Source organism: Arthrobacter sp. TJ-238 (genome assembly GCF_058269215.1).
This window is the reverse complement of the sequence record NZ_JBZCNH010000011.1, coordinates 1-55167: the sequence shown is the minus strand read 5'-3', so window position 1 is coordinate 55167 and position 55167 is coordinate 1. Positions and strand designations below refer to the sequence as shown.

Annotated in this window: 59 protein-coding genes (1 of these 59 only partly in view); 27 read left to right on the top strand and 32 right to left on the bottom strand. The window is 67.7% G+C overall.

What is annotated here, in order from left to right; genetic code table 11:
• Both AC4D2O_RS18200 and AC4D2O_RS18195 read left to right on the top strand, forming a co-directional pair.
• Positions 1 to 99, top strand: the 3' portion of a protein-coding gene (locus tag AC4D2O_RS18200) for a hypothetical protein (protein WP_490908793.1). The gene continues 369 nt to the left of window position 1, outside the view; only the last 99 of its 468 coding nucleotides appear in the window; its start codon lies off the left edge, out of view; its stop codon occupies positions 97 to 99.
• 1 nt (position 100) lies between these two features.
• Entirely contained in the window at positions 101 to 352 is a 252-nt protein-coding gene (locus AC4D2O_RS18195) for a helix-turn-helix transcriptional regulator (RefSeq protein ID WP_490908792.1), read from the top strand.
• Between the two features lie 63 nt (positions 353 to 415).
• Here AC4D2O_RS18195 and AC4D2O_RS18190 read toward each other — a convergent pair whose 3' ends face one another.
• From AC4D2O_RS18190 to AC4D2O_RS18175, 4 genes are all read right to left on the bottom strand, one after another.
• Positions 416 to 1093, bottom strand: coding sequence for a response regulator (locus AC4D2O_RS18190; protein WP_490908791.1), 678 nt, complete (start codon positions 1091 to 1093; stop codon positions 416 to 418).
• Positions 1090 to 2232, bottom strand: coding sequence for a sensor histidine kinase (locus AC4D2O_RS18185; protein ID WP_490908790.1), 1143 nt, complete (start codon positions 2230 to 2232; stop codon positions 1090 to 1092). Before AC4D2O_RS18185 ends, AC4D2O_RS18190 begins: the two co-directional genes overlap by 4 nt.
• A gap of 137 nt (positions 2233 to 2369) precedes the next feature.
• Positions 2370 to 3212: an ABC transporter permease gene (locus AC4D2O_RS18180; protein ID WP_490908789.1), complete on the bottom strand. Its 843-nt coding sequence runs from the start codon at positions 3210 to 3212 to the stop codon at positions 2370 to 2372.
• On the bottom strand, positions 3209 to 4138 hold the full coding sequence (locus AC4D2O_RS18175) for an ABC transporter ATP-binding protein (protein ID WP_490908787.1): 930 nt from the start codon (positions 4136 to 4138) through the stop codon (positions 3209 to 3211). The genes AC4D2O_RS18180 and AC4D2O_RS18175 overlap by 4 nt, the downstream gene beginning before the upstream one ends.
• Positions 4139 to 4256: 118 nt before the next feature.
• On the opposite strand from AC4D2O_RS18175, the gene AC4D2O_RS18170 reads away from it, so the two are divergent.
• The gene (locus AC4D2O_RS18170) at positions 4257 to 4463 is read left to right on the top strand and encodes a LysE family transporter (RefSeq protein ID WP_490908786.1); all 207 of its coding nucleotides are present in this window, start codon (positions 4257 to 4259) and stop codon (positions 4461 to 4463) included.
• On the opposite strand, the gene AC4D2O_RS18165 is transcribed toward AC4D2O_RS18170, so the two are convergent.
• The gene (locus AC4D2O_RS18165) at positions 4453 to 5031 is read right to left on the bottom strand and encodes a TetR/AcrR family transcriptional regulator (RefSeq protein WP_490908785.1); all 579 of its coding nucleotides are present in this window, start codon (positions 5029 to 5031) and stop codon (positions 4453 to 4455) included. The two genes, AC4D2O_RS18170 and AC4D2O_RS18165, sit on opposite strands and share 11 nt — an antisense overlap.
• A 55-nt stretch (positions 5032 to 5086) precedes the next feature.
• On the opposite strand from AC4D2O_RS18165, the gene AC4D2O_RS18160 reads away from it, so the two are divergent.
• A complete protein-coding gene (locus AC4D2O_RS18160; protein ID WP_490908784.1) occupies positions 5087 to 6241 on the top strand; it encodes an MFS transporter in 1155 nt (384 codons plus the stop codon).
• Between the two features lie 76 nt (positions 6242 to 6317).
• Here the strand turns inward: AC4D2O_RS18160 and AC4D2O_RS18155 are convergent, their stop codons facing one another.
• The 7 genes from AC4D2O_RS18155 to AC4D2O_RS18125 all read right to left on the bottom strand — a co-directional run bounded on the left by AC4D2O_RS18155 (position 6318) and on the right by AC4D2O_RS18125 (position 12660).
• On the bottom strand, positions 6318 to 6950 hold the full coding sequence (locus tag AC4D2O_RS18155; RefSeq protein ID WP_490908783.1) for a GNAT family N-acetyltransferase: 633 nt from the start codon (positions 6948 to 6950) through the stop codon (positions 6318 to 6320).
• A 135-nt stretch (positions 6951 to 7085) separates the two neighbouring features.
• Positions 7086 to 7967 carry a GAF domain-containing protein gene (locus AC4D2O_RS18150; protein ID WP_490908782.1) on the bottom strand — a complete coding sequence of 294 codons (882 nt, stop codon included), beginning with the start codon at positions 7965 to 7967 and terminating at the stop codon, positions 7086 to 7088.
• A 189-nt stretch (positions 7968 to 8156) separates the two neighbouring features.
• The gene (locus tag AC4D2O_RS18145) at positions 8157 to 8681 is read right to left on the bottom strand and encodes a 2'-5' RNA ligase family protein (RefSeq protein ID WP_490908781.1); all 525 of its coding nucleotides are present in this window, start codon (positions 8679 to 8681) and stop codon (positions 8157 to 8159) included.
• 48 nt (positions 8682 to 8729) lie between these two features.
• On the bottom strand, positions 8730 to 9647 hold the full coding sequence (locus AC4D2O_RS18140) for an FHA domain-containing protein (protein WP_490908780.1): 918 nt from the start codon (positions 9645 to 9647) through the stop codon (positions 8730 to 8732).
• Between the two features lie 15 nt (positions 9648 to 9662).
• Positions 9663 to 9908, bottom strand: a complete 246-nt coding sequence (locus AC4D2O_RS18135) for a hypothetical protein (protein ID WP_490908779.1) — start codon at positions 9906 to 9908, stop codon at positions 9663 to 9665.
• A 146-nt stretch (positions 9909 to 10054) separates the two neighbouring features.
• Positions 10055 to 11038, bottom strand: coding sequence for an aldo/keto reductase (locus AC4D2O_RS18130; RefSeq protein WP_490908778.1), 984 nt, complete (start codon positions 11036 to 11038; stop codon positions 10055 to 10057).
• Between the two features lie 8 nt (positions 11039 to 11046).
• Positions 11047 to 12660, bottom strand: a complete 1614-nt coding sequence (locus AC4D2O_RS18125) for a cryptochrome/photolyase family protein (RefSeq protein ID WP_490908777.1) — start codon at positions 12658 to 12660, stop codon at positions 11047 to 11049.
• Between the two features lie 144 nt (positions 12661 to 12804).
• Here AC4D2O_RS18125 and AC4D2O_RS18120 point away from each other — a divergent pair, with 144 nt between their 5' ends.
• The 3 genes from AC4D2O_RS18120 to AC4D2O_RS18110 all read left to right on the top strand — a co-directional run bounded on the left by AC4D2O_RS18120 (position 12805) and on the right by AC4D2O_RS18110 (position 16251).
• A complete protein-coding gene (locus tag AC4D2O_RS18120; protein ID WP_490908775.1) occupies positions 12805 to 14298 on the top strand; it encodes an FAD-dependent oxidoreductase in 1494 nt (497 codons plus the stop codon).
• Positions 14299 to 14384: 86 nt separating this feature from the next.
• On the top strand, positions 14385 to 15365 hold the full coding sequence (locus tag AC4D2O_RS18115) for a serine hydrolase domain-containing protein (RefSeq protein WP_490908774.1): 981 nt from the start codon (positions 14385 to 14387) through the stop codon (positions 15363 to 15365).
• Positions 15366 to 15486: 121 nt separating this feature from the next.
• Complete coding sequence (locus tag AC4D2O_RS18110; protein WP_490908772.1) at positions 15487 to 16251, top strand: VldE C-terminal domain-containing protein; 765 nt, start codon at positions 15487 to 15489, stop codon at positions 16249 to 16251.
• A 9-nt stretch (positions 16252 to 16260) separates the two neighbouring features.
• On the opposite strand, the gene AC4D2O_RS18105 is transcribed toward AC4D2O_RS18110, so the two are convergent.
• The 3 genes from AC4D2O_RS18105 to AC4D2O_RS18095 all read right to left on the bottom strand — a co-directional run bounded on the left by AC4D2O_RS18105 (position 16261) and on the right by AC4D2O_RS18095 (position 17608).
• A complete protein-coding gene (locus tag AC4D2O_RS18105) occupies positions 16261 to 16569 on the bottom strand; it encodes a hypothetical protein (RefSeq protein ID WP_490908771.1) in 309 nt (102 codons plus the stop codon).
• Positions 16566 to 16985 carry a large conductance mechanosensitive channel protein MscL gene (gene mscL / locus AC4D2O_RS18100; RefSeq protein WP_490908769.1) on the bottom strand — a complete coding sequence of 140 codons (420 nt, stop codon included), beginning with the start codon at positions 16983 to 16985 and terminating at the stop codon, positions 16566 to 16568. The genes AC4D2O_RS18105 and mscL overlap by 4 nt, the downstream gene beginning before the upstream one ends.
• Positions 16986 to 17050: 65 nt before the next feature.
• Positions 17051 to 17608 (bottom strand): TetR/AcrR family transcriptional regulator, encoded by a 558-nt coding sequence (locus tag AC4D2O_RS18095; RefSeq protein ID WP_490908768.1) that lies wholly within the window; start codon positions 17606 to 17608, stop codon positions 17051 to 17053.
• 61 nt (positions 17609 to 17669) lie between these two features.
• Between AC4D2O_RS18095 and AC4D2O_RS18090 the strand changes: the two genes are divergently transcribed.
• The 3 genes from AC4D2O_RS18090 to AC4D2O_RS18080 all read left to right on the top strand — a co-directional run bounded on the left by AC4D2O_RS18090 (position 17670) and on the right by AC4D2O_RS18080 (position 21624).
• Positions 17670 to 19241 carry an MFS transporter gene (locus AC4D2O_RS18090; RefSeq protein WP_490908767.1) on the top strand — a complete coding sequence of 524 codons (1572 nt, stop codon included), beginning with the start codon at positions 17670 to 17672 and terminating at the stop codon, positions 19239 to 19241.
• 127 nt (positions 19242 to 19368) lie between these two features.
• On the top strand, positions 19369 to 19932 hold the full coding sequence (locus AC4D2O_RS18085) for a GNAT family N-acetyltransferase (protein ID WP_490908766.1): 564 nt from the start codon (positions 19369 to 19371) through the stop codon (positions 19930 to 19932).
• A gap of 78 nt (positions 19933 to 20010) precedes the next feature.
• Positions 20011 to 21624, top strand: a complete 1614-nt coding sequence (locus AC4D2O_RS18080) for a peptide chain release factor 3 (RefSeq protein ID WP_490908765.1) — start codon at positions 20011 to 20013, stop codon at positions 21622 to 21624.
• A 21-nt stretch (positions 21625 to 21645) separates the two neighbouring features.
• Here AC4D2O_RS18080 and AC4D2O_RS18075 read toward each other — a convergent pair whose 3' ends face one another.
• From AC4D2O_RS18075 to AC4D2O_RS18060, 4 genes are all read right to left on the bottom strand, one after another.
• A complete protein-coding gene (locus AC4D2O_RS18075; protein WP_490908764.1) occupies positions 21646 to 22515 on the bottom strand; it encodes a TPM domain-containing protein in 870 nt (289 codons plus the stop codon).
• Between the two features lie 100 nt (positions 22516 to 22615).
• Positions 22616 to 23356, bottom strand: coding sequence for an ANTAR domain-containing protein (locus AC4D2O_RS18070; protein ID WP_490908763.1), 741 nt, complete (start codon positions 23354 to 23356; stop codon positions 22616 to 22618).
• A 211-nt stretch (positions 23357 to 23567) separates the two neighbouring features.
• Positions 23568 to 24221, bottom strand: coding sequence for a thioredoxin-like domain-containing protein (locus AC4D2O_RS18065; protein WP_490908762.1), 654 nt, complete (start codon positions 24219 to 24221; stop codon positions 23568 to 23570).
• Between the two features lie 126 nt (positions 24222 to 24347).
• On the bottom strand, positions 24348 to 25001 hold the full coding sequence (locus AC4D2O_RS18060; protein WP_490908761.1) for a DUF305 domain-containing protein: 654 nt from the start codon (positions 24999 to 25001) through the stop codon (positions 24348 to 24350).
• 153 nt (positions 25002 to 25154) lie between these two features.
• Here AC4D2O_RS18060 and AC4D2O_RS18055 point away from each other — a divergent pair, with 153 nt between their 5' ends.
• The 3 genes from AC4D2O_RS18055 to AC4D2O_RS18045 are packed head-to-tail and all read left to right on the top strand — an operon-like array spanning position 25155 to position 27978.
• Positions 25155 to 25478: a metal-sensitive transcriptional regulator gene (locus AC4D2O_RS18055; protein ID WP_490908759.1), complete on the top strand. Its 324-nt coding sequence runs from the start codon at positions 25155 to 25157 to the stop codon at positions 25476 to 25478.
• A gap of 42 nt (positions 25479 to 25520) precedes the next feature.
• Positions 25521 to 25739 carry a heavy-metal-associated domain-containing protein gene (locus AC4D2O_RS18050; protein ID WP_490908758.1) on the top strand — a complete coding sequence of 73 codons (219 nt, stop codon included), beginning with the start codon at positions 25521 to 25523 and terminating at the stop codon, positions 25737 to 25739.
• Between the two features lies 1 nt (position 25740).
• A complete protein-coding gene (locus AC4D2O_RS18045) occupies positions 25741 to 27978 on the top strand; it encodes a heavy metal translocating P-type ATPase (protein WP_490908757.1) in 2238 nt (745 codons plus the stop codon).
• Between the two features lie 77 nt (positions 27979 to 28055).
• Here AC4D2O_RS18045 and AC4D2O_RS18040 read toward each other — a convergent pair whose 3' ends face one another.
• From AC4D2O_RS18040 to AC4D2O_RS18010, 7 genes are read right to left on the bottom strand one after another with little or no spacing between them, the layout of a single operon-like run.
• Positions 28056 to 29186 (bottom strand): Gfo/Idh/MocA family protein, encoded by a 1131-nt coding sequence (locus tag AC4D2O_RS18040; RefSeq protein ID WP_490908756.1) that lies wholly within the window; start codon positions 29184 to 29186, stop codon positions 28056 to 28058.
• Entirely contained in the window at positions 29171 to 29866 is a 696-nt protein-coding gene (locus AC4D2O_RS18035; protein ID WP_490908755.1) for a ThuA domain-containing protein, read from the bottom strand. The genes AC4D2O_RS18040 and AC4D2O_RS18035 overlap by 16 nt, the downstream gene beginning before the upstream one ends.
• Positions 29863 to 30945, bottom strand: a complete 1083-nt coding sequence (locus tag AC4D2O_RS18030) for a sugar phosphate isomerase/epimerase family protein (protein WP_490908754.1) — start codon at positions 30943 to 30945, stop codon at positions 29863 to 29865. The genes AC4D2O_RS18035 and AC4D2O_RS18030 overlap by 4 nt, the downstream gene beginning before the upstream one ends.
• A complete protein-coding gene (locus tag AC4D2O_RS18025; protein ID WP_490908753.1) occupies positions 30938 to 32119 on the bottom strand; it encodes a Gfo/Idh/MocA family protein in 1182 nt (393 codons plus the stop codon). Before AC4D2O_RS18025 ends, AC4D2O_RS18030 begins: the two co-directional genes overlap by 8 nt.
• A gap of 22 nt (positions 32120 to 32141) precedes the next feature.
• Positions 32142 to 33032 carry a carbohydrate ABC transporter permease gene (locus AC4D2O_RS18020; protein WP_490908752.1) on the bottom strand — a complete coding sequence of 297 codons (891 nt, stop codon included), beginning with the start codon at positions 33030 to 33032 and terminating at the stop codon, positions 32142 to 32144.
• A 4-nt stretch (positions 33033 to 33036) separates the two neighbouring features.
• The gene (locus AC4D2O_RS18015; RefSeq protein WP_490908810.1) at positions 33037 to 33924 is read right to left on the bottom strand and encodes a carbohydrate ABC transporter permease; all 888 of its coding nucleotides are present in this window, start codon (positions 33922 to 33924) and stop codon (positions 33037 to 33039) included.
• 26 nt (positions 33925 to 33950) lie between these two features.
• A complete protein-coding gene (locus AC4D2O_RS18010) occupies positions 33951 to 35270 on the bottom strand; it encodes an extracellular solute-binding protein (RefSeq protein ID WP_490908751.1) in 1320 nt (439 codons plus the stop codon).
• Positions 35271 to 35548: 278 nt separating this feature from the next.
• On the opposite strand from AC4D2O_RS18010, the gene AC4D2O_RS18005 reads away from it, so the two are divergent.
• The 11 genes from AC4D2O_RS18005 (at position 35549) to AC4D2O_RS17955 (ending at position 47210) form a co-directional block, all read left to right on the top strand.
• The gene (locus AC4D2O_RS18005; RefSeq protein WP_490908750.1) at positions 35549 to 36580 is read left to right on the top strand and encodes a LacI family DNA-binding transcriptional regulator; all 1032 of its coding nucleotides are present in this window, start codon (positions 35549 to 35551) and stop codon (positions 36578 to 36580) included.
• Between the two features lie 101 nt (positions 36581 to 36681).
• Complete coding sequence (locus AC4D2O_RS18000) at positions 36682 to 38424, top strand: dihydroxyacetone kinase family protein (RefSeq protein ID WP_490908749.1); 1743 nt, start codon at positions 36682 to 36684, stop codon at positions 38422 to 38424.
• Between the two features lie 10 nt (positions 38425 to 38434).
• A complete protein-coding gene (locus AC4D2O_RS17995) occupies positions 38435 to 38890 on the top strand; it encodes a ribose-5-phosphate isomerase (protein WP_490908748.1) in 456 nt (151 codons plus the stop codon).
• A 7-nt stretch (positions 38891 to 38897) separates the two neighbouring features.
• Positions 38898 to 39686, top strand: coding sequence for a triose-phosphate isomerase family protein (locus AC4D2O_RS17990; RefSeq protein WP_490908747.1), 789 nt, complete (start codon positions 38898 to 38900; stop codon positions 39684 to 39686).
• Positions 39667 to 40383 carry a GntR family transcriptional regulator gene (locus AC4D2O_RS17985; RefSeq protein WP_490908746.1) on the top strand — a complete coding sequence of 239 codons (717 nt, stop codon included), beginning with the start codon at positions 39667 to 39669 and terminating at the stop codon, positions 40381 to 40383. Before AC4D2O_RS17990 ends, AC4D2O_RS17985 begins: the two co-directional genes overlap by 20 nt.
• A 102-nt stretch (positions 40384 to 40485) precedes the next feature.
• Positions 40486 to 41430 (top strand): sugar phosphate isomerase/epimerase family protein, encoded by a 945-nt coding sequence (locus tag AC4D2O_RS17980; protein ID WP_490908745.1) that lies wholly within the window; start codon positions 40486 to 40488, stop codon positions 41428 to 41430.
• Entirely contained in the window at positions 41427 to 42380 is a 954-nt protein-coding gene (locus AC4D2O_RS17975) for a 3-hydroxyacyl-CoA dehydrogenase family protein (protein WP_490908744.1), read from the top strand. Before AC4D2O_RS17980 ends, AC4D2O_RS17975 begins: the two co-directional genes overlap by 4 nt.
• An 18-nt stretch (positions 42381 to 42398) precedes the next feature.
• The gene (locus AC4D2O_RS17970) at positions 42399 to 43169 is read left to right on the top strand and encodes an SDR family NAD(P)-dependent oxidoreductase (protein ID WP_490908742.1); all 771 of its coding nucleotides are present in this window, start codon (positions 42399 to 42401) and stop codon (positions 43167 to 43169) included.
• Between the two features lie 137 nt (positions 43170 to 43306).
• Positions 43307 to 44689 carry an MFS transporter gene (locus AC4D2O_RS17965; protein WP_490908740.1) on the top strand — a complete coding sequence of 461 codons (1383 nt, stop codon included), beginning with the start codon at positions 43307 to 43309 and terminating at the stop codon, positions 44687 to 44689.
• 103 nt (positions 44690 to 44792) lie between these two features.
• A complete protein-coding gene (locus tag AC4D2O_RS17960; RefSeq protein WP_490908738.1) occupies positions 44793 to 46271 on the top strand; it encodes a four-carbon acid sugar kinase family protein in 1479 nt (492 codons plus the stop codon).
• A 42-nt stretch (positions 46272 to 46313) separates the two neighbouring features.
• Positions 46314 to 47210, top strand: a complete 897-nt coding sequence (locus tag AC4D2O_RS17955; RefSeq protein WP_490908737.1) for an NAD(P)-dependent oxidoreductase — start codon at positions 46314 to 46316, stop codon at positions 47208 to 47210.
• A 278-nt stretch (positions 47211 to 47488) separates the two neighbouring features.
• On the opposite strand, the gene AC4D2O_RS17950 is transcribed toward AC4D2O_RS17955, so the two are convergent.
• The 3 genes from AC4D2O_RS17950 to AC4D2O_RS17940 all read right to left on the bottom strand — a co-directional run bounded on the left by AC4D2O_RS17950 (position 47489) and on the right by AC4D2O_RS17940 (position 49901).
• Positions 47489 to 48049, bottom strand: a complete 561-nt coding sequence (locus tag AC4D2O_RS17950; RefSeq protein WP_490908735.1) for a uridine kinase family protein — start codon at positions 48047 to 48049, stop codon at positions 47489 to 47491.
• 568 nt (positions 48050 to 48617) lie between these two features.
• The gene (locus AC4D2O_RS17945; protein WP_490908733.1) at positions 48618 to 49502 is read right to left on the bottom strand and encodes a cation efflux transmembrane domain-containing protein; all 885 of its coding nucleotides are present in this window, start codon (positions 49500 to 49502) and stop codon (positions 48618 to 48620) included.
• Between the two features lie 201 nt (positions 49503 to 49703).
• Positions 49704 to 49901 carry a hypothetical protein gene (locus AC4D2O_RS17940; RefSeq protein WP_490908732.1) on the bottom strand — a complete coding sequence of 66 codons (198 nt, stop codon included), beginning with the start codon at positions 49899 to 49901 and terminating at the stop codon, positions 49704 to 49706.
• A gap of 89 nt (positions 49902 to 49990) precedes the next feature.
• Here AC4D2O_RS17940 and AC4D2O_RS17935 point away from each other — a divergent pair, with 89 nt between their 5' ends.
• Both AC4D2O_RS17935 and AC4D2O_RS17930 read left to right on the top strand, forming a co-directional pair.
• The gene (locus tag AC4D2O_RS17935; protein ID WP_490908809.1) at positions 49991 to 50524 is read left to right on the top strand and encodes a DUF421 domain-containing protein; all 534 of its coding nucleotides are present in this window, start codon (positions 49991 to 49993) and stop codon (positions 50522 to 50524) included.
• Positions 50525 to 50572: 48 nt separating this feature from the next.
• On the top strand, positions 50573 to 51286 hold the full coding sequence (locus AC4D2O_RS17930) for a hypothetical protein (protein ID WP_490908731.1): 714 nt from the start codon (positions 50573 to 50575) through the stop codon (positions 51284 to 51286).
• A gap of 90 nt (positions 51287 to 51376) precedes the next feature.
• Here the strand turns inward: AC4D2O_RS17930 and AC4D2O_RS17925 are convergent, their stop codons facing one another.
• Both AC4D2O_RS17925 and AC4D2O_RS17920 read right to left on the bottom strand, forming a co-directional pair.
• Positions 51377 to 52702, bottom strand: coding sequence for a DUF2254 domain-containing protein (locus AC4D2O_RS17925; protein ID WP_490908729.1), 1326 nt, complete (start codon positions 52700 to 52702; stop codon positions 51377 to 51379).
• 119 nt (positions 52703 to 52821) lie between these two features.
• Positions 52822 to 53235 (bottom strand): hypothetical protein, encoded by a 414-nt coding sequence (locus tag AC4D2O_RS17920; protein WP_490908728.1) that lies wholly within the window; start codon positions 53233 to 53235, stop codon positions 52822 to 52824.
• A 343-nt stretch (positions 53236 to 53578) separates the two neighbouring features.
• Here AC4D2O_RS17920 and AC4D2O_RS17915 point away from each other — a divergent pair, with 343 nt between their 5' ends.
• Entirely contained in the window at positions 53579 to 54136 is a 558-nt protein-coding gene (locus AC4D2O_RS17915; RefSeq protein ID WP_490908727.1) for a GAF domain-containing protein, read from the top strand.
• A gap of 474 nt (positions 54137 to 54610) precedes the next feature.
• Here the strand turns inward: AC4D2O_RS17915 and AC4D2O_RS17910 are convergent.
• A partial coding sequence (locus AC4D2O_RS17910) for a glutaminase (RefSeq protein WP_490908726.1) occupies positions 54611 to 55167 on the bottom strand: 557 nt, incomplete at its 5' end.

Sequence of the window (55167 nt, the reverse complement as noted above, 5' to 3'; positions counted from 1 at the left end):
AAATTCGTCCTGGACCCCAGTCTCCTGCTGGCCGCCGTCGTCGCTCTGGCCTTCGTCTCGGTCGCGGTACGTTACCTGCTCCAGCGATACCGAGGCTGACGTGCGGAACCTGGTGAACGAATCCCGCACGCGGCTTCAGTGGTCCCAGCAGAAGCTTGCCGACGAGCTCGGCGTCTCCCGTCAGACGATCATCTCCATCGAGCGCGGGCGCTTCGATCCGTCATTGCCGCTGGCCTTCCGGCTGGCGGCGATCTTCGGGACGTCCATCGAAGAGCTCTTCTTTCCCGACGACGCATCCTCCGTGGGAGCGGCCGCAGACGCATCCGCCACCTCCGTGGAGTCCCAGGCATGAGCACCATCGCCGTGGCTGGTGCGAATTGACGGTCCGGTCGGTGACGGGAGGCAGGGGGTCGTGTTACGCGGGTTGCTGGCCGACCACACCGGTTTCGTAGGCGCGGATGACCGCTTCGACCCGGTTGCGGAGGCCGAGTTTGGAGAGCACCCGCCCGACGTTTGCCTTGACGGTCGACTCGCTGAGGTACAGGGTCGCTGCGATTTCGCTGTTGGTCTCGCCTTGACCGATGAGGACGAAGATCTCGCGTTCCCGTGCAGTGAGCTCGGACAGTGCGTCGTCGTCTGCCTTGGTGGTCCGACGCGCAAGGAGGTGCGGCGCGGCGATCTGGATGAGTTTCGCGGTGATGCGTGGGGACACGGCAGCGTCTCCGGAATGAATGGCGCGTATCGCGGCTACGAGATCGTCAGGGCGGGTGTCCTTCAGCAGGAAGCCGGCCGCGCCGGCCTCGAGCGCACCGAAAGCGTATTCGTCGATGTCGTAGGTGGTGACGACAAGGACGCGGGTGTCCGGATGGAGACGGGTGATGCGTTCGGTTGCTTCGATGCCGCCGATTCCCGGCATGCGGATATCCATGAGTACGACGTCGGGCTGGAGCCGGCCGACAGCGCTGACCGCTTGTGCGCCGTCGGACGCTTCACCCACGACGACCATTCCGGGATTGACGTCCAGCATCAATCTGAAGCCGTAGCGGACGAGTTCCTGGTCGTCGACGAGCAGCACCCGTATGTCGTCGCTCATGGTTGCGGTTCCTCGCGTCGTAGTCGTACGAAGACGCGCCACCCGCCATCTTCGTGAGGTCCGGCCTCCACCGTCCCAGCGTAGAGTGTCGCTCTTTCCCGGATGCCGAGAAGGCCGCGGCCTGTAGGTGAGGGCGTCGGTGCGGGCGCGGGCGGTCCGGCGTCCCGGACGAGGATGGTCACTGCGTCCGTAGCCCACATGACCGTCACCGTGACGTCTTCAACCCCGCGGGCGTGGCGGAGGACGTTCGTCAGTGATTCCTGCACGATCCGATAAACGGTGAGGCCAAGACCGGGATCGGTGGAGGGCACCCCTGTCACGCTGAGTCGTACGGGCAGTCCGGCCGATGCGAACTCGGCTGCGAGCGCGGTGAGGTTGGACGCAGTCGGTTGCGGTGTGTGATCCTGCTCCGAAGTCTGCTCGTCGCCTCGAACACCCCCGAGGAGGCGGCGCACTTCCACCAGGGTTCGGCGGCCGGTCTCGGCAACCCGGCCGATTGCTGCTTTCGCTTCAGCGGGGCGTTCGTCTGCGACAGCGTGTGCACCGTCGGAGACGGCGATGATGACTGAGAGGCTGTGCGCGATGACGTCGTGCATCTCGCGCGCAATGCGTTCGCGCTCGAGGGCTCTGGCGATCTCTCCTTGTTGATCCCGCTCGCGCGCCAGTCTGTCCGCTCGGTCGAGGAGCTCGCCGACATGGCGTCGCCGGTGTCCCACGTTCATTCCGAGCAGTGCCGCGATCAGCAGCGCCGCGGCGATGATCAGATAGGCGTTCGCCCAGTCCAGCAGCGGATCCCTGGTCAGGACTCGCGGGGCCAACCCCAGAACGGGCGGCCCGATGATCCCCCGAACGGACAAGGCCACCGCCCCTATCGCACCGCAAACCATGGCAACACCGAGATAGGTCCAGCCGACCCTTCCTGTTCGGTGCACCCCGGCGGCGTATACCGCCATCACGGCGAGTAGGAACTCAGCACCCGAACCGCCGGCCAGGGAGAGCACCGACAGCACCATCGCGGCGGTGAAGGTCAGGCCCGGATTGCCACGACGGGTCAGGAGGACCATGAGACCGCCGACGCCCAGTACGACCATCGACCACAGAGGCGTGATGTGTGGTGGCTCGGAGGACAGGAGCGCCATGCCGATGGCCAGGCCGGCGTAGAACGTCAGGATGAGGATGTCCGTGATCTGCGCACGACCAGGACGAGTCCGAAGGGTGGTGCTCCGATCGCGCGACGCCACAGTCAGGGCGCCGCGCGATCCGTCCTGCGCGAAGATCAGGCGTCCTTACGACGTAGCTGGATGAAGCCCATGAGAAGGAAAAGACCCGCCCAGGTGGCTGCGACGAGCCAGCCTGCACCCGCGCTGACGTATCCGTCTGCCAGATCCATGAAAATCCCTCCGTCATCCGGGGCGTTGGACATTGCATCGCCGGCCTTCGACATCGACAGGAGGTGGAAGTTCCTGACCAGCGACGAAGCAGGAAGGACGGACAACACGATCGGTAGCAGCAAGATTATCGAGATGACGGTTGCTACCCCAGCAGCGACAGAACGCAACAGGGCGCCGATGCCCAGACCGAGAACGGCCGAGAGGCCGATATAGACCGACCCGCCGATGAGCGCGGACATCACCCCGGCGGACGTCAGACCCACCTCGATCCCGAGGGCGGTGAACATCGGATAGGTCACGGCCCATGAGCCGCACATCGCAACCAGAGCTGCGGCGGTCACGATGAGGAACAGTACGACCGCTTTGGCGGCGAGGACGGTGCCTCTGCCCGGGACTGCGAGGAGCGTCGATTGAATCGTCCCGCTCGAGTACTCACCGCTGATGATCAGGACCCCGAGAACCCCTGCCAGGAGCTGCCCGAACAACACGGTTCCGATGGTGACCTGATCCAGCATGAAGCCCACCGAGGGCTCGCTCGGCACCCCGGCGCTTTCCGCGGTGACACCCAGGACCGCACTGATCGCGACCCCGGGGACGACGATGGCCACCAGGAGGCTGACCGTCGATCGAAGACTCGTGAGCTTGATGGACTCGGACAGGAGGACGTCGACGAACCTCGGAGTGTTCTTCGCGGGAGCGGTCGCGCGTCGGGCTTCGAGCACGTTCATTCGTGTGTTCCTGTCCCTGGGGTGGTCGATGATCGGTATTCGACGTCTTCCGCGGTGAGGGCGATGTAGGCGTCTTCCAGCGAACCCGATATCGGGGTGACTTCGTAGAGGACGACCCCGCCCGCTGATGCAGCAATAGCCGCCTGCTCAGCGGTCAGCCCAGTGATCTCGATGGCACCATCGGTCAGAACCGAGAAGGTGATGTCAGGCCCGGTGATCGTCGTCATCAGACGATCCGGGTCAGGAGTGCGCACTCGAGTCACGGAACGAGTCGCCCCGGAAATGACGCTGCCGATGGAGTCATCCGCCAGGATCCTGCCTCGCCCGATCACGATGAGCCGGTCGGCGGTCTGAGCCATCTCGCTCATGAGGTGCGATGACAGCAACACCGTTCGGCCCTCGGCCGCCAGATCCCGCATCAATGTCCTCACCCACCGGACGCCCTCCGGGTCCAAGCCGTTCACGGGCTCGTCGAGGATGATTGTTGCCGGATCGCCGAGCAGGGCAGTAGCTATACCCAGTCGTTGACTCATCCCGAGGGAGAATCCGCCGACACGCTTGCCTGCGACCGAATCGAGTCCTGCCAGGCCGATGACCTCGCGCACGCGAGGAGCTCCGATCCTGTGCGTGGCCGCGATCGCGAGGAGGTGTCTGTACGCCGAGCGGCCGCCGTTGACGGCCTTCGCATCCAGCAGCACACCGACCTCCCGTAACGGTGCCCGATGCTCGTGGTACAGGCGCCCGTTCACCGTCACCCGGCCCGCGCTCGGTCGATCCAGGCCGACGATCATCCTCATCGTCGTGGATTTCCCCGCCCCGTTCGGCCCCAGAAAGCCCGTGACCTGCCCGGGTTCGACCGTGAAGTCGACCGCATCGACCGCAACCTTGGTCCCGTAACGCTTCACGAGCGCTTCTGCCGCAATCATGTTCTCCTCTTTCGCATGCGAACCACGCTAGGCGTGCTCGCCGGCGAACACATCGGACCTGGGTCCCGCCCTGATCTGCAGTGCAGTACCTGGGTACTGCAGATCAGGGCGGGACCCCTTGATCTCACTCGCTGCCGCGTTCTTCCTCGTCGCGCCATGGCTGTTCATCGCCCTGAAAGTGGCCGGCGCCCTCTACCTGCTCTGGCTGGCCTACAAGACACTGCGACCGGGCGGCATATCCCTGTTCGAGCCGAGCGGGCTTCTCCGCTATTCCTCGAGCAAGCTCTTTCGCATGGGACTGGTCACGAACCTGATCAGCTGGTGAAGGTACTGGCTGTAAGGTCGGCGATTCTCCGGCCGTGAGAGATCGGATCGGTGGGACTGCCGCGCAGGAAGCTTGTCAGAGTCCCGTTGTAGATGAGCAGAATAGACGCTGCCAGGTCCTCCGCGCGGACCCCGGCCAGTGGTTCTGAAAGCCTTTGGAGGCGCCGGGTGAGCAGTGCCGTGTCGGCGCCGATCAGGTCACCTGCCGGATGGGCGGTACTGGAGATCTCCACAGCGGTCGACAGGAACGCGCACCAGCGGACGTTGTGCTGGCGTGCGCGGTACAGCTCCAGGGCGTCGAAAACCGCCAGCAGACGATCCTGATCGGAATTCGCCGCTCTGATCGCCTCATCCCAATAGGCCTCCCAGATCTCGAGCCGCCGCTGAAGACTGGCCTGAAGCAGGCCGTCCTTACTGCCGAACTGCGCGTAGAGGGTGGCAACGGAAACGCCCGCCCGTTGAAGTACCTCATCCACCCCGGTCCTGGCGATGCCGTTCAGAAAAAAGAGTTCGTCCGCGGCATCCAGTAGCCGCTGCCTCGCCGGTGAATGCCTGACTTGTACTTCCATGGCGTCCACTATAACGTCGGTTCTACTATAACGGTCGTTCTACCTGGGAGGCGGAGTGCGCACCGATCTGCCGTTCGTCATCAGTGCTACCGCCCTCATCGCGGCCACCTACGGGCTGAGTCGATTCGGCTATGGATTATTCGCTCCAGCCTTCGGCCGGTCCTTCGACCTGACTCCCGCGGTCACCGGCACCATCTCCAGCGGCAGCTTCGTCGCTTACTGCATTGCGGCAGCCGCGGCGTACCGCATGACCGGCGCACCCCGCCGGACAGTGCTCCTTGCTGGAGCGGTCGCGTCCGCGGGCAGCATCGGAGTGGCGCTCTCAGGGTCCGTGGCGGTTCTGGCGGTCAGCATGCTCATCGCCGGCGCCGGCGCGGGGTTCGCCTCACCCGGCCTGGTCACGCTTGTCGAGGAGAAGATCAGCTCATCCGATGCCGCCCGGACACAAGCGGTGGTCAATTCAGGCACAGGATTCGGTGTCGTCATCGCCGGGCCCCTCGCCCTCATCCTCACCGATCAATGGCGGACAGCCTGGTGGATCATCACCATCATCAATATCAGCGCCACCATCGCCGTACTGGCTACGGGCCGACGATCCGCAGCAGTCCCACGCACCCAAGAACGCCCCACCTCCCGCATCGCAGACCTCAGACCCCTGCTTCTGGCCGCGGCTGCCGCGCTCCTCGCAGGTGTCTCCAGCGCCGCCGTCTGGACCTTCGGCCGGTCCCTGGTGGTCACGCAAGGACAAATGACCGAACCCGAAGCGACCGTCTTCTGGGTGTGTCTGGGAGCGGCCGGCATCGCAGGCGCCTTCTCCGGCGATCTCGTCACCAGATGGGGTCTGCGAACGGGATGGATCACCACCACGACACTGATGGGTTCGGCCACGCTGGTCATCGGCGCCTGGCCCGCTGACGTCACAGCCGTGTACGTCGCCGGTGGGGCGTTCGGCGCCAGTTACGTCGCGCTCAGCGGAATCCTGATCGCCTGGGCCACCCGTGTGCTTCCTGGACGCAGCGCAGCCGGAACCGCGGCCCTCTTCATCACGCTGGCCCTCGGCCAGGCCCTCGGGGCACTACTCATCGGTGCACTGCTGGGGATGGTCGGCCCCACAACGGCTTTTGCCATCTCTGCCGTGATCGCCGGTGCAAGCATCGCCCCGGCGATCCGTGGCACGACCCCTACCCGACCGAATTCCCGCGCCCGGTGAGGAATCGTCCGACGGGTTGTCGAGCGTGACGCCCGGTGGCGGGACGGTCGAAGTGCAACTGCTGCCCGTCGACCTCCTAGTGCCGGCCGGCGAGGAGCCTGTACTGGGGGTTGTCGGCGAAGAAAGCCGAAGCCATGGGGCATCGGGGGGTGAGGCTCAGACGGCGTTTGTGGGCGTTGAGCACGGCGTGACGCATGAGGGTCGCGCCGATCCCCTGGTCCTGGAATCCGGGCTGTTCCACGCCGTCGAGGAGCACGATCCGGGCTCCGTTCATCGTGTACTTCAGCCATGCGGCGAGGGCGCCGTCGATGATCAGCTCGAACCGGCAGTACAGGGCGTTGTCGCGGAACGTCTCCTTGAGCTCGAGCGCGAGATCGGGACCGCGGGTTGCGGCCTGCCGTGCGCGGCACTCGAGTTCATCGACGATCGCTTCGTAATGATCCATGGCACCGGCGGGCGGATGTCCGGTATCCATGAGTTTGAAGGCCTGGTTGGCCAGGACGCGCAGTTGTCGGGTCGATCGTGCTGCAAGGCCTCCATGGGACCGGTCATCATCGAGCAGCGTGATGTCGCGCTCATGACGGGCAGTCTGCGGCTCGGGTTCCTCGTGACCGGCCGGAGGGTCGGCCAGCGAGAGCGTAGAGCCCGACTCGACCGTCGTCGTCGTGCGAGTGGGACTGGTGTGGACTGGGTGCGAAAGTTCTGTCATAGCCGTTCCTGTATGGGTCAGAACCATGGCCTTCGTCTAGACCCCGGTGTCTGCAAGAGGATATCGAGAAGACACCCGAAAGCAAACCAAGCCGGCTGACGACCCTGCCTGGCGACCGGAATCGGCAGCCCCGGCCTAGACCCAGAGTTCGAGCTGGACCTGCCCGGCCAGACGCCTGAGGACCTGCACATCCTCCTCGGTGAAGGTGCGCGGTCGCTCGTCGATGAGGCAGAGGGTACCGATACGCCAGCCCTCGACTGTGCTGATGGGGTGGCCTGCGTAGAAGCGAATCCGGGGCCCTCCGGCGACGAGGGGATGATCCCGCCACTGCGGGGCGATGGTGGCATCAGGAATGACGAGAGTGCGGTCCTTCTCGATGGTCCTCGCGCACAATGCCAGGCCCCGTGGAAGGTCCTGGCCGATAGGTCCGACGACGGACTTGATGACCTGTGCGTCCTCGGTGATCAGGGCGATGGAGGCCGAGCTGACGCCGAAGTACTCGCGGGCCTGCCGGGTGATCCTGTCGAAGCGTTCCTCCGGCCCGGTCTCGAGCAGCCTCGACTCGTACAACGCGTGGACGCGCCGGAATTCGGTCTCGTCCGGGTCAGGATCATGTCCAGCTTCGGCATGAGTGGGGTCACCGGAATCAGCGGCAGGAACACCAGCGCCGGCGCCATGGTCCCCGACCGGCGGGGCGGTGAAGTCGTAGCCGTCGGGGGAGAGTGCCAGATCGCGGAGGTATTCGCTGTAGCCGGAGAGGGAAGCGACGTCCTGGTCGCTGTAGTGCGCGCCGTCGACCGTGGAGCCAGTGCTGTCGAGCAGTTCATTGATGGCCTGGGCGAGCAGGTCCCGCTCGGGTGCGGAAAGCATCACCAGGCCGGACAGGTATCCCTGGATCTCCAACTCGTCGGCTTCGCCTGCGAGTTCGGAATACGTCGTCAAAACATCTTCGAGGTACAGGGCGGCGGCGCGGACGGCCTGGATCGCGCTCCACTGCTGCACATACTCATCCAGCATGCCTGATTCCTCCACCAACTCATTCGGGTTTCCCTGCAGGGCGTTCCGACGGAATGCGCGCTACGGATCAAGATTAGCGCTATGCGTGTCCTGCGTGGTCGGACCGACCATGAGCAGGAAATTGATGCGAGCCCTTGAACCTGCAGAATGCCTTCGTCCCGAGCGGATCGGGGCCCCCGAGTCCGGCGGTCACGAGCCGCCGAGCAGCACGAGGCGTTTCTCCTTCGCGTCCCAGCGCCGGACGATCCCCGCATCGAGTCGCTCCCTCGGGCGGTTCCGCAGGATGCCGAAGGCGGACGCCAGCTGGTCCGCGGTGAGGCCATGGCCGAGGGTGATGTGCGGCGTCCACGCGCCGGGCACGGTGGTGGGGACGGCGTCCGCGACGCCGTCCAGAACCCGCCAGATACGAGAGTGCAGGTCCGTCAGGGCGGCATCGGCCACCACCTGGCGGGCGAGCACGAACTTGCGCCGCGTCGGGAAGACGAGGAAGCCCGCCGTCACCAGCGTCGGCCCGTCCCCCGCCACGACGGACGCGAGATCGACGTCGTAACGGTCGTCCATGCGTGCGGCAGCCGCCAGGGTGATGTGCGGCGCGTTGCTGAAGGACTGGTGCTGGGACTGGTTGGGCAGACCGGCGGCCTCCAGCGCAGCCCAGTCCTCGAGCAGGAACGCCTCCGACGCCGGTCCCAGCAGGAGTTCGACGTCATCGGCCATGCCGTGCGTGCCCTCCTGCCGGTCCCGGCGGCTCCCCTGCCCGCCGGCTCAGCGTGGCTGTCGCCGGAAGTCGCCGACGCCCTCCGAGCCGTCCACCTCGGTGGCCCCGGTACGGGGATTGCGCTGCGGACGCTGGTAGGACAGCTCCCCACCGTTGCGACCGCCGAACGGCCTGCCGTGGTCCGCGTACTCCTCCCGGAAGAATGCCAGTGCCCAGGCGCCGAGCTGGATCCGCGCGCCGGTCCGCAGGATCGAGGGTTCCCTGCCGTTGACGCTGCCCGTGATGGCGCCGCGCGGCACCAGCACGTACTCGTCATCCTCGGTGTGCAGGACCTCCGCGTGGACGTCATCGAGGCCGTCGAGCCTCAGCATCGCGTCGCCCGAACTGCCGATCGTGGTGTGGTCGGCCACGAGTTCGAACTCCCGCGGCACCTGGCCGTTCCAGACCTGCGAGTTCTGCACGAAGATGAGCCGCGGGCGGCCGCCTCCCCGCACGTAGTGCGTCGTCGTGATGGTCCGCCTGATCCGGCGGTTGACCGTCGGCACCAGGGGGAACGGCGTGGACGGCGGGAGGAGCGACGGTGCGGAGCCCTTCTCGAGCGCGCGCCGCCCGATGCCGAGCAGCGGCGCGAGCGTCCCCGGCGACCCGAGCCGGATGTGAGGGGAGCGTGTGATCAGGCGCTGCGCCATGGAGGTCTTCACCGCGCCGAGGCTGACCAGCGGGCCCTTGGGACCGGCAACGGACACCGCGAGTCCGCGGCGCGCCAGGGCTCCGGCGAACGCCCGTACCTGCCCGATGCCGGGCAGGTTGTTCCCGCGGAACGCTGCCGGGTCGTCGACGAAGATCTCGACGGTGGTGCCGGCCGCCTTCACGGTGCCGGTCAGTCTCGCCTCCGGCTTGCCGTCGGTGGCCGGCTCCGCCAGCGAGAAGTCGATGTCGATGTCGAACCTGAGTGACGATGCCATGTCGGTCGGGGCGGTTCAGCCCTGGGCGGTGCCGGCGGCGTTGTCACTCGTGGTGATGCGGAGCGTCCCGTCGAACTTCCAGGTGGCACGCGGGGCGTCCGGGCCGATGTCCCTCGGGACCTCGATGGTCATGTCCTGGAGCGTGTAGTTGATGGCGGCGCCCCGGCCGGTGAGGTAGGACCACATCTCCTCGGCGAGGTCCGTCCAGTCACGGATGGTGTGGGTATCGCCGGCGCTCGCGCTCGAGGTGTTCTCAGTCATGTCGATTCCTTCATCGGTTCTTCAACAATGACAGACGTCCTCTGACTCCGTCTGACGTGGGTACCCCACACCCTAGTCGAGGCGCCGAGCCACCGGTACCCGCCGCGATACGTGCGCACCGCCGGCGGGTCCCGGTGTCCTGCAGGTCACCACTTCGGGTGGACCGTGCCCCTGAAGTGGCGGTCGTAGATGCCGGCGACGTCCGCGCTGATCCTGCCGCCCAGTTCCGTGTGATCGGCTGCGGCGGCATTGGCGCGTGCCTGCTCTGGGTTGCGTGCTCCGGGGATGACCGTGCTGACGCCGTCCTGCGCGATGATCCAGGCGAGTGCCGCCTGCGCGGTGGTGACGCCGTCCGGCACCAGGTCGGCGAACTCCTGCGCAGCCTGCAGCCCGGTCTCGTAGTCGACGCCGGAGAAGGTCTCACCGACGTCGAAGGCTGCGCCGTTGCGGTTGTAGTTGCGGTGGTCGTTCTCCGCGAACGCGGTGTCCTTCGTGTACTTGCCGGAGAGCAGGCCGGAGGCGAGGGGGACGCGCGCGATGATGCCGACGCCGGCCGCCTTCGCGGCGGGCAGGACCTCGTCGAGCGGCTTGAGGCGGAATCCGTTCAGGATGATCTGCACACTCGCGGTGCTGCCGCGGGAGATGGCCGCGAGCGCCTCGTCGGTGCGCTCCACGCTGACGCCGTAGTTCCTGATCACGCCGTCGGCCACGAGGGTGTCGAGGGCGTCGTACACCTCGTCGGAGCTGTAGACGGAGGTCGGCGGGCAGTGCAGCTGCACGAGGTCGAGGGCGTCCACGCCGAGGTTGGCCCGTGACCGGTCGATCCACTGGCGGAAATTGGCGAGCGAGTAGTTCTCGGGGGTCTGGTCCACGCGGCGGCCCATCTTGGTGCCCACCAGGATGTCCTGGTCCGGGTTGTCCGCGAGGAACCGCCCGATCGTCGTCTCGCTCCTCCCGTCGCCGTAGACGTCCGCCGTGTCGAAGAAGGTCACGCCCGCTTCGACGGCGGCGTCGAGGACGGCGACGGCGTCCTTGTCCTCCACTTCGCCCCAGTCCGCGCCGAGCTGCCAGGTGCCGAGGCCGACGACGGAGACGGGACGGCCGGTTCTTCCGAGAATTCGTTGTTCCATGATTCCGACTATAGGCCGGGCAGCGTGGCCTGGGTCGCCGGAGCCCCCGCCGTCGCGCGATCCTCCGGCGTCGTGCGATCCTCCAGCGGCGCGCGCGCCTGCGTCCGCGTGCGCTCCTCCGTGCGGGCCGGGCGGTACTCGCCCACCGACGTCGACCCCTTGCCGGCGATCCAGCGGGCGGCCTCGTGCTGCAGGTCCCTCTGCCGCTCGGCGTCCATACGGTCCAGGAGCGCCACCACCATGTTCGACCGCGGGTTGCGGGCGAACAGGTCCCGGTAGTCACTGACGAACTCCCAGTACAGCGCGTCCCAGCTGAACCGCCAGGGGCCGTCCCTGAAGTCGCTCATCTTCTTGATGTAGTTGCTGCCGCTGACGTAGGGCTTGGTGGTGATCATGCTGCCGGCGGCATATTGGCTCATGGCGTAGACGTTGGGCACCATGACCCAGTCGTACGCGTCGATGAACATCTCCATGAACCACTCGTAGACGGCGTCGGGCCTGGCCCGCATCAGCAGGGCCGCGTTCCCGAGGATCATGAGGCGTTCGATGTGGTGCGCGTACGCCGTGTCGAGGATCCGCGTGATCACGGAGTCCACCGGTGCAAGGCCGGTCTCGCCGGTCCACCACCGCTCGTCGAGGTCCGCGGTGAGCTCCAGTGTGTTGCCGGTCCGCATCTCGCGCCCGCGGAGCACGTAGGACGCGCGGATGTACTCACGCCAGCCGATCACCTGGCGGATGAAGCCCTCCACGCTGGCGATCGGCGTGTCGTGGCGTTCCGCGAAGTCGAGCGCGAGATCCACCACCTCGGCGGGACTGAGGAGCCCGGTGTTCATGCTGGAACTCAGGGCCGAGTGGAACAGATAGGTCTGGCCCACGGCGATGGAGTCCTCGTAGGGGCCGAACAGCTCGAAGCGCTCAGTGAGGAACGCCTCCAGGGCGTCGGACGCCTGGCGGTGCGTGACGGGCCAGTTGAAGGACTCGGCGTTGCCGGGGTTGTCGGGGAAGGCGGTCGCCACCCAGGCGATGGCCTCCTGAACCTCCACGGGGCGCTCGAACGCGGGCAGGTCCGGCAGGGTGAGCGTCCTCGGGAGTTTCTTGCGGTTCTCCGTGTCGAAGCTCCATTTCCCGCCCGTCGGGGAGCCGTCGGCTTCGACCAGGAGGCCGAGCCGCTTGCGCTGCCACTCGTAGAAGGTCTGCATGCGCCAGTTGTGCGAGGAGAAGTAGGTGCCCAGGACGTCGCGTGCCGTGAGGAACTGCGGTGTCTCGAGGACGTGCGCCTCGACGCCGGCGTCGGCGAGCGTGCGGGTGAGCCTGCGCTCGAGCCAGTCGTCCACGACGTCGTAGTAGGTCACCAGGGTGGCCCCGCGGTCGGCGAGCACTGCGGCCAGGCGCTCCTGGCTGGCGTGCTCGGCCGACGTCTCCACGTAGTCCACGTCGTAGCCCGCATCCTCCAGGCGTCCCGCGAAGAGGGTCATCGCGGCACGGTGCAGCACCAGCTTCTGCTGGTGGAACCGCAGGCTGCGGAACAGGAGGTCGTCCTCGAGGAACACGAAGCGGGTGTCGCGGGAGGCCTCGAGGTGCTCCTCGAACAGCTGGTGCGGCAGGACGAGTCGAACGTGCACCGGGGCGCCTTCCTGGAGGAAACAGTCGTCGGCCGCCACCCTAGCGCCCGCCTCAGACACTGCCTCGGACGACCCTCGGACGCTTGACTGTAAGCAGGCTTAGTGGTTCCGTGGGAGCACCGTTCGGCTCCTGAGAGGACCACCGTGAGATCACTCTGGCTCGACACCGCCCCGCCCATCCCGTCCGACTCCCTGCAGGACGGCGCCGCGTACGACTCCGTGGTGGTGGGGGCAGGGCTCACGGGCCTGACGACGGCGTTGCTCCTGGCCCGGGCCGGCCACCGCGTGGCGATCCTCGAAGCCCGGACCGCAGGGGCGGTGACCACGGGCAACACCACCGCGAAGGTCTCGCTCCTCCAGGGCACCAGCATCTCCACCATCCTCAAGCACCACGACGCCGAGTTGGCGCGGGCCTACGTGACCGGCAACCGGGAGGGCCAGAGCTGGCTGCTGCGGTTCTGCGACGAGCACGGTATCGGCTACGAGCGGCGCGATGCCGTGGACTACGCGACCACCGACACCGGTGCCCGGAAGCTCACCGACGAGCACGAGGCCTGCACGGAGGCCGGCCTCGTCACCGAACTCGGCAACGCCGCGGAACTCCCCTTCCCCGTCCGGAAGACCCTGCGCCTGAAGGACCAGGCGCAGTTCCACCCGCTCGAGGTCCTCGCCGGTCTGGCCTCCGAGTTCCGGCGGCACGGCGGATCACTCATCGAGGGTGTCCGCGTCGAGGGGGTCGCGAAGGCTCGCGCGGGGGGCGACGGCGTCGAACTGAGGACCAGTGCGGGCGCCGTGACGGCATCGAACGTGGTGCTCGCGACGGGCATCCCGATCCTCGACCGCGGCGGGTACTTCGCCGTGCTGCAGCCCATGCGCTCCTACTGCGTGGCGTTCACGGTCGGCGACGACGTGCCGGAGGACATGTACCTCAGCGCGGACTCCCCCACCCGGTCGCTGCGGACCGCCACGGTGAACGGCACGAAGTACCTGATCGTCGGTGGCAACGGCCACAAGGTGGGCCACAGCTCCAACACGCAGGCGAAGGTGGACGACCTCACGCGCTGGGCGCAGGAGTACTTCCCCACCGCGCGGCCCGCCTACGCGTGGTCCGCCCAGGACTACACCCCGGCCGCGGCCGTCCCGTTCGTCGGCAAGGTCCCGGCCGGTGGCGGGCACATCTACGCCGCGACCGGCTACAACAAATGGGGCATGACCAACGCCGTCGCCGCGTCCCTCGCCCTCGCGGCCGAGATCCTGGGCGGCAACATGCCGTGGGCCGAGACGCTCTACCGCACGAAGGTCAGCCCGGCCGATGCCCTGCAGACCGCCCAGGCGAACGCCGTCGTCGGCATGGAGATGGTCACGGGCTGGCTCTCGGGCCTCGCGCGGTCGGCGTCGTCCGCTCCCGCCGAGGGCGAGGGGCGCGTGATCCGCGAGGGCGCACGACCCATCGGCGTCTGCACGGTCGACGGCGTCCAGCACCGCGTCTCCGCGGTATGCCCGCACCTGAAGGGCGTCCTCACCTGGAACGACGCCGAACGGTCGTGGGACTGCCCGCTGCACGGCTCGCGGTTCACGGCGGACGGCAAACTGCTGGAGGGCCCGTCGACGTCGGACCTGGCGGACACCCGCAGGTAGGCCGGAGAGCACGCCCGTCTCCTGACCCTGTTGCGCGCGGCGAGGAGCCCGCCACGGAGACGCACCACCGACGGAGGGAGATCGCGATGACGACAGGATGGGCGGGAGACGCGCACCTCGTGCGGGCCGTGGACCGCGCGGTCGGATCAGCACCCGCAGCGGTGGCGGTCGTCGCCCCCGGGCGTGAGCTGACGGCGACGGCGCGCTCGGACCACCGCTCCACCTTCGAGATCGGGTCCATCTCGAAAGGGCTCACGGGGCTGCTGTACCGGGACGCGGTGGAGCGGGGCATCGTCTCCCCGGACACCGTGCTCCGCGAACTGCTCCCCCTGGAAGGGCACGGGGACGTCGGCTCCGTGAGCCTGGGGTCCCTGGCCACCCACCGCTCCGGGCTCCCGGGCCTGCCGCCCGGCATGCAGCCGGTCCGCCGATCGCTCCGGTTGTGGATCCGCGGCGAGAACCCCTACGGCGATTCACTCGCCGAGCTCCTCGAGCAGACGCGCGGCCTGCGGCTCGGCACCCCCCGGCCCCGCTACTCGAACCTGGGGTTCCAGCTGCTCGGACACGCCGTCGCCGCTGCAACCGGCAGCAGCTACGAGCGGCTCCTGCACGACGTCCTCGGGCCGGAATTCTCGACGCCTGCACGCGCAGGGGACCTCGGGCCCGCGGACCTGAGGGGATCCACCCGCTTCGGGCGCCCCATGCACCCCTGGGTCGGCGAGGCCATCGCGCCCGCGGGAGGCATCCGCGCGACCATCGATACGATGCGCGACTTCCTCCGTTCGGTCCTCGACGGGACGGTCCGGGGCGTCTCGGCGCTCGATCCCGTCGCGGACCTCGCGCCCCGGGTCGGCATCGGCGCCGCCTGGATCACCATCGAGCATCACGGCCGCAGGGTCACGTGGCACAACGGCAGCACCGGAGGGTTCAGCAGCTGGATCGGCGTCGACCGCGCCGCCGGTACAGGAGTCGTCGTGCTCACGGCGGTCCACCGCTCCGTCGACCGGCAGGGTCTCCGGCTCTTGGAGGACTTCACGTCCGGGACGGCGTCGTCGCCCGACCGCTGACCGGTGCGGGGTCGAGGTCCCGCCGACGGGAACTTCCGGACCCGGCGGTCGAGTTAACCCTTCAGCTGCTCCTGGGGGCTGTCGGGCAGCACTTCAATCGCCACACAAGGGGTCCGTCATCGTGAGCCGAACCGTCGTCACCCGAGCCGGGCTCTTCGGGCGGCTGCTCCTGGGCGTCCTCCTGCTCGGCGGGCTCGCCGCGGTGGCGGTCCTCCTCGGGCCCGGTGTGCTCGGCGCCCTGCGCACGGAAGGCATCCCCCTGCCCGGCGGCCCGGATTGCACGGTCGGGACCTCCGACGGGGTGATGGGAATCGACCGAGCCCAGGCGAAGCACGCCACCACCGCCGTGGCACTCGCCGCCCGGGGCGTGGCGGCCCCCGACACCTCCGGCCTGGACGACGCGGTGCTGCAGCGACTGGCCGACGGGCCGGTCGGTGACGCAGGGCCCGTCCTGAGCTGCCGGGGATCAGCGGCGACGGATCTGCCGCTGGAAGAGCTCACCGCCACCGGCCTGACACCCCGTGCCGAGCAGGTGCGCACGGACATGGCGGAGGTGTTCGGCGAGCAGAGCGTGGGTGGCTTCGCGCCGGGGGGTGTCGGCCAGGGGCACGGCGGGGATTCGACGCACTACGACGGCCGGGCCATCGACATCCTCTTCCGCCCGGTGACCGAGGAGAACCGGCGTGAGGGGTGGATGCTCGCGCACTGGCTGGTCGCCCACGCGGACGAATTGGACATCCAGTACGTGATCTTCGACGACCGGTTCTGGAGCGCACACCTCGACCGGGGGCAGTGGCATCCCTACGACGCACCCAAACCCGCCAACGAGATCCTGCGCCACCTCGACCACGTCCACGTGGACGTCCTCGGTGGTGGCCCTGCCTGAGGGCGGGTGTCAGCCTCGCGTGCGGCGGACCCTGGCGGCGAGTCCGCTCACGGAACCCGTGGACCTGCTGATGAGGATGACGAGAGCGCCGAAGCCCGCGATGGAGACGGCGATGCCGGCCACGTAGAGGAACGCGGAGAGATAGCCTGACGCCGGATCGAGGAACGCGTACGGGACCCAGCCGTCGGTGGCGCCCCGCACGAGCAGCACGACGGCAGCCGCGATGTTGCCCTGCATGGTGAAGAACCCGAAGGAGTTGAACGGATTCACCGCAGCACGCAGCGGGACGCGCTGCGTGCCCACGGCGAGGACGGTCATCGCCGGGCGTCCCGCGCAGCCATCTCCTTCAGCAGGTCCCGCATCTCGGTGAGGAGCGCGGTGTCGACGGGCATGGGCTCCTGCACGGGGCCCTGCGCCTCGGCATGGGCCCGGAGCCGGGCATTCGCGCGGTTCATCGGCACCACGAAGAGGAAGTACACGACGGCGGCGGTGATGAGGAACGTGATCATCGCGGTGATGACGGCTCCGACATCGACGAACGTCGCGTCATTGCCGGGTCGGAGGCGGAACCCGAGGCCGGAGGCGTCGATGCCGCCCGCGGAGGCCACGATCGGGTTGACGATGTTCGCGGTGAACGCCGCGACGAGCGCGGTGAAGGCGCTGCCGATGACGACGGCGATGGACAGTTCGATGACGTTGCCGCGCAGGATGAAGTCGCGGAAGCCCTTGATCATGGGATCCTCTCGGGGTCGTGGCATGGACGGTCGGCAGGCTCCGACGGGGCCGGGAACGCACGCCGTCAGGAGTTCGCAGGCGCGTTCCCCCGCCGGGAGACGATGAGGTCGACGACGTCGAGCAGGTCGTCGATCTCCCCGCGGCTGGTGCGGCCGGCCCCGTCCGTGGCGAAGAAGGCGGCATCGTAGTAGAGGCCGTCGCCGAGCAGCTTGACGGCGCGCGCAGCGGTGCGGTCACCGAGCTGCGCCTGGAGCGTATCGAGCCAGCCCTCCTGGATCTCGGCCAGCGAGGACTTCGCCGTCGGGTGTCCCTGCTGGGCGAGCCGCGCCATGGACACGAGCGCCCGGTCGAGGGCGCTGTCCTCGAAGACCGAGGTGCGTACGTAGTAGCGCGCGGCTCCGTCCTCGGCCGAGGCCATCGCCTCGCGGTCCCGATCGGCGAGTCCGCGGAGACGATCCGCGAGGCCGTCCACGAGGGCCTCCTTCGAGGGGAAGTGGTAGAGCAGTCCGCCCTTGGAGACGTCGGCTGCGGCGGCCACCGCCTCCATGGTGGCGGCCCGCTCACCGTCGCGGATCAACGCGTTTTCGAAGCTGTCGAGGATGCGCTCGCGGGAACTGGACACCCGCTCATGATACCGGTCACGTTTCTTGTACTGTACCGGCTGGACGGTATAGCCTTGAGGGATGACAACCACACCCTCCGCTTCCGCACGTGTGTCCGAGGTGAACCCGCGTGCCGTTCAGCTCCCCTCCCTTGCCGGCCGCCGCGAGTGGTTCGCCCTCGCCGTGCTGATGCTGCCGGTGTTGCTCGTCTCCGTGGACAACACAGTGCTGAGCTTCGCCCTGCCGGAGATCTCCCGCCACTTCGCCACGAGCGGCACCATGCTGCTCTGGATCGTGGACAGCTACCCGCTCGTCCTGGCGGGACTCCTGGTCGCGATGGGCAGCTTCGGCGACCGCTTCGGCCGGCGCCGCCTGCTCATCATCGGCGCGGTGGGCTTCGCCCTGTTCTCCGTCGCGGCCGCCTTCGCGCCGACCGCCGGTTACCTCGTGGCATCCCGCGTGGGACTGGGTGTCTTCGGCGCCATGCTCATGCCCTCCACGCTCTCGCTCATCCGCAACATCTTCACGGACCGCAACCAGCGCCGGATCGCCATCGCCGTCTGGGCCGCGGGCTTCTCGGCCGGCGCCGCCCTCGGGCCCCTGCTCGGCGGCCTGCTGCTCGAGCACTTCTGGTGGGGTTCCGTGTTCCTGCTCGCGGTCCCCGTGCTCGTGCTCATGCTCGCGTTGACCCCCGTCGTCGTCCCCGAGTCGAAGGACGCCAACCCGGGCCGCGTGGACTACGCGAGCATCATCCTGTCCATCGGGACCATGCTGCCGGTGGTCTACGCCATCAAGAACCTCGCCAAGGGTGGACCGCTGCTCGTCTCCGTGACCGCCGCGTTCATCGGCCTCGCCGCCGGCACGGTGTTCGTCATGCGTCAGCTGCAGCGCCGCGACCCCATGCTCGACGTGCGCCTGTTCACGGTGCGGGCCTTCACGGGCGCCGTCCTGGTGAACCTGCTGGCGATCTTCTCGCTCGTGGGATTCCTGTTCTTCGTGTCCCAGCACCTGCAGCTGGTGCTCGGCTACACCCCGCTCGACGCCGGGCTCGTGCTGCTGCCGGGGCTGGTCATGACGATCGTCGCGGGCCTCGGCGTCGTGCCCCTCGCCCGGCGCCTGCCGCCGCACGTCGTCGTGTCGATCTCACTGCTCTTCTCCGCCGTCGCGTACTCCATGATCGCGCTGCTCGGTGAGGGCGGGTCCGCCGGCTTCCTGATGATCGCGTTCGTGGTCCTCGGGGTCGGTGTCGGCGCTTCGGAGACCGTGTCCAACGACTTGATCCTGTCCACCGTCCCGGCCGCCAAGGCCGGTGCCGCGTCGGCCGTCTCGGAGACCGCCTACGAGGTGGGGTCGGTCCTCGGCACCGCGGTGCTGGGCAGCATCCTGCTGGCGTCCTACCAGCGCAACCTGCTGCTGCCCGCCGGCCTCAGCAGCGCCCAGGCCGAGTCCTCCACCGAGACCCTCGGAGGGGCGGTCGAGGTGGCCACGCAGCTCGGTCCCACCAGTGCATCCCTCCTCCGGGATTCGGCCTTCCACGCCTTCGACAGCGGGGTCACGGTCACGGCCGGCATCGCCGCCCTGCTCATGGTCGGCGCCTCGGTCCTCGCGGCATGGAGCCTGCGGAGCACGACGGCGGAGCGCGTCGGGCACTAGGCGACCCGCACTGCGCGAGGGGTCCGTTCCGGGAGGAACGGACCCCTCGTGGGTTCCGGCGGGTTCCTGTGGTCCCGTCGGTGTCCGGGCCGTTGTCCGCCGACGGGGAGGGTGGAACAGTGGACCCATGGTGATCGAGGTGCGCCCCGCGACGGTGTTCGCCGATGTCGCAGCGATGGTGGGGCCCAAGCGGCCGGACGCGAATGTCTGCTGGTGCCTCAGCTACCGCATCCCTTCCCGGCAGAACACCGCCCTGGTGGGCCCGGATCGCGGCGACCTCGTGCGGCGCCTGTGCGCGCAGGACCCGCCGCCCGGAGTCCTCGCCTACGACGGTGACGAGGTGGTCGGCTGGGCCGCCGTGCACCCGCGCGCCGACACGAGCTTCGCCCGGAACCGCAGGATCCCGCACATCGACGACACCGACGTGTGGTCCGTGTGGTGCATCCGGGTCCGGCCCGGCTATCGCGGGAAGGGCATCTCGCACCGCCTGCTCGCCGGCGCCGTCGACTTCGCGCGCTCCTACGACGCGCCGGCCATCGAGGGGTACCCCGTGGACAACGGGGACAGGAAGGTTGATCCCACCATGGCGTACGTCGGCACACGCAGGCTCTTCGAGCAGGCCGGCTTCACGCAGGCGGCCGAGACCACGTCTGTGGTGAACGGGTTCCCGCGCATCCTGATGCGGCTGTGACCGCGCCGACAGCGATGCGCACAGCGAACACGGGCCCTCGCCGCCGGGTGTCCCGCCGGCATCGGGGACAATGGGAGGGTGGCCCTGCTTACCGAATCCCCTGTCCTCGACGCCGACGCCGTCCGCCGTGAGGCCGGACGCCGTCGTACCTTCGCCGTCATCTCCCACCCCGACGCCGGGAAGTCGACGCTGACGGAGGCCCTCGCACTCCTCGCGCGCGCCATCCAGGACGCGGGCGTCACGCACGGCAAGTCGAGCCGCCACGCCACCGTCTCCGACTGGATGGGCATCGAGCAGGAGCGTGGCATCTCGATCAGTTCCGCCGCCCTGCAGCTGACCTACCGCGACACCATCCTCAACGTCGTGGACACCCCCGGCCACGCCGACTTCTCGGAGGACACCTACCGCGTCCTCGCCGCCGTCGACTCCGCCGTCATGCTCATCGACGCCGCCAAGGGCTTCGAACCGCAGACCGTGAAGCTGCTGGCCGTGTGCAAGGCACGCAACATCCCGATCATCACCGTCATCAACAAGTGGGACCGCCCGGGCCTGGACGCGCTCGGCCTGATCGACGACGTCGGCGAGCGCACCGGCATGACCCCGGTGCCGCTGACGTGGCCCGCCGGTATCGCCGGTGACTTCCAGGGCCTGATCGACCTCCGCGCGGACCGGGCCATCGCGCTCGAGGCCGTCGAGGCCGGTGCCCAGGCCGCCGCCGAGACCGAGGTGGACATCGACGCCCTCGACCCGCGGGACGCCGGCGCCTGGCTCGACGCGCGCGAGGAGTCGGGGCTCGTGGAGTCCTCGAACGGCTCCTTCGACCGCGAGGAGTTCGAGGCCGCGCGCCAGACGCCCGTCCTGTTCGCGGCCGCGGCGAAGAACTTCGGCGTCTCGCAGCTCCTCGACATCCTCGTGGACGTGGCCCCCTCCCCCTCACCGCGCCCGTCGAAGGAGGATGAACCGCGCCCCATCGACGCACCCATGTCCGGTTTCGTCTTCAAGGTGCAGGCCGGCCAGGACAGCGCCCACCGCGATCACATCGCGTACCTCCGCATCTGCTCGGGGACGTTCGAACGCGGCATGGTCATCACCAACCAGCGCACGGGCAAGCCCTTCGCCACGAAGTACGCGCACCGCGTCCTCGGGCGCAGCCGTGAAGTGGTGGACACCGCGTGGCCGGGTGACGTCGTCGGGCTCGTGAACGCGACGAGCCTCCGCGTGGGCGACAGCCTCTTCGCGGAGGAGCCCGTGCAGTTCCCCGACATCCCGCGCTTCTCCCCCGAGCTGTTCGCCGTCGCCCGGGCGAAGGATCCGGGGCGCTACAAGCAGTTCCGCCGGGGCATCGAGCAGCTCGAGCACGAGGGTGTGGTGCAGGTGCTGCGCTCGGATCTCCGAGGCGACCAGGCGCCCGTGCTCGCCGCCGTCGGGGCCCTGCAGTTCGAGGTCGCGGCCGAGCGGCTCGGCACCGAGTTCAACGCACCGACCTCCCTCGACAACCTCTCCTACACGCTCGCCATGCGGGTGGCCCCGGAGAGCCAGGGCGTGCCCCAGACCTTCCGCGGCGGCGAGATCCTGTTCCGGTCCGACGGCGAGATCGTCGCGGTGTTCGGTGACAAGTGGAAGGTGGGGCACTTCCGGAAGGACTTCCCCGACGTCGTGCTCGAGCCGATCGGCGCCGCCGTCGACCAGTAGGGCCGCTCCCGGGCCCGGAGGTCAGTAGCTGCCCGACGCCCCGCCGCCACTGAAGCCCCCGCCTCCGTTGAACGAGGACCCGGAGGCGTTGCCCCCGGTGCCGCCGGAGTAGAGCGCGGGGTTGGTGAGGTAGAGGGGGAGCCAGACGGCCGGGTTGCTCACCGCGTCGTCTCCCCGGCGGCTGTACCGGTACTTCCGGTACGCCTCACGCTGTTCCTCCGTCAGGCGCAGGTCCGGGTCCGCGGCCTCGGCCGCCCGCAGCTCCTCGTCGGAGATCCGACGACGGCGGCGCGAGTCCGCCGCGAGCAGCCAGACGATCCCGCCGAGGAGCACGGCGACACCGCCCGCGACCCACCCGAAGAGCACCCAGTCGAAGGGCTCCTTCACCGGATCCTGACCCTGCGCGTACCCGTAGATCCGGCTGACGGCCTCCGTCAGCCCCTGCGCATACTCCTCGTCGCCGAACGCCGGCTCGAGGACGTCCTCGACGACCTCCTCGGCGTCGTCGTCGGAGAACGCCTCACGCACGCCGTCGGCGGTCTCGATACGCAGCTCGCGCTCACCGGTGTCCGCGACCACGAGCACGCCGTTGTCCGCGCCGGCGTCGCCCACTTCCCAGTCGGTCGCGACGGACCGGGCGTAGTCCTCGATCGATCCGCCCGCGTTGTCCACCGTCAGGACGGCCACGCGCACGGCGTCGGTCCGGCTGTTCTGCTGATCGATGAGCGCGTCGAGCTCCTGCTCCTGCTCCGGGGTGAGGACGTCCGCTGCGTCGAGGACGTTGCCCTGCGACGGCGGCTCCGGGACCGATGCCGGCCCCCCGTCGCTACACCCCGTGAGGAGGAGCAGCAGGACGGCGCCCGCTGTGACCGCGGCGCGACTGTTCGTCATGATCGTCCCCCTGCCTCGACGGCGGAGCGGGACCGGCGTCCCGTTCACGCACAGTCTAGAGGCCCTCGCCGGCGCTCCGCCCGCGACGGTCACCCGCAGGTCAGGAGTCGAAGTGCGTCTCGGGGAGCGGCTGCCCTATCGACGTGACGACGGCCGCCGCGATGGCGGCGAGCTTGATGTTGCGCCCGCTGGAGGCCGCCTTGAGGATGGTGATCGCGGTCTCGTGGCTGCACCTGTTCTGGGCCATGATGATGCCCGCTGCGACGTCGATGGTGGTGCGCGAATCCATCGCGGACCTGAGCTGCTCGCTCGTATCCGCGGCGTGTGCCACCCGGACGGCCATCCGCAGCGACTTCGACGCCTCGTGGGCCAGCTCGGCTGCAGCCGCGATCGCCTCCTCGTCGAAGACCTCCGGCTGCGTCGAATAGAAGTCGAGACCGGCCGCGGCGAGCCCATCGAGCGGGATGGGCACTCCGAGCGCCGAGCGGATCCCGTGATCCATGATGGCGCGCGTGTACTCCCCGAACCGCGACTCCTTCGCGAAGTCCGCGACGACGTACACCTGGCCCTCGCGCGCCGCGCGAAGGCAGGGGCCGTCGTCGAACTCGTACTGCACCTCGTCCATGCGCAGCGCATGCTCGCTGCTGCTCGCCACCGAGGCCCGGGCACGCGGCCGGAGGAGCGTGACACCGCAGGACACCTCGGCGCCCGGGGAGGAGAGCGTGTCGGCTGCGAGGGTGGCCAGCCCGTTGAGGAACTCGTTGATGTCGGAGCTCTCCAGCACCATGTCCTGGAGCATTCCCGGCAGGCTGACGTCCCCGAAGGTCTGGTTGTCGGTCACCGCTCGCTCCTGTCCCGTGACTCCGGACGGCCGTTCGGCCGCCCGCTGGTGCAACGCTACCGCCCCCGCACCCGGTGGGGAACAGCGCCCCGCACTGGGCGCGGGCACCCGGCCCGTGCGGGGCGGGTGGGACGGTGACGGCGCGGCACGCCGTCACCGGCCCGCCGCGCCGTCAGCACGTACGAGGAGTGCCGTCGGGCACGGGGAGGAATCAGCCGGCGCGCCCCGCGGGGGTGATCCCACCGGAGCACGCGGCACCGGGTTCGCGGGTCTGCTCGCCCTGGATGTACTTGTCGAGGAAGGTGCCGAGCCGTGCGTCGTCGGCGGAATCGACCTTCAGCTGCAGGCCCCAGGCGCTGGCCGCGATCGGGCTGTCGAGGTCGGGATAGGGGCTGAGCAGCACGTAGGAGCGCGTGCCGACCAGTTCCGTGAGCTTGTCGATCTCCGCCTGGCCGATGTCCGGGTTGTACGTGATCCACACTGCGCCGTGCTCCAGGGAGTGCACCGAGTTCTCGTTGGGCAGGGGCTCGGTGTAGACACCGCAGTTGGTCCACACCGGGTTGTGGTTCCCCCCGACGGGTGGTGACTGCTCGTACTCGACCGGGCCGTCGACGTGGTCGAAGGTCACGTCGGAGAACGTCTGGACGCCGTCGATCCCCTGCGCGGCCGCCGCCTCCCGGTCCCGGTTCACCTGGACCTGGTTCACGATCACCAGGGTGACCGCGATGATGATGGCGAGGATCACGGCGCCGATGCCGCCGAAGATCAGGGCGTTGCGCTTGCGTTCACCGGCCCGCTGCTCGGCCTGGATGGCGGCAAGGCGCGCCTGACGGTCCAGGTTCTCCTGGGATCGCTTCTTGTTCAACGGGTGTCCTTCGTGCTGGGGCGGCTGCGGCATTCACCGCGGATCGGATATCGCCGGGAACCAATCTACCGGCGGGGCGCGGCAGTCCTCGAACGCCCCGGCGGGCGCGTCCCGGACCACCCGGGCCTACAGGGCGTTCAGCATGTTCTGCATGAGCGTGATCTCGGCCTGCTGGCCGGACTGGATCTTCGTGGCGAGGGTACGGACCTGCTCCGTCTCGGCGAGTTCGGCGCCGGCTCGGGCCATGTCCACGCCCGCCTCGTGGTGGTCGATCATGAGGTTCAGGTACAGCCGCTCGGCGTCCTCGCCGCGGGCGACGCGCAGCTCGTCGAGCTGGGCGTCCGTCGCCATGCCGGGCATCAGCCCTTCGGGAGTGAGCATGGACGCGGTGTCCGATCCCATCTCCATGCCGCCGTGACCGCTTCCCGCGGCCATCCACTCCATGCGCGGCTGGGAACTGCTCTGGTCCAGTCCCCATTCCTCGAGCCAGGCGTACATCTGGCCGGCCTGCTGCTGCTGGGTGAGCGCGATGTCGTAGGCGATCGCGCGAAGCGTCTCATCGGTGACGTTGTCGCGCACGATCATCGACATCTCCACGGCCTGGTTGTGGTGCACCTGCATGTCTCGGGCGAATCCCGCATCCGCACTGTTCGTACCCGGGTACGAGGGCCCCGCCGAGATGCGTCCGGCGGTGAACGCCAGCGCGAAGAGCGCGAGGACCGCGATTCCGGTGAGGGCCAGGAGGACTCGCTTCTGCCAGCCCGACAGGGAGAGGGTCATGAACATCCTTGGATCGGGGGTGTGCCATCAGCCAACGTACGGCATTGCGCTGGGCGTTCCCTCAACGTACGGGGAGCCCACGGCGGGAATAGCATCGCGCCATGGCAGGTTATACCCCCCAAGGGTATAGTTGATCAGAAAAGGAACAAGACCATGAGCATTCCGGACACCGACCACACGGCACCGTACGGCTATACCGCCGACAAGGAGGCCTACCTCAAGCGGCTACGGCGCATCGAGGGCCAGGTCCGCGGGATCGCGCGGATGGTGGAGGAGGACCAGTACTGCATCGACATCCTCACCCAGGTCGCAGCAATCAACAAGGCACTCCACGCGGTCTCCCTGGGCCTGCTCGAGGACCACATCTCGCACTGCGTCGTAGGAGCCGCCCAGGAGTCCCAGGCCTCGGGCAACGACGACGCCGTCCAGGAGAAGGTCCAGGAGGCGACGGCCGCGATCGGCCGGCTCCTGCGCTAGACCCACCTCACCCATCCACCTCACCCATCAAGGAGAAGAACCATGACCACCACCACCATCGGCATCACCGGCATGACCTGCGGACACTGCGTCAGTGCCGTGCGGAGCGAGCTGTCGGGACTGCCCGGCGTCGAGAGCGTCGACGTCGACCTCGTCGACGGCGGCATCTCCACTGCCACCATCTCGTCCACGGCACCGCTGGACGCCGCGTCGATCGACGGAGCGGTCACGGAAGCCGGCTACAACGTGGCGGCTTCCTGACATGACCACCCAGCAGATCCCGGGTACCGGGCAGGAGACGCGCGTCGTCGAACTCGCCATCCAGGGGATGACGTGCGCCTCCTGCGTAGGCCGGGTCGAGCGGAAGCTCGGGAAGCTCGACGGCGTGGAGGCGAGCGTGAACCTGCCGCTGGAGAGCGCCGTGGTCCGGGTGCCCGCGTCCGTCAGCGACCAGGACCTGGTCGACACCGTCGTGGCAACCGGTTACGGCGCCCACGTGGTGCACCCCGACCATGCGCACGAGGACGCCCACGACCACACGCCGTCGCTCCTCGGAGCGCGCCTGGTCCTCGCCGCCGTCCTGTCCGTCCCGGTGCTGCTGATCTCCATGGTGCCGGCCCTCCAGTTCCCGGACTGGGGCTGGGTGGTCCTCGCCCTGACCCTTCCCGTGGTGACGTGGTCCGCATGGCCGTTCCACCGCGCAGCCGCGATCAATGCGCGCCACCTGTCCTCCACCATGGACACCCTCGTCTCCATCGGCGTCACCGCGGCGTTCCTCTTCTCTGTCTGGCAGCTCCTCGCCGATCCTGCCCTGACGCAGCACCCCGGCATGGCCGGCATGGCCGCGCATGCCCTCTACTTCGAGGTCGCGGCCGTCGTCGTGACGTTCCTGCTGCTCGGCCGGTTCCTCGAAGCCTCCGCGAAGCGCCGGGCCGGGAATGCACTCACGTCGCTCCTGAACCTCGGCGCCAAGGAGGCCCGTGTCCTGCGCACCGTCGACGGCGAGCGCACCGAGGTCACGCTGCCCGCCGACAGGCTGATCCCCGGCGACGAGTTCGTGGTACGGCCCGGGGAGAAGATCGCGACGGACGGCGTCGTCACGGAGGGCTCCAGCGCCGTCGACACCGCCCTCCTGACGGGCGAGAGCATCCCCGTCGAGGTCACCCCGGGTGATGCCGTCACGGGCGCCACGATCAACACGTCCGGCAGGCTCGTGGTCCGGGCGACGCGGGTCGGCTCCGACACCGTGCTCTCCTCCATGGGCCGCCTGGTCAGCCAGGCGCAGAGCGGCAAGGCGCGGATCGCCCGGCTGGCCGACCGCATCAGCGCGGTCTTCGTCCCCGTGGTCCTGGTGATCGCGATCCTCACCTTCGTGCTGTGGCTCGTCCTGACGGGGGACCTCGACGCCGCCTTCACTGCGTCCGTGACCGTGCTCGTGATCGCGTGCCCCTGTGCGCTGGGGCTTGCGACGCCGACGGCGCTGCTGACCGGCACCGGGCGCGGCGCCCAGCTCGGCATCCTCATCCGCGGGCCGCAGGTCCTCGAGGACACGCGCACCGTGGATACCATCGTGCTGGACAAGACCGGTACGGTCACCACCGGCGTCATGGCCGTCGGCGACGTCGTGGTCCTCTCGGACGTCCCAGCTGCCGAGCTGGTACGGCTCGCGGGTGCCGTCGAGGCGGCGAGCGAGCACCCGATCGCACGGGCCATCGCGCAGCATGCTGCGGGCGAGGGACGGCTTCCGGAGGCCAGTGACTTCTCGAGTGCACCCGGAGGCGGCGTGCGCGGCGAGGTCGACGGCGTGATCGTCACCGCCGGCCAGGCCGGCTGGCTGGAGCAGCACGGGATCCGCCCCACCGCCGGGCAGGCGGCAACCTTCAGTGCCGCGCAGGATGCCGGGACGACGGCGGTGTGGGTCGCCGTCGGCGGTGACGTGGCGGGCTTCATCACGCTGTCCGACACCGTCAAGGACGGCTCGGCGGCCGCCATCGGGCGCCTGCGCCGGCTCGGCCTGAAGCCCGTACTGCTCACGGGCGACAACCTCGCCGTGGCCCTGCGTGTCGCCGCCGCGGTGGGGATCGACGCGGCGGATGTGCGGGCGGGCGTGACGCCTGCGGGGAAGGTGGACGCAGTCCGGGAACTGCAGGCCACAGGTGCCACCGTCGCCATGGCCGGTGACGGGGTCAATGACGCCGCAGCGCTCGCCCAGGCGGACCTGGGTATCGCGATGGGCTCGGGCACGGACGTGGCCATCGAGGCGGCCGATCTCACGGTGATGGGCAACAGCCTGGATCAGGTGGCGCAGGCCATCGAGCTCTCCCGCCGAACGCTGGGCACCATCAAGGGCAACCTGTTCTGGGCGTTCTTCTACAACGCCGTGGGCATCCCCGTGGCGGCACTGGGCCTGCTCAACCCGATGCTCGCGGGAGCGGCGATGGCGGCGAGCTCCGTCCTCGTGGTCGCCAACTCGCTGCGGTTGCGCAGCTTCGGGCGGTGATCCCGCGGGCCGGTGCCGGCACCCGATCGGCTGCCGCCGACCGGGTGCCGGCATCGCTGCGGCCTTCCCATGGTCCTTCAGCGGGACGCGGACGATGCCAGATCGGACAGCGACGTCAGGGGGACCTCCCTGGGCCGCTCCGTCGTGCTCCGCACCGGTACCGAGGCGCCGTCCGCTGCCGACTGCAGGAGTGACTCCATGACGTCGAGGACATGGTAGGCGAGTTCGCCGTTCGCCCGGTGCTGCTCGCCGGGCGGGGTCAGGGCCATGTCCGCGAGGCCGTACCCGCGGCCCGCCCCGATGTAGCCTGCACTGGCGGGAAGGACCTCCCACCCGATCTCCCTGTCGTTGCCTCTGTTCTCCAGATCGCAGACGGACACCTCCCCGTCGAAGTAGTTCGGGTCGGGCACCGTGAGGCTCGCCTTCTCACCGTGGATCTCGATGTTGGAGGACCTCGTCTGCACGGCGTCGAAACTCATGACCAGGGTGGAGAGTGCGCCGGATTCGTGGACCAGCACTCCCGTGACGTGCGAGTCGATGGAGACCGGTATCGTCTCGCCTGCGCGCGGGCCCGACCCGATGGTCCGCTCCTTCCGCGTGTGGCTGGCCGCTCCGATGACGGACGTGACCGGCCCCAGCAGGGTGACCAGCGCCGTGACGTAGTACGGACCCATGTCCAGCAGTGGCCCGCCACCGGGCACGTAGTAGAAGTCGGGGTTCGGGTGCCAGCGTTCGTGGCCGGGCGTGACCATGGTCGCGGTGGCCGAGATGGGACGGCCGATCAGGCCCTCGTCGATGGCATGGCGTGCCGTCTGGATGCCCGTCCCGAGCACTGTGTCGGGGGCGCACCCCACCCGGACCCCGGCGGCCTCCGCGAGGGCGAGTACCTCGCGGGCCTCGGTCGTATTCGCCGCCAGCGGTTTCTCCCCGTAGACGTGTTTCCCTGCGGCGATCGCCCGAGCCGCGATCTCCGCATGAGCGGCAGGGATCGTGAGGTTCAGGACGGTGTCGATGCCGGGATCGGCCAGGAGTTCGTCCACGGTCAGCGCCCGCACTCCCTCCTGCGAGTCCGCGGCGGCCTGCGCCCGGCTCGGGTCCAGGTCTGCCACCGCCCTCAGGTTCACCGATTCCAGCGACGGAAGGGTGTTCAGGTACTGGGCCACGATCGCTCCGCAGCCGATGATTCCGACGTTCAACGGCTCGCCCACAGCAAACCCCTTTCGATGATGGTCCGGACGTTCGGGTCGTCGAGGATCTCGACGCGGTGCCCGGGGGTGGCGACGAAGATACGCCCCTTGCCCCACTGACGGGTCCAGATGGCGGGGGACGTCACCGGACGGTTCCAGGGATCCCACTCGCGGACGGCCTGGGTGGTCGTCGCGAGCACGTCGATGTAGTCGTCCGCGAGTACCCAGTACTGCTCCGTCACGAGGTCGAAGTCACCGATCCCCTGGGTAATCGGGTGCTCCGCGGCGGCCGGGAGCATGTTCACCCGGTACGGCACATAGTTGTCGGACTGCTCGCCGACCCTTTCCTCCGGATGCTTGCCCGGATGGCACGCGAACTGTCCACCGATCAGGTGGAGGTAGTCGGATTCATTGCGGTACGAGTCGGCGATCCCGCCGTGCCAGCCCGCGAGTCCGGTCCCGGCTTCGACGGCCGCCCGGAGTCCGGCGAACTCGTCCTTCTCGATGGTGTTCATCGTGTTGCACTGCAGGATCAGGCTGACGGTCGACATGTAGTCGGCATCGGCGTAGATCTTCGGTGATTCCTCGATCCGGACGTCGAACCCGTTGTCCCTCAGGAACGGGATGAACCGGTCCGTCGCTTCGACGGGTTGATGGCCGTCCCAGCCGCCGCGGACGACGAGTGCTTCCTTGCTGGTCATGGTGCCTCTTTCGTGGTCGTGGATTGGCTGTTCTGCGCGCGGGCGGAGAAGGCTGCGTCGAAGGAAGCCCCGGAGGGGGCTATGGTGGCCAGCTCCCGCACGAGAGCCAGGGCCTCTGGCGCCCCGATCAGGCGGTCCATCCCGGCGTCCTCCCATTCGATGCTGGTGGGACCCTGGTAGCCGATCGAATTGAGCATGCGGAAGATGGGCTTCCAGGGCACATCCCCGTGCCCGGCTGTGACGAAGTCCCAGCCCCGCCGAGGATCACCCCACGGCAGGTGCGAGCCGAGGCGTCCGTTGCGTCCGTTCAGCTGCCGCACGGATTCCTTCACGTGGACGTGGAAGATGTGCGGCGCGAAATCCTCCAGGAACATCACGGGGTCGAGGTCCTGCCAGACGAAGTGCGACGGGTCGAAGTTGAGCCCGAACCCGGGCCGGTCCTTCATGATCTCCAGCGTGCGCCTCGCGGTCCAGTAGTCGTAGGCGATCTCGGACGGATGCACCTCGAGCGCGAAGCGGATCCCCTCGGCGTCGAACACGTCCATGATCGGGTGCCATCTGGCGGCGAAGTCCTCGTAGCCCCGCTCGATCATCTGCTCGGAAGCGGGAGGGAACATCGCGACGTACTTCCAGATGGAGGAACCGGTGAATCCGGTGACCACCGACGCCCCGAGCCGGGCTGCTGCCCGGGCGCTGGCCTTGACGACCTCGGCGGCCCGCCGGCGGACCCCCTCCGGGTCTCCGTCCCCCCAGACCTCGGGGGTGAGGATGTCCTGGTGGCGCTCGTCGATCGGGTCGTCGCCCACGGCCTGCCCCGTCAGATGGATGGCGATCGCGTGGACGGCGAGGTTGTTCTCCTTGAGGATCCGGAGCCGGTCCTGGACGTAGTCGTCGTCCTGCGCGGCCCTCACCGGGTCCAGGTGGTCTCCCCAGCACGCTATCTCGAGGCCGTCGAAGCCCCAGTCGCCGGCCATCCTCGCCACGTCCTCGAACGGCAGATCGGCCCACTGCCCGGTGAACAGCGTCACCGGGCGTGGCGTGCCACCAGGTGTAGTGACGCGTGTGGCGAACTCAGACATGCTGCCACCCCGAATCGGCCGCGGCGCTCTGCTCGATGGCGTGCAGGACCTTCTGGACCCGCAGCGCCTCGTCGAAGGACGGCGACGGCGTGGAGCCGTCCGCGATGGCCTGCACCAGGTCCACGACCTGGTGCGTGAAACCGTGCTCGTAGCCGAGGCCATGCCCGGCGGGCCACCAGTTGCCCGTGTACGGGTGCTCGGGTTCGGTGACGTTGATGGTGCTGAAGCCCGCGGTCTCCACGGGCTGCGTGCCGTCGTAGAACTCGAGCGAGTTCATGTTCTCGAAGTCGAAGGCGAGCGAGCCGAGGCTCCCGTTGACCTCCAGGCGCATGGAGTTCTTCCTGCCGAGCGCGAAGCGGGTGGCTTCGAAGACGCCGATCGCTCCTCCCTCGAAGCGTGCGCTGAAGATCGCGGCGTCGTCGACCGTGACCGTCCCTGTTCCTCCGTCGCTGGAGCCCTGGCCGCCGAGGCCCACCAGGGTCCCGCCGAGGGGACGTTCGTGGACGAAGGTATTCAGGAGACCGGAGACTCCCGTGATCGGCAGCCCGGTCACGTACTGCGCCGCATCGATGCTGTGCGCTCCGATGTCCCCGAGGGAACCCGATCCCGACTTGCTCCTGTCCAGGCGCCAGGTCATCGGGGCGTTCTCGTCCGTCAGCCAGTCCTGGAGGTACTGCGCCCGGACGTGCCGGATGGTGCCGAGCCTCCCCTGCTCGACGAGCCGCCGGGCCAGGGTCAGGGCGGGCGTGCGGCGGTAGGAGAACCCGCACATGGCGAAGACCCCGTTCGCCTCGGCCGCCCGGGCGGCCGCCGCCATGCGTTCCGCCTCCTCCACCGAGTTCGCGAGCGGCTTCTCGCAGAGCACGTGCTTGCCCGCTTCGAGTGCTGCGATGGCGATCTCGGCGTGGGTGTTCCCGGGGGTGCAGATGTCGATCAGGTCGACGTCGTCGCGCTCCACCAGGGCCCGCCAGTCGGTCTCGGTCTCCCGCCAGCCGAACTTGTCGGCCGCCGCCTTCACGGCGGCCGGATCACGGCCGGCGAGGACGGCGAGTTCGGGCCGGAGCGGGAGGTCGAAGAAGCTCGGCGCGGTGCGCCAGGCGTGGGAGTGCATCGCTCCCATGAAGGCGTAGCCGACCATCCCGACCCTCAGGGCCGATTGCTGCGTGGAAGTCATCAGGCTGGAGATTCCTTTCCGTCTACTTGTTGAACCCGGCGGTCAGTCCGCTGACGAGCTGGCGGCGAGCCAGGACGTAGAGGACCACCAGCGGGAGTGTGGAGAGCACGACGGCGGCGAGGACCGCCGGTATGTTCACGCTGAACTCGTCCTGGAACGCCCAGAGCGAGAGCGGCAGGACCCGCTTGTCGGGGTCCTGCGTGAGGATCAGCGGGAAGAGGAATCCGTTCCAGACGTGCAGTGCGTTGTAGATGGCGATCGTGACCACCGCGGGACGCACCAGCGGCAGGGCCAGGCGCCACATCATGCTGAACTCCGAGCAGCCGTCGAGCCTCATGGATTCGAAGAGTTCCCGCGGGACGTCCCGGAGGAAGTTCGACAGGATCAGCACCGAGATGGGGATGGCGAAGGCGATCGACGGCAGGATCAGCGCGAGCAGGGTGTCGTAGAGCTGCGCTTTCGTGATCATGAAGTAGATGGGGATGATGGTCGCCTGCAAAGGGATGGCGAGTCCCATCAGGAACAGCGTGTGGGCCGTCCCGATGATGCGCCCACTTCCCCTCACCACCGCATACGCCGCCATGAACGAGACGATCACGGCCGGGATGACACTGCCCACCGTCACGATGACGCTGTTCACGAAGTACCGGACGAAGTCCGCTTCCAGGACCGTCCGGTAGTTCGCCAGGGTCGGCTCCGTGGGTGGAGCCAACGGATTGGACCCGAAGAAGCCCGCCTGGTTCTTCAGGCTCGTGATGATCACGTAGTAGACGGGCAGGATGATCAGCGCGAGCCACACCCATCCCCCGAGCCCTCCGAGGAGGTTCGGCGAGGTCCTGCCCACCGGCTTCCCCTGCGAACGGGGCCTGGGCTGCGGTACGGTTTCCTGCGCGGGTTCGGCGACGAGTGCCATGCACCTACGCTCCTTCCAACTGGCTCGAGCTGCGGTTCTTGCCGCCGAGGCGCTGCAGGATGAGGGCGAGGCCCAGGCCGATCACCACGAGGATGACGCCGAGGGCGCTCGCTGCGCCCATGTCATTGGCCCGGAAGCCGGTCAGGTACATGTGCAGCGGCAGGAGCCGGGTGGAGTACCCCGGACCGCCGGCCGTGAGGACGAAGATCAGGTCGAAGTACGCCAGCGATCCCAGGACCATGAGGGTCGACGAGGTGATGATGGTGTACTTCAGCTGGGGCAGCGTGATGTGGAAGAACTGCTGCATCCGGCCCGCGCCGTCGATCTGCGCCGCCTCGTAGAAGGACGCCGGGATCTGGCGCACACCGCCCTGGTAGATGAGCGTGTGGAAGGGGACGAACTGCCAGGCGATGACGAAGATGACCACGAACAGCACCAGGTCGGCACTACCGAGCCAGTTCTGGGCGAGGAACGGCAGGCCCAGACCCGGCCCCATGCCGAAGTTGGGATCCAGCAGTGCCTTGAACGCGATCGCCACCGCAGCCGACGAGAGCAGCAGCGGGACGAAGTACAGGACGGCCAGCACCGCCCGGTAGCGCTGGTTGCCCGCCGTGAAGACCCCCAGGAGGAGACTGATCGGAACCTGCACCACGAGCGAGTAGACCATGATCTTCAGCGTCACGATCAGCGCGTTCATCGTCACCGAGTCCGTGAGGGCCGTCTGCCAGCTCTCCAGTCCCGCCCAGGTGATCGCACCCAGTCCGTTCCAGTTGGTGAAGCTGAGGAACACCACACCGAGCAGGGGCAGGACGGCGAAGACCAGGAAGAAGGCCAGCGCCGGGACGACCATCCACGCCGAGGGGCCTTCGGCCCGCGCGCCCCGCACCTTCATCGCGGGCTTGGGCTTCAGCAGCGTGCTCATTTGCCCAGGGTTGCGTTCATGTTCTCGGCGAACTCCTCGGGGGTGATCTCACCGATGAAGATCTGGTCGAGGTTCGCGAGCATGGCGTCACCCTGGGCGGGGCTCAGCGCCTGGTCCCAGGAGAGCTGGAAGCTCGGTGCGTCCTGCGCCAGGCCGTAGACGAACTCCACGAAGTCCTTGTCCTCGGACGCGGCGAGCTGGTCCTCGATGCCGTTGACGGCGGGAACCGCGCCGGAGTCGATCATGGCCTGCGTGTACTCCTCGCTGAACAGCCCGTCCTTCAGGTAGTTCAGTGCGGATTCCTTCTGCTGGTCTGAGGCCGTGGAGGAGACCGACCACATGTTCGCGGGGTTGCCCACCACGTTCGCGGGGTCGCCTGCACCGCCCTCGACCTCGGGGAACGGCACGAAACCGACCTCTCCCGACTCGACGAACTCCGGGGCGTCGTTCTTCAGGTTCTGGTACACCCAGCCGCCGTGGAGCATCATCGCCGCCTTGTCGGTGTACAGGAGGGCGCTGTCCGCGCCGGCGTCTGCCGCGATCGAGGAGAAGCCGTTGATGAAGCCGCCGGCGTCGACCAGTTCCTGGATCTTCGTGAGGGCCTCGATCACGGCGGGATCGGACCAGGCGTCCTCTTCCCCGTCCAGGATCGCCTGGAAGACCTCCGGGCCACCGATGCGGTCCACGAGGTAGGACAGCCACATCAGGTTCGGCCACTTGGACTGGCCGGCCAGGGCGAAGGGCGCGATCCCCGCCTCGTTGAACTCCGGCACCAGGGCCATCAGGTCGTCCCAGGTCTCGGGGGGCTCGACACCCATGTCCTCGAAGACCTGCTTGTTGTAGTAGAGGACGACCGGCTGCATGTTGTTGTTGGGCAGGGCGTAGGTCTTGCCGTCGATCACGCCGTTCTCGAGGACGGAGGGGATATAGCGGTCCTTCACCTCGGGGTTGTCGGTGAGGAACTGGTCCAGGTCGCTCACGTGTCCGGCGTCGACGTAGGACTTGAGCACGCCGCCGCCCCATCCGTAGATGAACGTGGGCCCCTCGCCTGCTCCGACCGCAGTGCGTACCTTGGTCTTGTAGGCGTCGTTGGCAAAGAACTCCTGGTTGATCTTGTCGTCCGCATTCGCCGTGTTCCAGTCCTCGACCGACGAGCGGAAGATGTCCTCGCTGCTCCCGGTCAGGGCCCACATCGTGGGGGAATCGGAATCCGCGGCGGGATCAGCCGGACCGCTGGATCCGCAGGCGGTCAGGCCGAGGGCGAGGGTGAGGGCGGAGGCCGCCGCGATCTTGGAGGTGGTTGTTCGCATTTTCATCAGTTCTTCCGTAAGTCGACTCAGGACGGGGCACGAGGGCCGGCTGAGGTGGGCAGGTCAACTCCGCGGGTACGCGGTCGCTGACCGCCACGCTGCGGAAGAGATTTCGAAATGTTTTCGATAAAAACAAACTAACAAGCGTAAAGTTACCTGCATCACATGTATCGGTCAATGCCTCGCGGTGAAAGGCTTCGAACCAGGCTCAACGCGTCCACCAGGGTGCGATCTGGCTCAGGCAGTAGGCAGACGACGACAGCCCTAGAGAGGATTTCGAAACATTGTCGGAAAGTGAAGTTCGGACGAGAGCCACTCTTGCATCCGTCGCAGCCCTCGCCGGAGTATCCACTCCGACGGTCTCAAAGGTCATCAACGGTCGTGAGGACGTGGCCCCCGCCACCCGCAAGCGCGTGCTGGAAGCGCTCAGGACGTCCGAGTACCAGCCCCCCGGACAACGCCTTGCCCTCGCGCCCCCGACGTCCGTGCTGATCGACGTCGCCGTGGACAGCGTGACGACGGCGTACTACTCGGAGGTGATGGACGGGATCCTCGAGTGCGCGGAGATGCAGGGAGCGGAGATCGTCCTGTCGAAGACGGGGCTCACCCATCTCTCCGCGGGCGAGCGGGCCGAGAAGATGCAGGCATCGGGCCGCCGCGGCCTCCTCCTCGTCACGTCGCGGTGGTCCCCGCGGGAGATCAAGGACGTGAAGAAGCGTGGCATCGCGGTGGTGGTCATCGACCCCATCAACCCTCCCGGGCCGGGCGTCACCAGTGTGGGTGCCACGAACTGGGCCGGAGGGAAGGCCGCCACGGAGCATCTGCTCGGCCTGGGCCATACCCGTATCGCATTCATCGGCGGGCACCCCAGCGCGGAGTGCAGCCAGGACCGCGAGCATGGCTATGTCGCCGCCCTCCTCGAGCGGGGCATCCCCATCTCGGAGGAGTACGTCCTGGCAGGCGCGTTCGATCCGGAGACCGGGCGACGGAGCCTGGCCCGGTTCCTTGCCCTGGAGGGCCCTCCCCGGGCCATTTTCGCGGCCTCCGACAGCATCGCCCTGGGCGTGCTCGCCGAGGCACACGCGAGGGGGATCGGGGTCCCGGATGAACTGAGCGTGGTCGGCTTCGATGGGACGTACCTCAGCGAACAGTCGTCGCCGCAGCTCACCACCGTCGTGCAGCCGCTGCGGGACATGGGCCGGACGGCCGTCCGCGCACTCCTTCGGGAGATGGGCGGGGAGCCGCCGGATTCCACCAGGGTGGAGCTGGCCACCCACCTGATCGTGCGCTCGTCGACGGCTCCGGCGAGGTCCTGATGTTCCCCGGGATGCACGCATGCCGTCTACGGAAGGCCTCTGGATCAGATGGCCATCCGCTGGCTATCCTATAGAATCTACGAAAATCGGAAGGGATCGCAATGACGCGTCTGTTCAATGAACCGGAGAACTTCGTCGACGAGATGATGGTCGGCTTCGCGGCCGCCGCCTCTCGCTGGGTACAGCAGATTCCCGGGGGTGTGGTCCGCGTGGGACGACCGGCGGAACCGACGGTCTCCCTCGTCATCGGGGGCGGCAGTGGGCACTACCCCGCTTTCGGTGGCCTCGTCGGACCGGGACTGGCGCACGGGGCGGTGATGGGCAACCTGTTCGCCTCACCGTCGGCCCACCAGGTGCGTACTGTCGCACGGACGGCCGACCAGGGGCGGGGCGTCCTCCTGTCCTATGGGAACTACGCGGGCGACGTCCTGCACTTCGACGAGGCACAGGCCGAACTGCGCGAGGCGGGGATGGACGTCCGGACGGTGACCGTGACCGACGACATCATCAGTGCGCCCCGGGGTGAGGAGCACAAGCGCCGCGGCATCGCCGGCGACCTCACGGTGTTCAAGGTCGCGGGTGCAGCGTGCGAGCAGGGCTACGACCTCGACGGCGTCGAGCGCGTCGCGCGCCGCGCCAATGACAGGACGCGTTCCCTCGGCGTCGCCTTCGGCGGCTGCACCCTTCCCGGCGCCGATGCGCCCCTCTTCGAGGTCCCTGCGGGACGCATGGCCGTCGGCCTGGGCATCCACGGGGAGCCCGGCATCGACGAGGTCGACATCCCCACGGCCGCGGGCCTCGCCGAGCTGTTCGTCAGCAGCCTCCTCGAGGAGGTGCCGGACGGGGTCGACCTGGCGGACGCACGGGTCGTACCCCTGCTGAACGGCCTCGGCAGCGTCAAGTACGAGGAACTCTTCGTCGTCTACCGCACCGTGCACGCACTGCTCCTCGAGCGCGGTATCAGCGTCGTCGATCCCGAGGTCGGCGAGCTGTGCACCAGCTTCGACATGGCCGGCTGCTCCCTCACCCTGCTGTGGCTCGACGAGGAGCTCGAACGCCTCTGGACGGCGCCGGCGGACACCCCCGGATTCCGCCGCGGACAGGTGGGTGAGCAGCAGCGCTTCGACGCCGTGGTGAAGGACGACGCCGAGGAGGTCATCGGGACCTCCTCGGCCGAGTCCCGCGCCTGCGCCGCGACCATCGTCGCGGCGCTAGAGGCGCTCGCGCTCACGGTGGACGATCACGCCGACGAACTCGGCCGCCTCGACCAGGTGGCGGGCGACGGCGACCACGGGATCGGGATGCAGCGGGGCGCCCACGCCGGCCGGGACGCGGCCCGCGCCGCCGTCGAGCAGGGCGCCGGCGCCGAGACGGCCCTGCGGCATGCAGCCAACGCGTGGAGCGACCGCGCCGGTGGCACCTCGGGGGCCATCTGGTCCACGATGCTCAAGGCGCTCGGCTCCGTGGTCGGCGATGACGGCCGGCCCACTCCGAAGGACCTTGCACGCGGAGTATCCGCGGCCAGGGACGCCGTGATGGCCTTCGGAAAAGCGAAGGTCGGCGACAAGACCATGGTCGACGCCGTCGTACCCTTCTCCGACGAACTCTCGGCACGGGTGGGCGACGGGTCCGGGCTCGCCCAGGCGTGGTCGGGAGCTGCTGCCGCGGCCACGGCAGCAGCGGCGGCCACGGCGTCGATGCGGGCGACCCTGGGGCGCGCGCGGTCCCATGGTGAGAAGTCCGTCGGCACGCCCGACCCCGGCGCGGTGTCCTTCGCGCTGATCTGCACCACCATCTCGAACGTCATGCGTAACGCACCGGGCGCCCGCCCGGACGATCACTAGGAGAGAGAACATGGCCCTCAGGCTCATCGTCGGCTGCGACGACGCGGGATACCAGTACAAGGAGATCCTCAAGCGGGATCTCGAACAGAACGACCTCGTCGAGTCGGTCGTCGACGTCGGCGTGGGCGAGGACGGACACACGTCCTATCCGAAGATCGCGATCGAGGCTGCCGAACGCGTCGCACGGGGAGAGGCGGACCGTGCGCTCCTCATCTGCGGAACCGGCCTCGGCGTCGCCATCGCCGCGAACAAGGTGCAGGGCATCCGCGCCGCCACGGCCCACGATCCCCTGTCCGTGGAGCGGTCCGTCCTGTCCAACGACTGCCAGGTGCTCTGCATGGGGCAGCGCGTCATCGGCGTCGAACTCGCCCGCCGGCTCGTCCGGGAGTGGCTGACCTACACGTTCGACACCTCGAGCGCCTCCCAGGCCAAGGTGGACGACATCTGCGCGTACGAGGGCGTGTAGCGCATCCATGCCGAGGTTCACCATCGGTTCGAGTCTCAAGATGTACTTCGGCCATCGGCGCCAGCTCGAGTGGACGCGCCGGGTGGCCGAGATCGCCTCGACCCACCCGGCGGTGCAGCAGAACGTGGTGCAGCCCTTCGTCATCCCGACGTTCCCGTCCATCTGCGCGGTGCGGGATCTCGCCGCTCCCGGGGGGCTGCTCGTGGGCGCGCAGGACGTGCACTGGGAGGACGCGGGCGCCTATACCGGCGAGGTGTCGGCGGCGGAACTGGCGGAGATCGGCGTCCGGCTGGTGGAGATCGGCCACGCGGAGCGGCGGTCCATGTTCGGTGAGACGGACTCCACCGCCGCGCTGAAGGTGCTCGCGAGCCTCCGCCACGGCCTCGTGCCGGTCCTCTGCATCGGCGAGGAGGAACACGGCGAGCACCGTTCGGCGGCCCACGCATGCCTGCGGCAGCTCGAGGCGTGCCTCGCGGCCGCCCGCCGCGAAGGGATCGGCGGGGCTGTGATCGTGGCCTACGAACCCGTCTGGGCGATCGGTCGCTCAAATCCTGCACCCGACACCCACATCCGTGCCGTCACCAGTGCACTCCGCGCACACCTGGCGGATGACCCGCTGGTGCAGGAGCCACGGGTGATCTACGGGGGTAGTGCCGGCCCCGGCCTGCTGACGCGCATAGCCCCCGATGTCGACGGCATGTTCCTCGGCCGGTTCGCGCACGATCCGGCCGCGTTCCGGGACATCCTGGACGAGGCGTGGGAGATTGGATCCGGTGATGACAGCAGCGCATTCTGACCGACCGGTTCCGGAGATCGACCGGCGCGGCCTGCGGGACCGTGTGTACGACCGGATCCTGGACATCCTCCTGTCGAGCGAGATGGAACCGGGGGCGAGACTGTCGATCGACACCGTCGCCAAACAGCTCAAGGTCTCTCCGACACCCGTCCGTGAAGCCATGGTCCAGCTCGAGCGCACCGGGCTCGTGACCCGGGAGGCGCTCAAGGGCTACCGGGTCGCACCTCCCCTCGGCCCCGAGCAGCTCGACGAGCTGTTCGAGGCCCGCATCATGCTGGAGGTCGAGGCTGCCCGGCTCGCGGCGCCTCGCGCGGCCTCCTTCCTTCCCGCCCTCCGGCAGGCACACGAGCACCACCACGAGATGGGAGAGCGGGTCACCGCCGCGATGCGGGACGGTGAGGTCCCGATCCGGACCATCCACGATTATTTCGACGCCGACAACGCCTTCCATCTGGTCATCCTCGATGCCGCGGGCAACCGCTACGTCCAGGACATGTACGCCAATCTGGGTGCCTTGACGCACAGGATGCGCCAGGCCGTCATCAGGGGAACGAGCGATGTGTCCGAGGCGGCCGCCGAGCACGCCGCGATCCTGGAGGCCTTCGCCGGCGGCGACCCCGACTCGCCCGTCCGGGCACTGCGTGCCCACATCGAGGGCGTCCGCGCCCGCTCGCTGGAGGACTCCCCCGACACCTGAGAACCGGCTCGCGGAAAAGCCTTGCAGAGGTAGGAGTGGCCGTTTATATTTCCTATAGGATCTTTCCTCTTCCGAATCCCCCGATTGCAATGGAGCAACGAGATGTCTCTGCAACCCGCGTTCTCGGCGCAGGACTGGCCGATCGCCACCTGCCTGCACGGCATTTCCACGGTGAGCAGGGACGGCGTGGCACTCCACGACGCCGCCCCCGAGGCGTGGGACGACATGTTCAGCCAGGTGGAACACGTCGGTTTCTCGCTGGCCGAGCTCGCCGACAGCCATGTCCGGCCCGCCGATCTCGAACCGTCCCGGCGGGACGAATTCCTGTCCATCGCCGCCTCGCACGGCGTCCGGATCCCGTCGGTCCACCTGCAGCGGCAGAGCGTGATCATGCCGGGTCACGAGGAGCGCAACCTCGCCTACGCACACCGCACGATCGATGCGGCGGCCGAGTGGGGCATGGAGGTCTTCTCCACCGGACTCCACCAGCCCTTCAGCGAGGCGCAGCGGCGGGCGCTCTGGTTCTGGACGGCGCAGGGACCGAAGGACCCGGACGATCCGGAGGTATGGCAGGCTGCGGTCACGCGCCTTCGTGAACTCGGCAGGCATGCCGCAGACGTCGGACTGAAGATGTCACTCGAACTGTACGAGGACACGTACCTCGGCACCGGTGACAGCGCCGTGCGGCTCGTCGAGGAGATAGGCCTCGACAACGTGGGGATCAATCCGGACATCGCCAACCTCATCCGCCTGCACCGCCCCGTGGAGGACTGGCGCGAACTCCACACGAAGCTCCTCCCGTACGCCAACTACTGGCACGTGAAGAACTACACGCGGGACGAGGCCGCCGACGGCTCGTGGGCGACGAGCGTCCCCAGCTCGATGGAGGCCGGGCTGATCAACTACCGCCAGGTCATCCGCGACGCCCTCGAGCTCGGTTTCGACGGCATCTTCCTGTGCGAGCACTACGGCGGGGACAGCCTCGGCAACTGCGCCACCAACCAGACCTACATCCGCTCACTCCTGCCTGGGAAGAAGGACGCATGACCCCGAAGAGAATCGCCGTCGTCGGATCGGGCTACATGGGCGGCGGCATCGCCCAGGTCCTCGCCCTGGCCGGGCACACCGTACGCATCGCGGACGTGAGCGCCGAGATCGCGGCGTCGAACCTCGAGCGCCTGTTGACCGAGGCGGAGCAGTTCACCGCCGACGGCCTCTTCCCGGCGGATGCACGCGAACGCATCGAGGCGAACGTCTCGGCCGCCGAGTCGATCGAGGACGCGGTGTCCGACGCCGAGTTCATCGAGGAGGCCGTGCCGGAGCGCATCGAGATCAAGCACGAGACACTGCGGCGGATCTCCGCGGCGGCCAGGCCCGACGCCATCATCGGCTCGAACACCTCCACCATCCTGATCGCGACCCTTGCTGAGGCCGTGAAGCATCCGGAGCGCTTCCTGGGCGTCCACTTCTCGAACCCCGCACCCTTCATCCCCGGCGTCGAACTCATCCCGCACCCGGACACGGACGACGGCGTCATCCCCGTGGTCGAGGAGATCGTCGCGTCCACCGGCAAGGAGACGGCGCGGGTGAAGGACGCCACCGGCTTCGTGCTGAACAGGCTCCAGTACGCGCTGTTCCACGAGGCCACGCAGATCGTCGAGGAGGGCATTGCGACCGCCGACGACATCGACACGATCGTCCGCACGACCTTCGGCTTCCGGCTCCCCGTCTTCGGCCCTTTCGCCATCGCGGACATGGCCGGACTCGATGTGTACTCGTTCTGCTATGCGTCGCTCCAGACGCGCTGGCCCGAGCGCTTCGCGACACCGGATTCCCTGAAGGAGCTCGTCGACGCCGGCAAGTTCGGCACCAAGACCGGCGCCGGCTACCTGGACGTCCCGGCGGAGCGCACCGCGGAACTGATCGCGTACCGCAACAAGGCATACGTGGCCATCAAGAACCTCATGGACGAACTCGGTCCTGCACCCATCCACTGATCGCAAGGAGAACCCCTCGTGGCATCAGCATTCCCCGACTCCAGGTCGGTCATCCTCACCGGCGCCGCCTCGCCGCGCGGCATCGGTCGCGCGTCGGCGCACTATCTCGCCGGGCTCGGCTGGAACATCGGCATCATCGACCTCGACGAGGAGGCCGCGAAGGCTGTCGCCCGTGAGATCGCCGACGAGCACGGCGTCACGGCAGCCGGGGCCGGAGCGAACGTGGCGAACGAATCGGAGGTGCGGGCAGCCTTCGACAGCCTCGAGGCCGAACTCCCGCAGGTCGTCGCCCTGGTGAACCTCGCCGGCGTCTCCAGCCCCGTGCCCTATCTCGAGGTCACCGCCGAGGAGTGGGACCGCGTCATGGGCATCAACATGAACGGTGTCCACTACGCCACCCGGCGGGCCGTCGAGTCCATGGTCGGGCACGGCGTGGGCCGGGTGGTCAACCTGTCCTCGGTGTCCGCGCAGCGCGGCGGCGGGACGTTCTCCAAGACCGTCTACTCCGCCGCGAAGGCCGGCGTCATCGGCTTCACGCGCTCCGTGGCACGCGAGCTGGGCGGGGCGGGCATCACCGTCAACGCCATCTCGCCCGGTCCCATCGACACGGACATCATGGGTGGCACGCTCACGGAGGAACGGAAGTCCGCCATGGCGGCCGACGGCGTCCTCCCGCGCATCGGCACCCCCCGGGACATCGCAGCAGCCATCGCCTACCTCATCAGCGAGGACGCCGGATTCGTGACGGGCCAGACCCTGAACGTCGACGGCGGCCTCTACATGCACTGATGGGCGACTGGTCGAAATCCCGCATCCTGTTCCTCGCCGTCGGCATCATCCTCGTCGGTATCGGGGCCTGGCTCATCTTCCCGTCACTCCTGGGCTGAGCCGCACACCACCACACCAACCGCACTAAGGAGAGTCCCATGTCCGCTACGGACGCGGTCAAAGACGACCTGGACAGCCCCGCGCTTGCCTCCGCCGTCAAGAAAGCCGCACGGCACCTCATGCCGATGCTCATCATCCTGTACTTCGTCGCGTTCCTGGACCGCACGAATGTGGGATACGCCGAAGCGGCCCTCGAGATGGACCGCGGCATCAGCGCCGGCGCTTTCGCCCTCGGTGCCGGCATCTTCTTCATCGGCTACGCGATCTTCGAGATCCCGTCCAACCTGCTGCTCAAGAAGTTCGGTGCCAGGTGGTGGCTCGCCCGCATCGCCATCACCTGGGGAATCGTCGCCTCGGCCTTCGCCTTCACCACCGGCGACACCATGTTCATCGTCCTGCGGTTCCTGCTCGGAGTGACAGAGGCCGGGCTCTTCCCCGGCGTCATCATGTTCCTCTCCGAGTGGTTCCCCAACAAGGTCCGCGTCCAGATGTTCGCCCTGTTCTACCTCGCGCAGCCCTTCTCGCAGATGCTCGGCAATCCGATCTCCGGCGCGCTGATCTCGTTCGGTGACACCTACACCCCCTGGCGCGGCTGGCAGGTGATGTTCTTCACCGAGGGCATGATGGCGGTCGTCGCCGGCATCGCGGCCATCTTCTTCCTCATCGACAGTCCGCAGAAGGCGAAGTGGCTGGACAAGGACGAGAAACGGGCGCTGCTCAGGGTCATGGAGGCGGAGGACGAGGTCCGCAGCACGGACGGGCCCTCCGGCATCCTGCGGGCCATGGGCAACTGGAAGGTCTGGTACTTCACCGTCATCTACTTCTGCCTCCAGGTGGCCGTCTACGGCACCACGTTCTACCTGCCGCAGCAGGTCCGGCGCATCATCAGCCCGGACGCGGAGTTCTGGCAGATCGGCCTCATCTCGGCCATCCCGTGGTTCGTCGGCCTGTTCGTCTGCTACTTCGTGGGCAAGAACGCGAACACCATCCGGCGTCGGCGCACATGGGGGACCATGTTCTACGTCTCCACCGGCCTGGCGACCATTGGTGCAGCGTTCGCCGGTGAGAACGGGATGCCCGTCCTGGCGATCGCCTTCCTCGTGATCTCGGTCTCCAGCTTCCTGGCCTGCGGTCCCATCACGTGGTCCTACCCGACGGCGTTCCTCACCGGCACGGCAGCGGCAGCGGGCATCGGGCTGATCAACTCGCTGGGCAACCTCGGCGGGTTCGTGGCCCCGATCATGCGCACCGCGATCGACGAACGCTTCACGACGGAGACAGGGCTCTACGGCACCATCTCGGTGGGCGTCTTCGCCTTCCTCGCCGCGGTGATGTTCATCCTCACCAAGAACATGCGGTCCCGCTCGGATGACCTGCTGGCGGCCGAGGAGAAGACAGCGGCGGCAGCACCCGGCCACTGACGGGAACGACCACCGGCGGCGGTACGCATCCCTCCGTACCGCCGCCGGTGGGCACCCTGCCCCCCCCCCCCAGGCGTCCACCCACGGCACGACGGAGCGCTGCATGCCCACTGAAACGAACCTGTTGTCCGACTACCCGTCAGAAGTATCCATCTCCGCGCTGGAGGTGGCAGCGGCCGTCCGGCCCTCCGGGGGCCGGCCGCGGATCTTCGTCGTCCTCGACGACGACCCGACCGGGACGCAGTCCGTCGCGGACCTCCCCGTCCTGACCCGGTGGGAGATCGAGGACTTCTCCTGGGCCTTCCGTCAGGGGAAACCGGCGGTCTACGTGCTCACGAACACCCGCAGCCTCGACGCACCGGAGGCGGCGGCCCGGAACGAGGAGATCGTCCGGAACGCACTCGCCGCAGCGGCAGCAGAATCCACTGCCCTGCGACTCGGCTTCGTGAGCCGCGGCGACTCCACCCTCCGCGGGCACTATCCCCTCGAACCGGACACCATCGCCGCGACCGTCCTCGATGCCACGGGGGAACCCACCGACGGCGTCGTGATCGTACCGGCCTTCCCCGACGCCGGACGTGTCACGATCGGCGGCGTGCACTACGTGCGGGCCCCGGACCTCGGCGAGGACCAGCTCGTTCCCGTGTCGGATACGGAGTTCGCCCGGGATGCCACCTTCGGGTACCGGAACGCCTCCCTCGCGCAGTACGTGGAGGAGAAGACCGGCGGACGTGTGCCGGCGGCATCCGTGATCGTCCTGGACCTCGGCATCATCCGTGCAGGAAGCATCGGTGGCGGCGCTACGGCATCGGCCCGTGCCATCGCGGATGCCGTCGCCGATGCAACCGGGGCGACACCGATCGTCGCCGACGTCGTGACCGAGAACGACCTGCGTGCCCTGGCCCTCGGCCTGGAGGAAGCGGAACGCCGCGGCAAGAGGCTCCTGTACCGCGTCGGACCGCCCTTCATGCGGGCCAGGATCGGCCAGGACATCCGGGCGGAGCTCAGCGGCCACGAGGCCTATGCCGGCAACGAGCCGGCGGCGGCGGGCGGGCTGATCGTGGTCGGTTCGCATGTCGGGGTCACGACCCGGCAGCTCGGCATCCTCACCGAGCAGCACCGGCGGGCGCACATCATCGAGATCGACGTCGAGCAACTCCTGGGCGAGCGTTCGGCCGACCACCTCGACGCGGTCGTCGAGGAGGTCGTCACCCGGCTCACACAGGGCGACGTCATCCTGCAGACGAGCCGTCTGCTGGTCCGGACCAGCGATGCCGCCGCCAGTCTCGGGATCGCCCGGACCGTCTCGGCCGCCGTCGTCGCCGTCGTGAACCGCACGCTGGCAGTGTCCCCGCCCCGCTTCGTGATCGCCAAGGGAGGGATCACCTCCTCGGACGTCGCCGCCCACGGGCTGCAGATCAGGCACGCCATGGTCCGCGGACCGATGCTCCCGGGCATCGTCAGCCTGTGGGAGCCGGTCGACGGACCCGCGAAAGGCATCCCGTTCGTCGTCTTCGCCGGCAACGTCGGAAACGATTCATCCCTCGCCGAGGTCACGAGGAAACTCAGCTCCACCTTCTGACCCCTCCCGACAGCTCCTACCCCAGCATTGGATGCGATCCCCATGACCGAAAGCTACTCCGTCACAGTGCTCGGCCTCGGCGCCATGGGCCTGCCGATGGCCACCCGCCTCGCCACGGGCCTCACGGTCCACGGCTTCGATATCGCAGAGCCGCGGCTCGCTCTGGCGCGCGACGCCGGTATCCGCACCTTCGCCTCCGCGCAGGAGGCTGCGACGGGCACGGATGCCCTGCTGCTCGCGGTCCGCAACGGCGAACAGCTCGACGACGTCCTGTTCGGTGACCAGGGGGTGGCTCCCGTGCTGAGGGAGGGCGCCGTCGTCATCCTCACCAGCACCGTCGGGACCGACGCGATCCCGGCCACCGTAGCGCGCCTCGCGGACCACGGCGTCGCCCTGGTCGACGCACCGCTCTCCGGAGGGCCGAAGCGCGCCGGCGAGGGTGACCTCCTGATCGTGGTGGGAGCCGCCCCCGCCGCGCTCGAGGGAGCCCGCCCCGTCCTGGACCTCCTGGCGTCCACCATGACCGTGGTCGGGGACAACCCCGGGGACGGCCAGGCACTCAAGACCGTCAATCAGCTGCTGTGCGGCGTGCACATTGCAGCCGCGGCCGAGGCGATGGCCCTCGCCGACGCGCTCGGACTCGATCCCGCCAAGACCCTCGCCGCCCTCGAGGCCGGGGCGGCCGGCTCCTTCATGCTCTCCAACCGCGGCCCGCGGATGCTCGAGGCCTACTCGGAGGAGGGGGCGGAGGTGCTCAGCCGCCTCGACATCTTCGTCAAGGACATGGGCATCGTCGGCAAGGCCACCCGTGCCGCGGGCCTCGCTTCTCCCGTGGCCTCGGCTGCGGAACAGCTCTATCTGCTGGGACAGGCGCAGGGACTCGCCGCAGCGGACGACTCGGCGGTGATCCAGGTCATCGCCCCCGCCAGGCGTCCCTGAGGAACTGCCCGCACCACACTTCTCAACGGTCCCGGATGCCCCTACGACACAGAAGATTCCTGCGAGCCTTCCCGTTGCGACTCTCCTGGAATCAAGCCACCGATCATGGAGATCTTCACTGCCCACTGCGCCTTGCGCCATGACACTGTCTTGAAGACCTGTAGGTATTCGATACGCACTGGAGGGAAGTCGCGCCTGTCGAGGGGTCTCTCAGCGAACCCACTCTCGGACAGGGCTCATTCCGTCATCGCACACGCGACGTCGAAGTGCTCTTCGTGTCAGGCGACGCCAGGAATTACGAAATCTGCTCGCTTGCGGGTGTTGTCTCGTTCGAAGAAAGCGTCTTCCTCGATCATCCAGCGATGCCAAAGATCACGGTGAGTATCTCCGTCGCGTTCCAAGCCCCTGCGCAGTCGCTCGACCGCGGGAGTCTCCATCCAGACGCGGCAGGCGAGGTGGTTCGAAGCTTCTGCCCTGGAACAGGTCACACCTTCGATAACCACCACGGGTGACCACTGAACAGTTCGCCATCCGGCCAAGCCGTCTCCGAACTCATCGCCAGCCCAATCGCGCTGTTGGTAGGTGGCGTCTTGTCCGCTCAGTAAGGGGTTCAGCACCTGATCCTCGAATCGATCCCACCAGCCGGAGAAATTGTTCCACGATACGAAGTCATCAATCTGAATGAGCGGCGCACCTAGCCTTGAAGCCAGCGGCAGCGCGAAGGTGGATTTCCCTGCACCGGATGGACCGTCTACCCCGATGATACGGACGCCTGCAACGGGCGCGGACAGGACGAACTTACAGATCTCATCGACTCGACGAGATGCTTCTTCTTCCATCGAATCATCCTCATCAGCGTGTTCGCTGGTCTCGCGGATGGCTGCGTGCGCGCCCTAACGGAGGTCTTTTGGACCCTCCCATTATGCTCAGGGCTGCTGCGCGTGACACCTTGGGCAGCCGACCGTGAATCCATCTGGCCCAGGCAATCCAGGATCAGAGCAATCCGCACTCCGCCTTGACCTCCCGTTGTTCCTTGCAGGGAGCATGCCGCGTTCGCAACGTGGCCGACCCGACACTTCTGAGAGATGATTTCAAGAAGCCCGGCACAGCTACTCGCCGGCGATTTCCGGGAGCACGGTGCCCACGGGCTGAATGGACCTCGAGGCATATCAGCCATCGTCGACCTATCAACAGCGATGCGCTGGGCAAGGGTGATCTGGTCGGGCAAATGTCCTTTGCCGGCCTCTGTAGCAGCGAAGATTGTGGCCCTGTCAGTTCAGCGCCATCCTCTTCCTTCCATAGCGGGGAGAATCTGCTACCTCGCTAAACGGTGTTGCATCGGCTTGTGGGACAGATTGAACCGATGTCAGCAAACACACCTGTGGCGGGCAAGCAACGGCTGGTCCTCTAAGAAGGCCTCGTGCTCATCTGACGTGTCATGTCCGGGATGGTGAGCACGGGGACGACCACGACGTCGTTGACCTTCCAGTCCAGGCGCTTCAAACCGGCGTGAACCTCCTCGAGCTCGTCGATGCTGACGGGCCGGTCCCGTGTCGGGACGATGAATGCCTCGATGTGGAATACCTGCCCTTCGTCCCGCACCCGGGCGCCGACGTCCTGCGCCCATGTCAGTCCGTTCAGGTAGTCCTCGACCTTGCCCAGCAGGGGATGTGGCCCGGCGTCATCGTAGGTGGTGGCCCTGGCGTCCAGGAGCCCTTTGACTGCCGCGCGGACGTTCACGAATCCGTCGCGCACGATCGAGAACGCGACGATCAGCGCTGCGGCAGCGTCAGCCCACGACAGCCCGAACCCGATGCCGGTGACTCCTACGATGACGGCGACTCCGGTCATCCAGTCCGCCTTGTTCATGTCGGCGTCGGCGAAGAGGACCTTGTTGTGCAGTGGTTCGGCGAGTTTGAGTTTCATGCGCCCGAGGATGACGGGAGGGATGGAGGTGAGCGCCATGGCTGCGATCATCAGCCAGCCCAGCCAGAAGGTGTGCCCGAAGACCGTGATGCCTCCGATGGTGGGGTGCTCAGCGGTGATGAGCTTGATCGCCGAGTCGATGATGAGGTAGCTGCCCATACCGGCAAGGGCCGTCGCGGCGACCAGGTGCGACACCCCGATTGCACGGTGGTGTCCGAACGGCCGGTCAGTGGAAGCCGGCCGGCTGGCGACCCTGATCCCGATCAGGAACGCGATCGGAGGAATGAAGGACAACATGTCCTCGATCCACGCCGTCTTCATCGCCTGCGAGTTCCCCAACACGAGGAAGATGATGCTCACTGTCACGACCAGTACACCGATCGTGACCCATTCCAGTCTGATCGCTCGTCGAAGCGCCCGGTGTACTTCTTCCGGCATCTCCGACTCACCCCAGTCGCCGGTCACCGGGTTCCGTCCTTCCGACCCCGGAGAAACGTATCGACATCCAGGAGGAAAGCATTCTCGCCGAGTGGGACTGCAAGGACGTGGCGGCGCCAGGGTGACGCTTCATTCGGTAGTTGTCGACATTCCCATGGCCGCGATGATGGCTGCCGGTTGCCTCGTGGCGCTGGTAATGATGATGACGGGCTGACAGTGCGGGACGATCGTCGCCCTGTCGAACCGCTCGCATCGTTGCAGCGTACTGTCGAAAGCAGCATCCGGAAGCTGCACCGGAACCGGGTTGAAGGAGGACACGATGATCATCGCCAGTACCAAGCTCCTCAGGTGTCGTCCAGGTCCTGGTCCTAATCCTGGTTCTGGTCCTCGGAACGTCATCCTGTTCGGACGTGAAGATGTCAGCAATGTGGTTTGACTCCTGGGCGGACATTGTCCGGGTCCTCATCGTGGGGGCGGTGTCGTATGTCACGCTGATCGGGGTTCTGCGGGTTTCCGGCAAGCGGACGCTGAGCCAACTCAACGCTTTCGACTTCATCATCACCGTCGCGCTGGGATCGACCTTGGCGACGATCCTGCTCAGCTCCGACGTCGCGTACGCCGAGGGACTCACGGCCCTGCTCCTTCTGGCGGGCCTGCAGTTGATCGTCGCCTGGGTTTCCGCACGCTGGCCCCGCGCACGGAACACGGTCACGGCGAAGCCCACCGCCCTCGTCGTCAACGGAGTGTTGCAGCATGACGAGCTCCGCCGCAACCGGCTCACCGAGTCCGAGGTCCTGCAAGCCGTGCGCAGTACCGGCACCGGGGATCTGTCCTCAGTTGCAGCAGTCGTACTGGAGACGAACGGGAATGTCAGTGTCATCCCGGCTACGTCGCTGGGTAGCGGTTCCGCATTGAGCGGTGTCGCGGGGTACGCCGACACAGATGGGTGAACAGATGGGTAAGGCGTGAGTGCTGATGGACGAGGTTTGATGGAGCCCGTGAACGAATCGGTGGCGGGGCGTGACGCGGGCCTGCTCCGCGCGGAGGCCGTAGCGGCCCGCCTGGACAAGCCCATGGGTATTCTGGGCGTCATCTTCCTGTTCGTGGTGCTCGGGCAGATCCTGGCCACCAGCGCCGGGATGATTGTGTTCTTCACCGTGGTGGGTTGGCTGTTCTGGGCGGTGTTTGTCGCCGAATTCCTGCTCCGCGCCTACATCGCGGGCTTCAGCGGAGCGTTCTGGAAAAAGAACTGGTGGCAGGTCGTGTTCCTCCTGGTGCCGTTCCTGCGTTTCTTCCGGGCCCTGCAGGCCCTTCGCCTCGTCCGCTTGGCCCGTTTCTCGCGCTTCGGGGGCATCATCTCTGCGGGTGTGCGCGGCTCGAGATCGGCTGGGCGGCTTCTGTCCAGCCGTATCGGGTGGCTGGCCGCCACAACCGCAGTCGTCATCCTCGCTTCGAGTCAGCTGCTGTATGCGACAGGCACCCACCCTTCCTACGCGGATGCCCTTTTCGAATCGGCGATGGCAACGATCACCGGCAGCGGTCTCACCCCGACAACGCCCTTCGCCCGCATCGTGCAGGTGGTCCTCGCGGTCTACTCCGTTGCGGTCTTCGCCACTCTCGCTGGGTCCCTCGGGGCCTTCTTCCTGCGCGGGGCCGACCCGTCCCCTTCACCAGATGCCCCCGATCCACCCTCGATCCCAGAACACCGGTAACTGCAGGGCAACGGAATGACCTACTGGCAACGGAATGACCTACTGATAGCGGCATTGGCGACCGTGACGGTCAGGGCAATTGACTCTTCATCACGGCTTGATACCGGCGAGCTTCTCCGTCAGATTCTGTTGAATCACCGCGTCGAAGGGCGAACCACTCACAGCCGTATGCACTCGTTGGATCTGCGCGTGAAGTGGGCTAGCGAGGCGGGCCAAAGAGCCGGCATGGGTTGTGCTGAGGGTGATTTCCGAGAGCATGTCGATGGTCCGGGCGGCTGTTCGCGGGTCGGTGAACGCATAGGTGATGAGTTGATCCATGACCAGTTCTAGGAGCCCAGTGAAGGTCGGAAGCGTCAGCTGCACTCTTGCGACCCCTTCACCGTCGGTGAGCGTTCTTGGTCCCGTTGACCGGTCGGTGAGAGAGCAAAGGATCGCGGAGATATGGCTCAGGGCGTGGACGGCTGTGGTGGGGTCATTCACCCCCGGAGACAACGCCTTATCAGTGACATCGAGAAGCTGCTGCAGGCCGAAGGACGGGTCCTGCGTCGCGGTACGCTCAAAACCGGTCCGGAACGCCGCACGCACCTCCTGCGCTACCTCTTCGCCTCGTCCGTCATCGAGTGGCGCCCCATTCGTGCTCCACATTCGGGCAACCGGGATGCCCTCGACCAGGGAGGTTCCAGGGGCGACGTCGACGCTGACGAACACCGCCCGTCGGGTAGCACTAGCTATGAGTGCTACCTCGTCGACCCGAGTAAGGAAACCCGAGCGCGGGGCCAGTAGCGGTAGGCCTCCGGTGCGGGAGAGTTGTTCCTGGTTCTCCTTGAATTCTTGGTCGGGGTAGATCCGCTTCAGCGTGTGCTCTGCCTCGCGGTGCACATCGCGCAGCATGGTTTCCACGCGGATCTGCCGCGCCAGGTGTGCCAGGAACAGGACGAGGCCCACGACGCTCGCGATGGTCAGCATGAACGCGGTCGTGACAGCGACCTCCGGGACGAAGCTAGCACCGGCGCTACTCTCCACCCGGATGCTTCTCAGCACGGTCAGAGCGAAGACGAACGTCGCGAGGAACAATGCGAGGGTGTTGTGAACGAACCGATCCCGGGTGAAGGTGCGCAGCAGGCGCGGGGAGAACTGACTGCTGGCCAGCTGGAGGGTCACGACCGTCAGGGAGAACGTCAGCGACGTCACGGTGATGGTCGAACTCGCGATCGTTTCCAGCAATGATCGTGCTGCCTCGGGCCCCCCACCGAAAAGAACACCCGAGACCACCGCAGGCATGCTGTCGTCGAGGCGCTCATCCAGGAACGGAAGAACCTGACCCACGACGAGTGCGATGAGGACAGCGGCCAACGGGATCGGCCATAGCTGGGCTCGGAGGGACTCCCGAACAGACTGCCCATCGATGCGACTCACCTCAGATCGACCTCCCTGTCCTTGTCCTGCGGTCGTACGTCATCACATGCCGGTCATCGCCTGGACGAAGGGCATTGAAACACTGGGACAGACAAGTACGTGCGCCCTCAGGGAAAGCGTCACTCGGGTAGGTAGGGCCGGTACCGCTCAAGGGTCCCGTCGACGACCGGAACGGCCAGCTCCGTTGTTTCGCCGTCGGCCTCGACGGTGATGGTCGTATTAGCCCCCGGCGCATCCCCTGCTGTCTCGAAGATCGCCTCGTTGGTGTCGAACGGGTACTGCCCATTGCCAGCGATGGCGATGGTGACGCTGTCATCATCGTCGCTGAACGTGACCTCGAGAGGCTGATCCGTCTCGTTCTCCAGGGTGCCCAGCAAGCGCGCAGGCTCGCCCTCATCCGCGGACACCAGCAGGACACTCAGGAGTTCCACAGACCCCACCGACCCGTCCTCGCCTACGGCGATCGCGTCCCTATCCTCCTCCGCCGGGCTCGAACATCCCGTTCCTACCAAGACCAGAAGAAGGCCAGACATCGCAGTCCATCGGGTACGACGAGTAGCAGGGAGAGCCGTTTTGAAGGGAGTCATCGATGCCTTTCCAAAGCGGAGGGAGCGCGGCGCGGGTCCACGCCACGGGAAAGCACGTCCTTCGACCATAGATGCGTAGCACCGAGCAGCCAACCGAAAACAGAGTGGAACAGAGAATCGTAACCATACTGACAACCGCCAACCATCCGGCGAGCAACGGGATGCGTTTGGCGTGACCCCTCCCCCGGGATCACAGGCCTCCTCCTGTCTCGGAAACAAGCCTGATCACCACATAGTGAAGAACTCAGCGGTTGATAGAGCAGCTGGTGAAGTAGTTGGTGGAGTGCCAATGGCGGGGATGCTGCAGGACATGGTCCTCGAGAGCAGTGATGTCGAGGAGTTCCTGACGAACCCGGCGAAACTCGCCGCCAGCAGGTTCTCGTCTCGGGGCACCGAGGTTCTCGGCGCGGTGACACTACTGCGGCCACGCTCGAAGGCGACTGTGGCCAGCAGCAGCGACCACGCGAAGAACATGGACGAGGACCAATACGCCTTCAATGACGGGCCCTGCCTGCGTGCCGCCCGGGAGAACAAGACCTACACGGTCACCGATTTCCGCACCGAGACCAGGTTCGGTGAGTACTCCCACGCGATCGCAGGTCACGGGCTGCGCTCCGCACTGGGAATCCCCATCCCGCTCGATGCAGACGCAAGCGCGGGCCTGAATCTGTATGCACCCACGGCGAACTACTTCACAGCCCAGGATGTCGCCGAAGCCGAAGCGCTGGCACGGGAAGTATCGAAGTCGTTGCGCACGGCGGTGCGGATCGCGAAACTCAACGCCGTCGCCGCGAAAGTCGTCACATCCATCGGACAGGAAGCCCTCCGCACCCACTTCGACGGGTAGCCCAACCTGACCAGCAGACACCACCGGCGCCCTACTACGGCCTTGCTGGCCGCGGAGGCATAAAGACTGGCACGTGCTCTGGGAAAAGTGAGCGCTGACTCACTCGAAACCAACCATGGTTGTGCAGCGGTCAGCCTCATCAACGGATCCTTTGATTGAACGACTGGTTGGCAGCCGGGAGCACCCCTCGGTGTACGTAGATGGCACCTTTCCGTACATCTTCACCGTCCGGGTCAAACGCCCACTGCTCGCCTTAGTGCTGGCGCGCACCACGACTCCAGCTAAAGGATGAGCGTCGAAGGACCGGTCACCGGACATGATGCGGCCACCACCAGATGGATCAATATGCTCGACGAATGCCGTCCGCTGTGATGTCAGGTCGAGGTCTTCAGTGGGAAGACCGGACAGTGCGCACTTCCGATGGTCGAGGCAAGTCGGTGACCACCAGGGTCGACCTGGCGATGCTCGACGAGGTCACTGCTCGGTTCGGGACGCGCGCCCCTCGCGGTCACCGCCCGTCGCCGAGCCGAAGGCGTGCAGATCGAGCTCGACGCTCAGAAGGTCGGAGGCCACTCGCCCGCGCACGCTCGTCCCCTGCTCGTCGAGAGGCGGGCTCATGACCGCGGCACCGAGCCGCCCGGGAGCGGAGAGCACGATCGCTCCGGAGACGCTGGACTTCGCGGGGATGCCGATTGCACGCATCCAGCGGCCTGAGCCGTCGTACACACCGCAGGTCGCCATGACCGAGACGACGTCGCGCGCCACGGCCGGCGGGACGACGCGCTCCTCCGACACCGGGTTGACTCCGCCGCAGGCGAGGGTTGCTCCCATCACCGCGAGTGCCTTCGCGTCGACCAGGACGGCGCAGGCGCGAGCGTAGACGGCGACGGCATCGTCGGCACCGACGTGCAGGGTTCCCTCCGCCCGCATGAGGTGTGCGAGTGCGTGGTTGCGGTCGCCGAGGAGGTGTTCGTTGTGGGCGACGCTTTCATCCACTTCGAGCCGACGCCCGGCGAAGGCGGAGAGGCCTC

Excerpts from the sequence above, each read along its gene's own strand:
- AC4D2O_RS18085 (WP_490908766.1), top strand. The coding sequence starts at position 19,369 with ATGGTGATCGAGGTGCGCCCCGCGACGGTGTTCGCCGATGTCGCAGCG.
- AC4D2O_RS18045 (WP_490908757.1), top strand. The coding sequence starts at position 25,741 with ATGACCACCCAGCAGATCCCGGGTACCGGGCAGGAGACGCGCGTCGTC.
- AC4D2O_RS17960 (WP_490908738.1), top strand. The coding sequence starts at position 44,793 with ATGCCCACTGAAACGAACCTGTTGTCCGACTACCCGTCAGAAGTATCC.
- AC4D2O_RS17990 (WP_490908747.1), top strand. The coding sequence starts at position 38,898 with ATGCCGAGGTTCACCATCGGTTCGAGTCTCAAGATGTACTTCGGCCAT.
- AC4D2O_RS18090 (WP_490908767.1), top strand. The coding sequence starts at position 17,670 with ATGACAACCACACCCTCCGCTTCCGCACGTGTGTCCGAGGTGAACCCG.
- AC4D2O_RS18150 (WP_490908782.1), bottom strand. The coding sequence starts at position 7,967 with ATGCTGGATGAGTATGTGCAGCAGTGGAGCGCGATCCAGGCCGTCCGC.
- AC4D2O_RS17975 (WP_490908744.1), top strand. The coding sequence starts at position 41,427 with ATGACCCCGAAGAGAATCGCCGTCGTCGGATCGGGCTACATGGGCGGC.
- AC4D2O_RS17915 (WP_490908727.1), top strand. The coding sequence starts at position 53,579 with ATGGCGGGGATGCTGCAGGACATGGTCCTCGAGAGCAGTGATGTCGAG.
- AC4D2O_RS18140 (WP_490908780.1), bottom strand. The coding sequence starts at position 9,647 with ATGGCATCGTCACTCAGGTTCGACATCGACATCGACTTCTCGCTGGCG.
- AC4D2O_RS17995 (WP_490908748.1), top strand. The coding sequence starts at position 38,435 with ATGGCCCTCAGGCTCATCGTCGGCTGCGACGACGCGGGATACCAGTAC.
- AC4D2O_RS17940 (WP_490908732.1), bottom strand. The coding sequence starts at position 49,901 with ATGATCATCGTGTCCTCCTTCAACCCGGTTCCGGTGCAGCTTCCGGAT.
- AC4D2O_RS18075 (WP_490908764.1), bottom strand. The coding sequence starts at position 22,515 with ATGACGAACAGTCGCGCCGCGGTCACAGCGGGCGCCGTCCTGCTGCTC.
- mscL (WP_490908769.1), bottom strand. The coding sequence starts at position 16,985 with ATGATCAAGGGCTTCCGCGACTTCATCCTGCGCGGCAACGTCATCGAA.
- AC4D2O_RS18185 (WP_490908790.1), bottom strand. The coding sequence starts at position 2,232 with ATGGCGCTCCTGTCCTCCGAGCCACCACACATCACGCCTCTGTGGTCG.
- AC4D2O_RS18050 (WP_490908758.1), top strand. The coding sequence starts at position 25,521 with ATGACCACCACCACCATCGGCATCACCGGCATGACCTGCGGACACTGC.
- AC4D2O_RS18010 (WP_490908751.1), bottom strand. The coding sequence starts at position 35,270 with ATGAAAATGCGAACAACCACCTCCAAGATCGCGGCGGCCTCCGCCCTC.
- AC4D2O_RS17955 (WP_490908737.1), top strand. The coding sequence starts at position 46,314 with ATGACCGAAAGCTACTCCGTCACAGTGCTCGGCCTCGGCGCCATGGGC.
- AC4D2O_RS17935 (WP_490908809.1), top strand. The coding sequence starts at position 49,991 with ATGTCAGCAATGTGGTTTGACTCCTGGGCGGACATTGTCCGGGTCCTC.
- AC4D2O_RS18000 (WP_490908749.1), top strand. The coding sequence starts at position 36,682 with ATGACGCGTCTGTTCAATGAACCGGAGAACTTCGTCGACGAGATGATG.
- AC4D2O_RS18030 (WP_490908754.1), bottom strand. The coding sequence starts at position 30,945 with ATGTCTGAGTTCGCCACACGCGTCACTACACCTGGTGGCACGCCACGC.
- AC4D2O_RS17980 (WP_490908745.1), top strand. The coding sequence starts at position 40,486 with ATGTCTCTGCAACCCGCGTTCTCGGCGCAGGACTGGCCGATCGCCACC.
- AC4D2O_RS18060 (WP_490908761.1), bottom strand. The coding sequence starts at position 25,001 with ATGACCCTCTCCCTGTCGGGCTGGCAGAAGCGAGTCCTCCTGGCCCTC.
- AC4D2O_RS18115 (WP_490908774.1), top strand. The coding sequence starts at position 14,385 with ATGACGACAGGATGGGCGGGAGACGCGCACCTCGTGCGGGCCGTGGAC.
- AC4D2O_RS18175 (WP_490908787.1), bottom strand. The coding sequence starts at position 4,138 with ATGATTGCGGCAGAAGCGCTCGTGAAGCGTTACGGGACCAAGGTTGCG.
- AC4D2O_RS17985 (WP_490908746.1), top strand. The coding sequence starts at position 39,667 with ATGACAGCAGCGCATTCTGACCGACCGGTTCCGGAGATCGACCGGCGC.
- AC4D2O_RS18015 (WP_490908810.1), bottom strand. The coding sequence starts at position 33,924 with ATGAAGGTGCGGGGCGCGCGGGCCGAAGGCCCCTCGGCGTGGATGGTC.
- AC4D2O_RS18055 (WP_490908759.1), top strand. The coding sequence starts at position 25,155 with ATGAGCATTCCGGACACCGACCACACGGCACCGTACGGCTATACCGCC.
- AC4D2O_RS18190 (WP_490908791.1), bottom strand. The coding sequence starts at position 1,093 with ATGAGCGACGACATACGGGTGCTGCTCGTCGACGACCAGGAACTCGTC.
- AC4D2O_RS18135 (WP_490908779.1), bottom strand. The coding sequence starts at position 9,908 with ATGACTGAGAACACCTCGAGCGCGAGCGCCGGCGATACCCACACCATC.
- AC4D2O_RS18105 (WP_490908771.1), bottom strand. The coding sequence starts at position 16,569 with ATGACCGTCCTCGCCGTGGGCACGCAGCGCGTCCCGCTGCGTGCTGCG.
- AC4D2O_RS18025 (WP_490908753.1), bottom strand. The coding sequence starts at position 32,119 with ATGACTTCCACGCAGCAATCGGCCCTGAGGGTCGGGATGGTCGGCTAC.
- AC4D2O_RS18145 (WP_490908781.1), bottom strand. The coding sequence starts at position 8,681 with ATGGCCGATGACGTCGAACTCCTGCTGGGACCGGCGTCGGAGGCGTTC.
- AC4D2O_RS17950 (WP_490908735.1), bottom strand. The coding sequence starts at position 48,049 with ATGGAAGAAGAAGCATCTCGTCGAGTCGATGAGATCTGTAAGTTCGTC.
- AC4D2O_RS18035 (WP_490908755.1), bottom strand. The coding sequence starts at position 29,866 with ATGACCAGCAAGGAAGCACTCGTCGTCCGCGGCGGCTGGGACGGCCAT.
- AC4D2O_RS17920 (WP_490908728.1), bottom strand. The coding sequence starts at position 53,235 with ATGTCTGGCCTTCTTCTGGTCTTGGTAGGAACGGGATGTTCGAGCCCG.
- AC4D2O_RS17965 (WP_490908740.1), top strand. The coding sequence starts at position 43,307 with ATGTCCGCTACGGACGCGGTCAAAGACGACCTGGACAGCCCCGCGCTT.
- AC4D2O_RS18165 (WP_490908785.1), bottom strand. The coding sequence starts at position 5,031 with ATGGAAGTACAAGTCAGGCATTCACCGGCGAGGCAGCGGCTACTGGAT.
- AC4D2O_RS18180 (WP_490908789.1), bottom strand. The coding sequence starts at position 3,212 with ATGAACGTGCTCGAAGCCCGACGCGCGACCGCTCCCGCGAAGAACACT.
- AC4D2O_RS18155 (WP_490908783.1), bottom strand. The coding sequence starts at position 6,950 with ATGACAGAACTTTCGCACCCAGTCCACACCAGTCCCACTCGCACGACG.
- AC4D2O_RS18020 (WP_490908752.1), bottom strand. The coding sequence starts at position 33,032 with ATGGCACTCGTCGCCGAACCCGCGCAGGAAACCGTACCGCAGCCCAGG.
- AC4D2O_RS18130 (WP_490908778.1), bottom strand. The coding sequence starts at position 11,038 with ATGGAACAACGAATTCTCGGAAGAACCGGCCGTCCCGTCTCCGTCGTC.